This window comes from Psychrobacter sp. 4Bb, from assembly GCF_002836735.1.
GTDB lineage: Bacteria > Pseudomonadota > Gammaproteobacteria > Pseudomonadales > Moraxellaceae > Psychrobacter.
Map to the genome: position 1 here is coordinate 1 of NZ_PJAS01000062.1, position 57,671 is coordinate 57,671.

A 57,671-nucleotide genomic window follows, 5' to 3' on the forward strand; every position below is an offset into this window, starting at 1 on the left:
GACACTACTTGGTTTTACGTGGTGGCAGACCAGTATGCTGAGTCTGGAAATTGCCTTTGCTAACTTTCTTCTTACCCGCCATGCCTTTGCCTGCTGCGCCTTTAGCTGACGCACTGCTGTTTGACGAGCCATTACTACGCTTCACTGAATCATTGCCAACACGGCTATTCTTTTTGCGCGCTGATTGGTAAGTATCTTGCGCGGCATCACGCCCTTCTAAACTGGCGTTAAATGGTGGAATCAAGCAACCACGGTTTTTACCAATCAAGTCACTACGACCCATGTCTTGTAGGGCTTTACGTAGTAGTACCCAGTTTTTTGGATCATGATAGCGCAAGAACGCTTTATGCAGTTTGCGCTGCTTGCCAGACTTGACGATATCCATGTCACCTTCATCACGGCTGACCTTATGTAGCGGATCTTTGTGCGTGTGGTACATGGTAGTCGCGGTCGCCATTGGGCTTGGATAAAATGCCTGTACTTGGTCAGCACGGTAGCCATTACTTTTGAGCCAAAGCGCAAGGTTCATCATATCTTCATCTTTGGTACCCGGATGGGCGGCGATGAAGTAAGGAATCAGATATTGCTCTTTGCCTGCTTCTTGGCTGAACTGTTCAAACATGGCTTTGAACTGATCATAGCTGCCCATGCCAGGTTTCATCATCTTCGATAGCACACCTTCTTCAGAGTGCTCAGGCGCAATCTTGAGGTAACCACCGACGTGATGACTGACCAATTCTTTCACATATTCAGGATCTTTTACTGCCAAGTCATAACGTAAGCCTGAAGCAATCAGGATTTTTTTCACGCCTTTGATATCACGGGCTTTGCGATATAGCTTGGTTAAGTTACTGTGATCGGTGATTAGGTTTTCGCAGACGTCAGGATAGACACAAGACGGCTTACGACAGTTCTTCTCAATTGTCTCGTCTTTACAGCTGAGGCGATACATATTGGCAGTAGGGCCACCAAGGTCAGATATCACGCCAGTAAAGTTCGGTGCGGTATCACGAATCGCTTCTACTTCGCGCAAGATTGAATCTTCTGAACGGCTCTGGATAATGCGGCCTTCATGCTCAGTGATCGAGCAGAAAGTACAACCACCAAAACAGCCACGCATGATATTGACCGAAAACTTAATCATGTCATAAGCAGGGATACGCGCATCGCCATAGCTTGGATGCGGCAGGCGTGCGTACGGCAAGTCAAACACATAATCCATCTCTTCTGTCGAGAGTGGAATCGGTGGTGGGTTGAGCCAAACATCAATAGAGGTATGCGAGTTACCAGCACCGCTACTATGACGCTGCACGAGCGCACGGGCGTTACCCGGATTGGTCTCTAGATGTAAGATACGACTTGCATGAGCATAAAGCACAGGGTCAGATTTGACATGCTCGTAATCAGGCAGACGAATGACAGTTTTTTCACGTGGTGGCATTTTTAGCTTATGCTTACGTGCGGTCATTGGCTTATCAAAGCCGCGCATTTGTACCACTTGCGTCTCTTCATCGACTTGTTCAGCGTTGATAACTTTATTAGCAACTGGTTCTGCGACAAAGCCTTTATACTGTGACGACATTGATGAAATGGACGACGGCATGGCTTGCCCAACAGGCGAGTCAGATGGCTTATCTTGCTCAATTGAACAGCTATCAACGTCTTCGGTCATCACATAAGGGTTGATGATTGGATCGACACGGCCAACGGTATCGACATCATTACTGGCGACTTCTGTCATGTCCGATTGCCAATGACGGCGAGTCGGTGTCAATAAATAAGCCGTACCACGCAGTTTACTCATCTGCTCAAAGCTATAGCCTTTAGACAGACCATGTACCACATCGACGATCGCACGCTCAGCATTACCATATAATAAGACATCAGCACGCGCATCCAGCAGGATACTACGGCGGACTTTGTCTGACCAATAATCATAATGAGCGATACGGCGTAGACTGCCTTCAATGCCGCCTAAGATAATAGGCACATCAGGATAGGCTTCACGGCAGCGCTGGCTATAGACGATAGCTGCGCGGTCAGGGCGCTTATTAGCCACGTTGCCAGGAGAGTAGGCATCATCACTACGGATTTTACGATCGGCGGTATAGCGGTTGATCATACTATCCATATTGCCAGCGGTCACGCCGTACGCATAGACAGGTTTGCCAAGCTCCATAAAGGCGTCTTTGCTCTTCCAATCAGGCTGCGCGATAATACCGACGCGAAAGCCTTGTGACTCAAGCAAGCGACCGATAATCGCCATACCAAAGCTTGGGTGATCGACATAGGCATCGCCTGAGATGATGATAACGTCACAAGCATCCCAGCCCAGATCGTCCATTTCTTTGCGGCTCATCGGCAGATAAGGCGCTGGCTCGTAGCAGCTCGCCCAGTGTTTGTCATAATCATAAAGTGGCTTGGTGCCTTGCTTAAAGGCAGTGCGGGCGATGGTATCGGCAGACATGGGCGGACCTGTTAATTAGAAAATGGCACTAAAAATACAACCTTTATTCATCATTGATGATAAAGGCTGATTTAAAAGGGCTCATTTTAACATGAATCACCTTCACTATGCGACCTATTCTATGAGTGGTGATTGCCGATAAGTTATTGATAGCGCGAGATAAACTGCTTATGCAAAGTGAGCTGCTAGCATAGTAAGATAATAGCAAAAATAGCTTAGCTATAACTGTTACGTTATTAGTTTCATCACTAATTTTATAAAGGTTATTATCAACTCTATAGAATTTCCTTTTAACAATCATTCTTTATCCTATTTCAACTTTTAGCCACGTCCACGCAAGCATAATTATCAAAATACCGACTTAGCTGATACTGGTCATTTGTTTTCTTATATTTATGACTTTCTTTAACTTCTCATAGTAGGTTTGGCACAGGTTTTGCTCCACCCTTATTAGGGCTTATTTGTGTGCATTAATGAGTAAAAATAGTGCACCGATAAAATTTGAACGGCTAGATAAGTGTTTGGAGATAAAATGAGAACATCATCTGTTGGACTGGACACGATAAAGACATTATTAAAACTATTACAACCATTAAAACTATCGCTAAGCAATAGGCTGATGCTAAGTACATTATCGTTTGCAATGATGGGTAGCGCCCAAGCTGCGGAGGCCGAGACATTGACCGTGGCACAGTTGCTCGAATATCAAAATATCGCTTGGATTATCTGGGGCGGGGTATTGGTGTTCTTTATGCAGGCAGGTTTTGCTCTACTTGAGAGTGGATCAGTACGAGCGAAAAATGCGGTAAACGTGATGATGAAAAACTATACTGATATGTGTATCGGCGGTCTAGCATTCTATTTGGTCGGTTTCGGGCTGATGATGGGTACTAATCACTCCGGATTCGTCGGTACGGATCACTTTATGCCAGTCGCGTTGTCCAATATGGACTGGGCACTGATGTTCTTTCAGATGATGTTTGCAGCGACAGCGGTGACCATTGCTAGTGGTGCAATGGCAGAGCGCGTCTCCTTTATTGGTTATGCGGTGGCCGCCTGTTTGATTTGCTTGTTTATCTATCCTGTGTTTGCTAGCTGGGTATGGGGCGGTTATTTCGGCGGTACTGGTTGGCTAGCTGAGCTTGGTTTTATTGATTTTGCTGGGTCTACTGTCGTGCATTCTATCGGTGGTTGGTTGGCCTTGGCAGGTATCTTGGTCATTGGCCCAAGATTAGGTCGCTTTGCCCCTGATGGCACACCAAGACTCATCGCAGGGCATAACATGACGTTGCTGGCGTTAGGCGGATTTATCCTATGGTTTGGTTGGTTCGGCTTCAATGCTGGATCGACGTTATCTATCACCGGCAATATTGGTTTAATCGCAGTCAATACTTTTGTCGCAGCAGTCAGTGCGGTGGTGAGCTATATGCTTATCTCCCGATCGCTCAACAAAGCCATTTTGCTGAGCGATAGTGTCAATGCCAGTTTGATTGGTCTGGTATCGATTACTGCAGGCTGTGCGACCACAACACCTGTCTTCGCTATCGTTATTGGCGGGGTTGCTTCCGTAGTATATATCTTATCGTCGCAAGCGCTATTAAAATTTAAGGTAGACGATGTGGTTTCGGCAGTGGCAGTACATGGCTTTGGCGGGGCATGGGGTACGCTCGCTGCAGGATTGTTTTATACAGGAGATTTGTTTAACTTATCGCGTCTTGGTGTACAAGCGCTGGGTGTCAGCGTGGCGTTAGGCTGGGGACTGGGATTGGGGCTAGTGATGTATAAGCTGATTGATCTAAGCTTCGGGTTAAAAGCAAGCCGCTTACATGAGCAGCGAGGCCTTGATTATACCGAGCATGCAGAGCTTGGTTACCCTGAGTTCCAGAAGCAAATGTTTGATTCCAAGAGTTTAACTGAGCGGCATTTATAGGAGAGAGCTGATGAACATTGATACTCAATCCGTAGACCAAGCTGTGACTGCAATGGCAGAAGTGCTTGCCGAATATTTGCATCCTGAAGAGGTGCGACTGCTTAAATCGCAGTGGCAGCGATACTCAACGGTCTCTGTGAAAATGATGCAGCAGTGCGTCTTGGATGCGACAAGGCGCTATCCTGAGCTGCAAGCTTATAAGTCTGATATTAGAAAAGGCTTCTGGGCTACCTTGCAAGCGGACAGTCAGCAAACAGTCGAGGCTGACAGTCACAATAGCCATAATGGTCATAATAAAGCAATCAAAGTGCCAGTTCCTGTCTCTGAGTTGGTTTTGGCGTTTTATAACGTTATAGAAGCGCTGCGCAGTCAGCTATCAGAAATAGAAAGTCGCAACTTATTTCTGACCATGCACCAAACTGTTTCGCAAGAACGCACCTTCAAAGGGCATAGTCTTAACATCAGTCAGTTTTTAGAAGGCAATCGCCCGTCCGTACCTGATAACGAGCACCTGTTAAATAATTTGATGCAGTTGGCTTATGTATGTTTATGCGATGTTGCAGGCCCTGTCGAAGCAGATGAGATGATGTTTCGAGCGGCAGAGAAGGCGAAACAAAATTACCCGAAAACATTGGTCGAAAAGTTATTCTAAGATATTAAGCAGGCACGTTACGGTTGGGTACGAAATACCTTTCGATAACGTGCCTTATTATAAAGGGGCTCTTATAACGTAGCTTTCATTATGTAGCTTTCATGGCGTGCCTTGATACTAGACGATGAACTGTCTGATAGTATGTTAGCTATCTAATCTAATAACTGAAGCGGGAAAGTTATTACGTCAAAGGCGAGGGCGAAGGGTAGCAGGACTAGCTTCTGTGCGCCATTTGGACCGCTACGAGTGACGACATCCTGCTGAGTCTGTGTATAAAAACTCACCGTATATGGTTTGGTCAATGCGCGATAGTTTGACTGAATTAACCCTAAGTTACTAACTTGCGGATAGATAGCGCCTTTGACAGGAACGCTAAAACAAAAGCGCTGAGCATTGATACGTTGATCACTCGCTGAGGTGCACTCTTTACCATTATTTTGCAAAAAGAACTGATAGTCTGAGCGTCCAAATTCATCTTTTAATTTGGCATAAGACAGTTTCATCTCACCTTGGAAGTACCCATCATTATTGGGTACATGAAAGCTCATGTCGTTATCCACTTGAATATTTTTTTGCGTGAGGTTACTCAGTAAGTTCACCATTTCTGTCCCACCTTGGGTGAGGACGTAGCTGTTTTTTTCTCCTACGATAACCATTGACGCGTTTGGCATTTTTGGTAACGCCTGCGCAGGACGACCAAAAGCAACAATTTGATCTTCAGACAGTATTTGCTTCGTTGTGTTTGTAGTGATATGTCCGCTATTTTCTAATAGTGAGCTGGTCGCACAGCCTGAGCTGGCTAGTACCGCAGCAAACAAAGCACCTGCTATTACCATTTTTGGATTTGATCGTTTGAGTAACGCTTGCGTGTTCTTGTTAGCAGCGTTTGTGTTGTTAGTCATGGTTGGGCTTCCTTGTCTAAAAAATAGGCTTATGAATCAGCTATTAGAATTTAATTTCCATCGAACGTTTAACGGTATCGTACAGGGTTCAGAGGCAACTTAGCTACTTATCATCCATTGCCATATGATCTGTAAATTTAGCTGAGACTGTTAAATTATAATTAATCTAGGGTGATTTTAGTTCCACTCTTAGTAAAGTTCATCACAAACTGGCTTTTGAAGTTGCGCACATTATTTTCGTAAGTCAGTAAGCTGCGGGTGAACTGATGATAGTCACTCATGTTTTTTGCATTGACCATCAACATAAAATCAAAATCGCCCGATACTTCATAGCAGCTCATGATTCGTGATTGCGCATCCATCAGGCGCTCAAACCGATGCTGCATTGAGGTATTAGAGCGCTCCATTTCTATCATTACCACTGCTGTCAGACCGTAGCCCACTTTGTCAGGATTGACGATGGCTACTTGTTTGGTAATCACGTCATTATCTATTAGCGCTTGTATACGCCGCTGCGCCGTCGCAATGGATACATGCACTCGCTCTGCAACAGTTTTAAGCGGTAATGTCGCATCATCTTGCAGCAAGTTCAAAATAGCTTTATCAATATTATCTAAAGTATGGCTCATATCAGAACATCCTTAATAGCAGAGTTTTCTATCGATTTTTATAAATATTATCACTAAAAATACTAATATAAGAAAATAATGATTTATATGATACCTATTTGAGATATTTATTCATCAATGAACTTATATAGAGATAATATATCAAATTACCCTAGTAAAATAGACCATACAAATCAGAGCTGCTTTAAAAAAAGAGCTAACAATTGGTTGTTTATCATCTATTAATAGCTACGGTGCCTATCATGTCTATCTCAATGCTCTCCAATGTATTCGCTAATACGCTAGCAATGACTGTTGCACGTTTGCCACTACCTGCGATTTGGACGACAGGTAGCGCACAACAACGCACTCTGATACTAGGAGTGTCTTTTGCCATATTATCCAATGTGCTATTTGGCGTACTCTATGCCTATAGCAGTTTTTTGTCGCCATTATCAGGGACACAAGTTTTTATCTGGCGCATGCTCGCGATGTGGGCAGCGTTGGTCGGATACCTGATGGTAAGTGGACGTCTAGGATTGCACATCGATAAATTGAAAGTGCTAAGAGGTGCTAAGCAGTGGGCTTGGCTGCTATTACCTACACCAATATTCCTCAGTCAGTTTTGGTTATTTATGTGGGCGCCAGTGAATGGCCAAGGTGTGCAAACCGCGATGGGGTACTTCTTATTCCCATTAATGATGGTGGTGTTTGGTTGTGTCCTCTTTGGCGAAAAACTAAGCCGTTTGCAATGGTGGGCAGTGGCCTTTGCTGCATTGGGCGTGGGTAGTGAAGTTATCCGTACGCAAAGTGTCTCTTGGGCGACGCTATGGGTATGCGGTACGTATCCCGTTTACTACATTTTACGCCGACTGCAGGGAATCGGCGCAGTGACTGGGTTGTTGGTTGATTTAACGATATTTGCGCCCTTTGCGCTAGCTTACTTGTTCTTTTTTGCCCCAAGTAGTTTGACGCTAGTTAGCGGCTCTGGTTTCTTTATCATGATGCTAGTAGGTTTGGGTGTGCTCAGTGTCTTGGCGATGAAGACCAATATTGATGCTAGTCAAATGCTACCAGTCAACGTCTATGGCATGATGAGCTATCTAGAGCCTGCGTTGCTATTTATCTTGGCAGTGACCGTACTAGGTAACCCATTTGAGTCAGCGATGATCTATAGCTATGGTCTGATTTGGTTAGGTATTGCATGTCTGATTGCTCATGGTGTTAAGCAATTGCGTCAGGCTAGTAGAAAGACAGCAGCATCTCTAGAAGAGCAAATGGCATAGTAGAGTGGATTGCTAAATGCTTGTATGAGTTGTTATTGGTAGCTAAAGCTGGACGGTAATATTTATAGATATCGTAGACAAAAAAAGGACGGCTCAATATTTACTGAACCGTCCTTTTTGACATAGATTAAATAACGCTTAATCTAAATGCTGTTTGAAACCGCGCTGCTTATCACGTTCCCAGTCACGATCTTTTAGCGTTTTACGCTTGTCATGCTGCTTTTTACCCAAGGCTAGGCCAATTTGGCATTTCACCAATGAGTTTTTCCAATAGCAAGACAATGGCACACAAGCATAACCTTTCTGGTTGATTGCCCCAGATAATTTTTCGATCTCACGACGGTTTAGCAGCAGTTTACGGGTACGAATACTGTCTGGACTAACGTGCGTTGAGCTCGATAGCAATGGCTGAATGTGCGCACCAAACAAGAAAGCTTCGTTATTGCGGAATATGACGTACGCTTCAGTAATCGTCATTTTTCCTGCGCGAATGGCTTTTACTTCCCAACCTTGTAATGCCAGTCCTGCCTCAAAGGTTTCTTCGATAAAATACTCATGACGCGCCTTTTTATTGGCGCAAATCTGATTATCTGGCTTTTTTGATTTTTTTGACATAATTTCTCCATAAGGATGACCTAAAACGCAGGCTCCTTATTTAATCAGTCCCACTAATTCCTCATCTTAATCCAATAACTGGTCTTGTTTTTTATTTCGATTATGAGATGGATGAGTCGAACTACCTATTGTATCAAAGCCTCTGATGAAAAGGTAAATCAGCTGTTAGGACAAATGTAGCAGATAAGTATTAAGTTTGAGCAAAATTTGCTAGCATATGGCCTAATATCACCGATTATATCAGTCATGCTATGAGCCATTCTATTTCTCCTAATTCCTCAAAGCTACATACCAAAATTCTATACCCTGGTACCTTTGATCCTATTACCAACGGTCATGTGGATTTGGTTACACGCGCCGTCAAGCTATTTGATGAGGTCGTTATTGCGGTTGCCTCAGGCCATCACAAAAAACCCTTGTTCAATTTTGAAGAACGCGTTGCTTTGGTCGAAACCGTATTTGCAGACTTACCGCAAGTATCTGTCATTGGTTTTGAAGGGCTGCTTGTTGATTTTATGCGTGAAAAAAACGCCACGGCAGTTTTACGTGGCTTGCGAGCGATGTCAGATTTTGAGTACGAGTTTCAGCTAGCCAATATGAATCGTGAGCTTGATGAAAACTTTGAGGCAGTGTTTTTGACCCCATCTCAAAACTACTCATTTATCTCATCTACCATGATTCGCGAAATTGCCAAGCTTGGCGGTGACGTCAATAAATTCGTTCCACCCTGTGTTTTGCAAGCATTCGACAAAAAGCTAAATATCAAATAAAAGACGCTGTATCAAAGATATGCTGCTAGCACTTGCTAAAATAGTAAGGAGCAGCCATATATGACTGATATAAGTAAAAATATAAGGAACAGTTCATGGCACTATTAATCACTGATGAGTGCATCAACTGTGATGTGTGCGAGCCTGCTTGCCCTAATGAAGCCATCTCAGAAGGGGATGATATCTATGTCATCGACCCTGATCTATGTACAGAATGTGTCGGACATTTTGACGAGCCACAATGCGTTGTGATTTGTCCAGTCGATTGTATTCCTCACGATCCCAATCATGTCGAGACTGAAAGCGACCTGCTATCTAAATACAAACGTATTACGGGCCAATAGAGTATTTATAAGCGATTGATGACGTTTGGGTTTACAACGTTTTAGGGACAACACGATGACCATGGAAACAATAACCACGCAAACAACAACCACGAAATCCATCCAAGTCGTAAATGACTTCGATCAGCAACACCTTTGGCACCCTTATGCCAGCCTGCCACCCACTTATTCTAATATCGTAATTGATCGCGCTGAAGGTATTTATATCATCACCGAAGATGGCACGCGCCTGATTGATGGTATGTCGTCATGGTGGGCGAGCGTTCATGGTTATAACCATCCAAAATTGAATGACGCACTGACTAAGCAATTGGGTAAAATGGCGCATGTCATGTTTGGTGGGTTAACCCATCAGCCAGCGATAGATTTGGGTAAAAAACTGCTCGACATTGTACCTACTGGTCTCGATGCAATTTTTTATGCGGACAGTGGCAGTATTGCGGTAGAAGTAGCACTGAAAATGGCGCTGCAATATCAAGTGGCTGCCAAGCGTCCAAATAAGCAGCAGTTTGCCTCTACCCATTCAGGGTATTACGGAGACACATGGCATGCCATGAGTGTCTGTGATCCTGTCAATGGAATGCACAGTCTATATGGCAAGCAATTACCGATGCAGCATTTTGTCCCTGCGCCGCCACTTGGCTTTGATCGCGCTTTGACAGTAGATGAGCGTGAATCGTTGGCTCAGTTTTTTGTAAAGTATGGCGAGCAGCTGGCGGGGTTTATCATTGAGCCGATTATTCAGGGCGCAGGCGGGATGCGTTTTTATAGTCCTGAATACCTACAATTGCTGCGTCAACTGTGCGATGAGCATGATGTACTATTGATTGCGGATGAAATCGCCACTGGGTTTGGCCGTAGTGGTAAATTATTTGCGTGTGAACATGCTGGCATCAGCCCTGATATCATGACCATTGGCAAGGCTTTGACGGGTGGCTATATGACTTTTGCCGCCACGCTATGTACCCGCAAAATTGCCGATACTATCCATAATAGTGACTATCCGGCCCTTATGCATGGCCCAACCTTTATGGGCAACCCACTTGCTTGTGCGGTTGCGTGTGCATCGATTGATTTGATTATGTCTTATGATATTGAAGCGTGTACCGCTAATATGCAGCGCATTATGGAGCAGCAGTTAGCGCCTGCTGCGTTACTAGAGGGTGTTGCCGAGGTGCGCTGCTTAGGTGCAGTCGCTGTGATTGAGTTGCATGAAGCGGTCGATATGCCTGTATTTCAATCTTTATTGATTGATAACGGTATCTGGGTCAGACCATTTGGCAAGCTAGTATATATCATGCCACCTTACGTGATTACTGATGATGAATTGACTACCTTATGCCAATCACTGCTAAAAGTAGTGCGTACGTATCTAAAAGACCGAGGTCAATCATGAGTGTTATATTTGTTTCTGGTATCGATACCGATATCGGTAAAACTTATGCTACTGGACTACTTGCTAAAGCCCTTATGCAGCAAGGCTTAAATGTCATCACTCAAAAGTTAGTACAAACGGGCGTATCGATTAATCCAAGTAATGGTGAGATGAATATCGCTGATGATATCATTACTCATCGTCAACTAATGGACATACCTCTACAGCCATGTGACCTCGATTTTACGACTTGTGCTTATCGTTATAAGAAGCCTGCGTCACCGCATCTATCCGCAGTACTGGCCAACCAACCTCTCAATATTGAAGCGATTACTGAAGCCACTAAAGCATTACAAGCTGATTACGATGTGGTATTGCTCGAAGGAGCAGGCGGGTTGTTAGTTCCCATTACCACTGAATTATTGACCTTAGATTATGTCGCTGAGCAAGGTTATCCTATCGTCTTGGTCACCTCTGGCCGATTGGGTAGCATCAATCATACGTTGCTTAGTTTGGAGGCGATAAAATCGCGCGGCTTAATGGTATATAGTGTGATTTACAATCATATCCATGATGATGCTGAGCAAACGGATGCTGAGATTGCAAATAGTACCATCGATTTTTTGCAAGCATATTTGGCTCGCCATTACCCCAAAGCAAACTGGCTGGTCTTGGCCAAACAATCAAATGAACATTTAGATAATGCTGACATAGCGTTGCCAACAGCGTTTATCTAAGTTTTTAAGATGTTTTTAGGATAGTTACAGTCATTCTAAAAATAAGCCGAAAAGACATTCCCATACAGGCGATAGTTTTGCTATACTAGCGCGCTTGGTAGACTAGGCGATCGCCGCTGCACACTGGCAACAGATGAGTAGGGGAGGAAAGTCCGGGCTACATAGGGCAGCGTGCCAGCTAACGGCTGGGCAGAGTAATCTGACGACCAGTGCAGCAGAGAGTAGACCGCCTTTGGTATCCTAGATATCATCGGTAAGGGTGAAAGGGTGCGGTAAGAGCGCACCGCGTGGATGGCAACATTTCACGGCATGGTAAACTCCACGCGTAGCAAGACCAAATAGGCATCGGCATGGCGCGGCCCGCGTTCGATGCGGGTAGGTTGCTTGAGCGTATTAGCGATGATACGCCTAGAGGAATGATCGTCCACGACAGAACCCGGCTTATCGGTTTACCAAACCTTTTTTATTGTTTGTTATAGTAATAGTTGCAATTAATCTGAATTAAATTCATTTTTTTGCAAAAAATGCTTATTAGGGGTTGACGGCAGTCAACAGCTTGGGCATAATGTGCAGCCTAAAACGGCGATGTAGCTCAGCTGGTTAGAGCGCATGACTCATAATCGTGAGGTCAAGAGTTCAAGTCTCTTCATCGCCACCATATATAGCAGTACTAAAAAAACCAATCTATTGAGATTGGTTTTTTTTTGCTTAGAATAAATAATCTTCTCAAGGTTTTCCATCAGTTCTTGATATACTAGACATCCTCTATAAGTATTAAGTTTTTTTCATTTCATCTGCAAGTCACATCTCTTCTAACAAAATCGCCTTACTTTGCAGTGGAAAACTGCTAGAATACTCTTTTATGTCTACGCATAAGAGTTAATGTGCTTGACTATGGATTTTAGACGGTAGTATTAGCCCGATCGGCTTGTTATAACGGTTAACCTTCAAAGAGTACAAGCACGTTATCAATTGCATCTGACAATATTTATTTTTTAGTTTTATTATTCTATCACCCTTAATTTAGTAGGCGCTTTGTGACTGCATTAGCCAATATTCGTAACTTTTCAATCATTGCCCACATTGATCATGGTAAGTCGACCCTTGCCGATCGTTTTATTCAGATGTGCGGTGCCTTGCAAGATCGCGAGATGCAGGCGCAGGTACTCGACTCAATGGATATTGAGCGTGAGCGCGGTATCACTATCAAAGCACAGTCAGTAACACTGTTTTATGATCACCCAAATGGTGAGCGCTATCAGCTTAACTTTATTGATACCCCGGGTCACGTCGACTTTTCATATGAAGTGTCGCGTTCATTAGCAGCTTGTGAAGGTGCGCTATTGGTTGTTGATGCCGCTCAAGGCGTAGAAGCGCAGTCAGTAGCCAATTGCTACACAGCCGTTGATCAAGGCTTAGAAGTCATGGCGGTGCTAAATAAGATTGATTTGCCGCAAGTTGAGCCTGAGCGCGTCATTCAAGAAATTGAAGATATTATCGGTATCGATGCCGTTGATGCACCGCGAGTATCAGCTAAATCTGGTCTTGGTGTTGATAAGCTACTAGAAGCATTGGTGGAGTTTATTCCAGCACCAACTGGTGACCGTGAAGCACCACTCCAAGCACTAATTATTGACTCTTGGTTCGATAATTATTTGGGCGTGGTCTCATTGGTACGGGTGCGTGAAGGTACTATACGTAAAGGTGATAAATTATATATCAAATCGACTCAAGAGGCACATCTGGTTGGCTCGATTGGTGTCTTTACGCCTAAGCCTGTAGATACGGGTGTTTTAGAAGCAGGGGAAGTCGGATTTGTTATTGCGGGTATTAAGGATATTGCCGGAGCACCAGTAGGCGACACTATCACTCATGCTAAGACCCCTGATGTGGATCGTATCCCAGGCTTTAAACAAGTCACACCACAAGTCTATTCTGGTATGTTCCCAGTGGATTCTAGTGATTTCGAAAAATTCCGTGAAGCTTTGCAAAAACTGCAAATCAACGATGCTTCGCTGTTTTTTGAGCCAGATACGTCGGATGCGCTTGGCTTTGGTTTCCGTTGTGGCTTCTTGGGTATGCTGCATATGGAGATTATCCAAGAGCGTCTAGAGCGCGAATATGATCTGGATTTGATTACTACGGCGCCGTCAGTTATCTATGAAATTGAGAAAAAGAACGGTGATGTTATCTATGTAGATAACCCCTCACATCTACCTGAGCCAAACAACATAGAAGAATTCCGTGAGCCAATTGCCCGCTGTCAGATTTTAGTACCGCAAGAATTCTTAGGCAATGTAATGACGCTATGTATTGAGCGTCGCGGCGTTCAGGTTGATATGCGTTTTATGGGTCGACAAGTACAGCTGATATTTGATATCCCAATGGGCGAAGTTGTCATGGATTTCTTTGATCGCCTAAAGTCAGTCTCACGTGGTTTTGCATCGCTAGACTATAACTTTGAACGTTATCAAGCCGATAAATTGGTGAGAGTCGATGTACTAATCAATGGCGATAAAGTCGATGCCTTAGCGATGATCGTGCACGAAACCCAATCACGTTATCGTGGTAATGCTCTAGTTACTAAGATGAAAGAGCTGATTCCACGTCAAATGTTTGATGTTGCCATTCAAGCAGCTATCGGTAGCCAGATTATTGGTCGTAGTACGGTAAAAGCCATGCGTAAAGACGTATTAGCAAAATGCTATGGTGGCGATGTGTCACGTAAGAAAAAGCTACTGTCTAAGCAAAAAGCAGGTAAAAAACGTATGAAGCAAGTAGGTAACGTGGAAATTCCACAAGAAGCCTTCTTAGCTGTGTTGCAAGTTGATAGCTAATCATTGAGCTTAATTTAAGATAGCCATTGTAGATAACAGTCAAATGTAGTGAGTCTTATCGTAAAGGTATTAGATAAGCCGCTCGTTAATAGGCAATTTGGTATGGATTTTGATTTTAATTTAATTTTAGTGCCGTTAACTATAGTCCTAGGAATTGTTTGGCTGTTAGATAAGCTAGCGCTCAAACAGCGCAAAACTCGTGGTCGAGGTCAAGAAGGCTTACTAGTTCGCTGGGCTTATGACTTTTTTCCTGTGTTAGCAGTGGTGTTAATAGTACGCTCATTTTTAATTGAGCCATTTAATATCCCATCATCGTCTATGGTACCGACGCTATATACGGGTGACTTTATTGCTGTCAATAAGTATGCATATGGCGTGCGCCTGCCGTTAACCTATAATAAGGTGCTGGATACTGGTGAACCTGAGCATGGTGATGTGGCAGTGTTTCGCTATCCTGAGAACCCGAGCATTTATTATATTAAACGCGTTATCGGTTTGCCTGGTGACACCGTAAGCTATAGTCAAGGCACGTTATCTATCAATGATGTACCTGTTGAGACTAAGTCTGTAGATTTCGCGGCAAATGCTGAATTGACTTCACAGCTATACTTACCAGGTCAGGTTGGTCCAGGTCAAGTACTGACTGAGGAGAGTGCTTCTGCAATGGGTCAGCAAGAAGAAGATGCGGCACAATATTTTGAAGAAGTACAAGGTGACAACAAGCATCTCGTGCGCTATTTAGATGGCATGAACAGTTCACAGTACGCGCCATTTTTACAACAACAATCACCAGAGGTGGTAGAGTCAGAAGGCACTGAGTGGCGCATTGACGTGCCAGAAAATCAGTATTTTGTGATGGGTGATAACCGCGATCGCAGTGCAGACGGTAGATTTTGGGGCTTCGTTCCGGATGAAAACCTAGCAGGTAAGGCAGTTTATATTTGGATGCATAAACCTCCTGGTCTTAATCTACCAACCTTTGAACGTAATGGTACTATCAATTAAGGCAATGTGATTGCTTAGAGGTTGATTGGTTGATAATGGTTTTATGCTAATATCGTTGCTAAATAATTAATAGCTATTTATTATTTATACACTTATTAGAAATAGTCGTTTATCTTTAGAAGGATATCATAATGCAGCAATTATCTGGTTTGGCTATACAGCGCGGTGCCAGTGTGACAAATGTTGTTCTCATTATTATACTTCTAGGTATTGCGACTAAGTTGATAGTAGCTATCGTACCGGCTCAGATTGGTGATTATCAATTGACCAAGGTATTAAGTGCACAGCTAAAAGAAGCCAATAATAATAACGAGACAGCCAAACAGTTTGTTGAACGTGTCAACAAACAGTTATCAATTAACGCAGATTACGATACTAAAGCAGAAGAGGTATTTACCTTTACTGATAAAAAGACAGGTCAATTGGCTATCTATAAAGAATATGCAGTAACTAATAACTTTTTTAGCAATGTCGACATAGTGAACCGTTTCGAAGGTAACATCGAGATGGCAACAGCAGAGTAAGCCATCATAGTACGATATAGCGTTTTCATTATTTCATAAAATATATCAAATAATATTATTAAACTAAATCTGTCAAGCAGAAGGGATAACCACAAACCACGCATGAAACCAACTTCGCACCATTCCCAAGCGGTTCCTACTTCCCAAAAAAATAGTACGTCTGTTGACACGCTTGTCGTTAGCTCAGAATTTATTCAGCGGTTAGCAGTATTAACGCGTAAGTTAGGCTACGAGTTCAATGACTTGAGCCTTCCTAAACTTGCGTTAACGCATCGCTCATTTGATAGCAAAAAAAACTATGAGCGCCTAGAGTTTTTAGGTGATGCACTGTTAGGGATGATTGTGGGTGAAGCTTTATATCATCGTTATCCTAGTCAAAACGAAGGGCGCTTGACGCGTATGCGTGCGACATTGGTGCGCCAAGAGTCGTTGGTAATTATCGCTCAAAACTTAGAGCTGTCTAACCATCTTATATTAGGAGTAGGTGAGCGCAAAGGTGGCGGTCGCAATCGTGCTTCCATACTGGCTGATGCGGTAGAATCTCTGATCGGTGCTATCTATTTAGACAGCCAAGATATGGATATTACTCGTAAATGTGTTCTCTCTTGGTATGGTGATTTGATTGATAATGTTAATGACCAAAAAGCATTGAAGGACGCCAAGAGTCGGCTTCAAGAGTGGCTACAATCTAAGCAGTTTGACTTGCCCAACTACGAACTCATGGAAACGCGTGGTAATGCACCGCATCAAATTTTCGTTGTACGTTGTCACGTCAATATCAATAATTGCCCTGATATTACTGAATCTGGTGAGAGCCGCCGTATTGCTGAACAGAAAGCAGCAGAGCTTATGATTAACCAATTACATAAATTGCCAGGATCTGCCAAAAAACGTGTATAGCCGATGTCTATTAATGCATTTTTAGATGCAGAGTATTAGCTTAGATTGGTTTATAGCCTGAAAAACATACATTAAAACTACCTCACATATTATTTATTTTAAAACTTTAAATGTCTCTAGCCCGTTTTTAATGGTGACTAAATAAATTTAGCATCAAAGACTGTTCGGCTAGTCACAAACCCTATAGGATTAACTTATGAGCAATCATACTGATTTGCCATCAAACAATGAAGACGGCACCCAAGATTTGGGTGAGAATACAGATATTGATTCAAGCCAAAACAATATCGAAGTTACCGAAGAGGTTCATACTACTGATGCAGAAGATATTGCGTTAGACAATGATATGGCTATTGAAGAGTTTTTTGCACCGAGTGGCAATGCTCGTATGGCTGACGATTTTAGAGCAGGCTATGTGGCCATTGTTGGACGTCCAAATGTGGGCAAGTCAACTTTGATGAATCACTTATTAGGTCAAAAGCTGTCTATCACCTCACGCAAACCACAAACCACCCGTCATCGTATTCATGGCATTTTGTCAAACCATGAAATGCAAGCGGTGTTTGTTGATACACCAGGTATTCACCGTAACGAAGTACGTGCTATCAATGAACGTATGAATAAAGCGGCAGTATCGGCGTTAGTAGATGTAGACTTAGTATTGTTTGTTGTTGATTCAGATCAATGGCGTGACGATGATTTATTGACCTTGCAAAAGCTCGGTGAGACCAATCTAACAGTCGTATTGGTTATCAATAAGTCAGATACTCTAAAAGATAAAGGCAGCGTGCTACCACTTATCGAAACTTTCAACGATAGTTTCGATTTTGCTGATATCGTTCCTGTATCTGCACTAAAAAATCAAAACTTAGATCGTTTGCAAGAAGTGATTGCCTCACATTTACCAGTCGCTGCGCCTATTTACGATACAGAACAAATCACAGATCGCTCTGAGCGATTTTTGGCCAGTGAAATCATTCGCGAAAAAATCATGCGTAGTGCGGGTGATGAAGTGCCATATGATTTAACGGTACAGATTGATGAGTTTAAAGACGAACCTGCACATACTGATCCAAAAACAGGGCGTCCACGCAAAGCTTGTACTTTCATCGATGCGACTATCTATGTTGAACGTGGTGGTCAAAAAGCCATCGTTATCGGTGACAAAGGTCAGCGTATCAAACAAGTTGGTATGGATGCTCGTAAAGATATGGAGCAGTTATTCGGTAAAAAAATCATGTTAACGCTGTGGGTCAAAGTGAAACGTGGTTGGTCTGATGACGAGCGAGCGTTGTCCAGTTTGGGTTATTGATAGCGGTTAAAAACGCACGCTTCAAAAGCACTGTCTGCCTTTCAGTTATTTAGGTAATAAAAAATGCGTAATGAAGCGCTCGTCGGGTATTTATTACATCAGCGTCCTTATCAAGAAAAGCGCGCTTTGTATTATCTTTTTTCTCAACAACACGGTGTAATACATGGTGTTGGGAAAAAAGGCGCGCCACTATTTATGCCGTTACAGCTTTTTGCTACTGGCAAACGCGACCTAAAAACTTTCAGTCAAATTAATATTGCCTCGCAAGATACGACTCAAGCTGACAGTGTTCACAAAGACAGTGTTCAAAAAGATAGTAAACCTGCTGTCTTAGAAGCCGTACCTTACGCCAATATCAGCGGTCAACATCAGTATGCCGCACTATATATAAACGAGATTCTGTGGCGGCTGTTACCTACTGAAGACCCAATGCCTGTATTGTGGCAGCATTATCAAATCAGTCTACAACAACTCAAGCAGCCCTTAAGTAATAGCGAGCTTCGTCTCTGTCTACGTCAGTTTGAGCAGTATCTATTTACCGAATTAGGATTCACTTTAACGTTAACGCATGACAACGTTGAAGATCCCATCGAGTATGATTGTACTTACCGCTTTTTACCGGATATAGGTTTGCTCCCTGTATTGGTACATAATGAAGAGTCTGAGCATTTAGCCAGTGAGTCTGGACAGACTGTTTTTAAGGGTGCGGATATCATAGAAATGGCACGTTTAGGTATTACTGAACAGACGCTGAGCCATTGGTCAAAGCTACATCGACATCTTATTGATCATTTGCTTGACTATCAGCCGCTCCAAAGCCGTCTGTTGTGGCAGCAGCAGCAACGTTATCAATAACTGCATTCTCAAATATTATCGTAGTATCAACTATATAAGTTAGGCTTAATTGTCCAAAGGATTTTTTATGAGTATCTCTGTATCTACCTCATCTGAAAGCAATTCAAAAAAACCTTTGTTAGGCGTGAATATTGATCACGTGGCAACATTGCGTCAAGCACGCGGTGTGAACTATCCGAGTCCTCTAGCTGCTGCATTATTGTGCGAAAAGGCAGGGGCAGACGGTATCACTATACATTTACGCGAAGATCGCCGTCATATACAAGATGCTGATGTTTATGAAATGGCAGGGCAGTTGTCGACGAGAATGAACCTAGAGATGGCAGCAACGGATGAGATGCTTGCAATTGCCTGCGAAGTTAAACCTTTTTGGGTATGTCTAGTACCTGAAAAGCGTGCAGAGTTAACGACAGAAGGTGGTCTTGATGTTGCAGGGCAAGTCACGTCTCTAAAAGAGTATGTTCATAAGCTACAAGACTCTAATATTAAGGTTTCTTTGTTTATTGATCCTGATGACAAGCAGATTGCAGCCGCGATCGAGTGTGGTGCAGACGCGATAGAATTGCATACTGGTGCTTATGCCGAAGCAGGCTTAGCAAATGATACTGCCGCACAGTTGGCTGAACTTAAAAGAATCGAACATGCAGTAGCTACAGCACAGAGCCTAGACGATAAATTGCTTATTAACGCGGGTCATGGTTTAACGTGTGACAATGTTAATGCCATTGCAAAGATTGATGGTATATATGAGTTAAATATCGGTCATGCACTTATTGCAGATGCCGTGTTTGTAGGACTAGAAAGCGCTGTGACAATGATGAAAGAGGCTATGTATAAATAGTTTTGCTTGTATGGCATCTATTACCCATTACATTTCGTAGGGTGGTCTGCATTAAGTTTATGTTTGACGATACCGGATTGGTTAAAAGAGATTTGGTACATTGACTTATTATAGGAAGAGGTAGGGCAATATTTTATATGACCGAAGTGTCCTCGCGGTCTGCCACTATCACCCCAAAATTTAGTATAGTGACGCCTACCGCCAACTCTTAGTTTCACCGTACTATATTTCAGGTCTAAAGATTGCTGAGTTAATAAGGTGTCTACTTGAGGATCGAAATGCTTGTTGTTATTTTTATCTACGAATAGCAGAAGTGTTTTATCACTATTCCTATGGCACTGCTGTGCATCATTCGATAAACAAACCAAGACATCCTGCCGACTTATATAACTTTCGGCCTTTGCTAAGGATAAGGTGTTCTCTAGTTGATGCTTGACACGTTGGGCTTCCATCCGTGCTAAGTGAGTTAAGATGCTTGGCGCTGCAATAGCTGCGATAATTCCCAATACCATTGTCGTCACAGTTAGCTCAACGAGAGTAAAGCCGTTTGATCGCTTAGCACTGAGAATATTATTGTTTTGAAGGGTTAACTTTCTATAACTGACTAACTTCAATAGTTTATTGAATAACCTAGATACAATAGCTAAAAACTTATCAATTCCATATCCGCCTTTTCTGCAAATAGGCAAACAAAAGGTAAAAATGAATATTCTTCTATAACTGGCCAGTACCTCATTAAATAAGTTCATAAAGCGCTACATCCTATAGCTATTTGTCATTCAAGTAGAAAACAACGTCTCATACATCCTTGTATCAACTATCTTTCAAGCACACCAATTGTCCAAATTCTTTAAACCTTCCCTGACTTAACTGTATATAAGAAAGATGCAATTGATAATTACTTGATTTTCAGAAGAATATTGGTTTTTTACAATATATATGTAATATATAGCGACTGTCAAAAAATGTTTCAATTAGTGAAAGAATGACATTAGCAATAGAGAAAAAATTCTAATTGTAATAAAATGCTTCAAGAAAATAGCTATCAATAGACTATTCATCTATCGCAAACTGATGTGTAAAAGATAAGAAGCGTAAGGTGTGTTAGTTCTGGGTAACTTAGACTGTTTATTGTGTTTTAGTTACAACATTATCGTGTAATAATGTGTAGCTCGTTAACGAAAAAAGTTGTAAACTGAATTAATAATCGCTAAGCTACTCCTTAATTGGTTTTGCTTTGTAACTTAAAATGCGTAAGAGATGTCTATCTTAGTACGTCTTGAGAATCGGTTTTGCTTAATGCATCACTAAAATTATCCTTTGGAGGAAGTCCATGAAATTGAATAAAATCGCTCTAGCTCTGTTCGCTGTAACAGCGGCTCCTTTAGCAGCTAACGCTGGTGTTACTATCAGCCCATTATTACTAGGTTATCATTACAGTGAAGGTGCTGATGATGATCAAGCTGAATTATTACAAAGCAATCAGGATGATAATAGCTTTTATAAAGAAGATGGTTTATATACTGGCGCTGCGCTAGGTATCGAGCTTACTCCTTCTACTCAGTTTCAAGTAGAATATGGTGTTTCAAATACTGACGCTATTGGCCAAGATGGTTCTGATTCTTTTGATGCAGAGCAAGAAATGATTTCTGGTAACTTCTTGATTGGTACTGAAGAATTCACTGGTTACACTGATAATGCATTGAAGCCTTATGTATTAGTTGGTGCGGGCCGTTCAAAGCTTGACATTGAAAATCGTGCTGGTGACAGAGTTGCAAACTCTACAGATACTATCGGTAACCTAGGTCTAGGTGCTATGTATCGCATCAACGACGCGCTAAGCCTACGTGGTGAAGCTCGTGCGATTCATAATTTTGACAACAACTGGTGGGAAGGCATGGCTTTGGCCGGTCTAGAAGTAGTACTAGGTGGCCATCTAGCACCTACAGTAGCAGTACCACCTATGCAAGAGCCAGTAGTTGACAACACTCCAGTAGTCGTTGTTGAAGCTGATCTTGATTCTGACGGTGATGGCGTACCTGATAGCATCGATGCATGCCCAGGCACTCCAATGAACGTTGTAGTTGATGAGCGCGGTTGCCCAGTACCAGTAGACATTACTGACGAACTAAAAATGGAACTACGTGTATTCTTTGATAACGACAAGTCAGCTATCAAAAACCAGTACAAGCCAGAAATCGCTAAAGTAGCAGAGAAGATGCGTGAGTATCCTAACTCTACAGCACGTGTAGAAGGTCATGCTTCTAAGACTGGTCCTTCAGCGCGTTATAACCAACGTCTATCTGAAGCTCGTGCCGTTGCGGTTAAATCTATGCTAACTAACGAATTCGGTATTGCTCCAAACCGTCTATCGACTGTTGGTTATGGTTATGACAACCCAATCGCTTCAAACGACACTGAAGAAGGTCGTGCTATGAACCGTCGTGTTTATGCCATCATCACTGGTGACAAAACAATGACTGTTGAACAAACTAAAGATATGGTTGTTCAGTAAGTATTAGCAAAATAACCGTATAGTAAAATATACAGTTACAAAAAAAGCCACCCAATGGGTGGCTTTTTTTTATTTATGTATTGAGAAAAGTGAGTTATTACATAAATTTATGAATCAATAATGTTATACTAGCCACCCAAACATTCTGTAAACTAACAGTATGTACAATAGCATAGCAATCTGTATGATGAATTCGTCAGCATAGATACTTGATTGTATTGAACTTTTTTATTTGATAGCATTCTTTTTTGCGTCATCTTAGATTCAATATCTATCTATCTATCTGATTGATGATGAAAGTTTATTCAGCAGCGCTTACTGCTACTGCATTTTTTTAAGACGAAACGAGCATTTTATATGGCGAACGATATCAAACACCTGCGTAACATTGCAATTATTGCCCACGTTGACCACGGTAAGACAACTTTGGTTGATAAGTTATTACATCAGTCTGGTACTTTTGGCGACCGTGCAAACATTGCTGAGCGTGCAATGGACTCAGGTGATATTGAGCAAGAACGTGGTATTACCATTTTGGCTAAAAACACAGCTATCCGCTGGACAGATAAAACTTCAGAAACTGAATACCGTATCAACATTGTTGATACCCCAGGTCACGCCGATTTCGGTGGTGAAGTTGAGCGTGTAATGTCTATGGTTGACTGCGTACTTTTGGTTGTTGACGCTGTTGATGGCCCAATGCCTCAGACTCGTTTTGTGACGCAAAAAGCATTCGAACAAGGTCTAAAGCCGATCGTTGTTATTAACAAAATCGATCGTCCTGGCTCACGTCCTGATTGGGTAATGGATCAAATCTTTGATTTGTTTGACAACCTAGGTGCAAACGATGAGCAGCTTGATTTCCCAGTTGTTTATGCTTCAGCATTGAACGGTATTGCAGGTCTAGAAGCAGATGATTTAGCTGATGACATGACCCCATTGTTCAAAACTATCGTTGACGTTGTTCAGCCTCCACAGGTTGATGCTGACGCTCCGTTCCGTATGCAAATCTCAAGCCTTGATTACAACAGCTTTGTTGGTGTAATCGGTATTGGTCGTATTCAACGTGGTAAAGTCAAACTTAACACGCCAGTGACTGTCATTGATAAGCATGGCAAAACGCGTAACGGCCGTATCCTAAAAATCATGGGTTATCATGGTCTTGATCGTATTGACGTTGAAGATGCACAAGCCGGTGATATCGTTTGTATCACAGGTATCGATGCGCTAAACATCTCTGATACTATTTGTGATCCTAACAACGTTGAAGCTCTACCAGCACTAACGGTAGATCAACCTACAGTATCTATGAACTTCCAAGTAAATAACTCACCATTTGCTGGTCGTGAAGGTAAGTTTGTGACTTCACGTAACATTCGTGAGCGTCTTGAGCGTGAGTTGATTCATAACGTAGCATTGCGTGTAGAAGACACTGAGTCTCCTGACAAATTTAAAGTATCAGGCCGTGGTGAGCTTCATTTATCAGTACTTATCGAAAACATGCGCCGTGAAGGTTTTGAGCTAGGTGTTTCTGGTCCAGAAGTTATCGTTAAAGAAGTTGATGGTAAGCTACAAGAGCCGTATGAAAACGTTGTCTTCGATATCGAAGAAGAGCATCAAGGTTCTATCATGGAGCAAGTTGGTCTACGCAAAGGCGAGATGACTAACATGGAGCTGGACGGTAAAGGCCGTATGCGTATCGAGGCAACCATACCAGCGCGTGGCTTGATCGGTTTCCGTTCTGAGTTCCTAACCCTGACTTCAGGTAGTGGTATTATGACCTCGAGCTTCTCACATTACGGTCCACAGAAGATCGGTGATGTTGGTGGTCGTTCTAACGGCGTATTGGTTTCTATGGCAAATGGTACTTGCCTAGGTTTTGCTCTATTTAACCTACAGAAACGCGGTAAGTTGTTTGCTGAACCACAGCTTGAAGTTTATGAAGGTATGATTGTTGGTCTTAACTCTCGTAACGATGATATGACTGTTAACCCAACGACTGCTAAACAGTTAACTAACGTACGTGCTAGTGGTACTGACGAAGCATTGACGTTGACGCCAGCAGTGAAGTTCACTCTTGAGCAAGCGCTTGAATTTATTCAAGACGATGAGCTAGTCGAAGTAACACCAAAAGCGGTACGTATTCGTAAACGCTACTTGACTGAAAGTGAGCGTAAACGTCACGGCCGTGGTAAGAAAGGTGCTTAACATCAATGATGTGAGTTACTTAGTGATTCATAGTATTGATGTTTGACGCGAACACTTAGTGTCAGTAGTTTCTACGGGCACTGAGTGATTCAAAAATGAGCAGTGTAAGGTGAGCTATTAGTGGTTCACTTTATACTGCTTTTTTTTGTGTTGTAATCTGGGAAAAATACAGACAGAATGAATAGTGGCATTAATGTATTCAATTATTAACATGAAAGCTAGATGTGACACTAATTATATAAATATCTATTGGTTTGTAGATAAATTTTGAGGAAAAAACAATGAGTATGGTTTCAGAGTTTAAAGAGTTCGCTGTCAAAGGTAATGTGATGGATTTGGCAGTCGGTGTCATCATCGGAGGGGCTTTTGCTACCATCACAAAATCTTTGGTAGATGATATTATTATGCCGATTGTCGCTTTTATTTTTGGCGGCGAAATTAATTTTGAAAATATGTTCTTAGTTTTAGGCGATGCACCTGACGGTATTGCTATGACTTATGATGCGCTCAAAGAAGCAGGTGTGCCTGTATTGGCTTACGGTAGTTTTATTACCGTACTTATTAACTTCTTAATTTTAGCTTTCATCATCTTCATGATGGTTAGAGGTGTCAATAAAATGCGCCGTGCTGAAGAAGTAGAGGAAGTTATAGAAGAAGCAGTAGAAGAGCCATCAGAGGAAGTGAAATTGCTACGTGAAATCAGTGCCAAATTAAGTAATACCAGTATTACGAAATAAATTATCGACTTTTCGACAATAAAAAAGGCTAACTCCTCGTTAGCCTTTTTGCTATGAAATAGTCACAGTTATTTTTTGTGAACTATTTGATGTGCCTACTAAAAGCAAGTTGTTATGGAGTGACCACTACATAATCATTGGTGTTAATCAGAATCTCTGATGGTTGATCGACAACGATACGTACCACGTTATTATCAATAACTTGAGATTTGTAATAGTTGTCTTCTGCAACTGTGCAGCCTAAACAACGTCCCATCGCATCCCAAGGCTCAACAAATAGCTTCTGCTGTGCTTGATCTGCATTACCACCAATAAGTGAGAAAGGTAAGCTAACGATATAAGCTGCTGTTCCAGCTACCGCATTAACGAGTTGAAGTGGTTTGCCAACAATCGTATCAACTACCATCGTCTCGTATGAAGGCCCAAAATCAGTTTCATCAATTTCTATAGCTGCAAAAGTAGGTTGAATAGTCGCAGCTACCAATCCTAAAGTTGCCAATACAGTAAAAAATCTCTGCTTAACTGTGCGTTGAGTTTTTGCTTTAACAGTCATAACGATATCCTGAAACTCATAGTAGTATGATTAATGGCTGCTGCTATCTTCACGCAGGAATCTTGCGGCAACAATAGTTAGGCTAAATATTACAGAAAAATAAATGATACGCACTATTTATGTAAGCGCTAGCACTATTAAAGCAAGATGTGCGCTAATAAGCAACAAAAATGAGAATAATCTAGTGATAGCTTTGGCAGTATTTGATACTTTTAAAAATAGATACTCTGCCCAGATATTAGCTTCATTTAATCTAAATATACCATAAGCAGATAGATATCATTTATTAGCTATTTTAACGGCTGACAATTTGGACAATAAACACTGGCTCTACCAGTAAGCTTGATGTTTTCTAGCGTCGTACTACAATGCAGACAGCTCTCTCCTTGTCTACCATACACATTTAAGGTTTGCTGAAAGTAACCAGTTTGACCACTTGCTACTGTGAAATCCCGTAGTGTCGAACCGCCTAATTTTATCGCTTTCTTTAAAATTTCTTTAATATGACTCACTAAAATGACAATCTGATCGTATGAAATTTGATTGGCTGGTGTAGCAGGGTGGATGCCGGACAAGTACAGGCTTTCAGTCGCATAGATATTGCCAACCCCAACCACGACTTCTTGTTCCATGATGACAGATTTAATCGCTCGGGAGATGGGTTTTAGTCGTTTGTTTGCTTTAGTATTATCTGTCGATGACCCATTGCCATCTTGGCTAGATAAATCTATACGCTGGATTAAATTGTACAAATAGTCTGCGGTAAAATCTTTTGAAAGCGGCTCAGGACCCAAATGCTCTAATAGTTTATTGCCGTAATCTTTATGCCATAGTACTGAGCCAAAACGTCTCGGATCGTAATAGTGTAGCTGAGATTTTTTATTAGCAGTATCATTAAAAACGACGACCAGATGGTCATGTTTACGCTTATCAGTACCGTAGCTGTGCTGCTGTAAGCTACCTGACATTCCTAAGTGAATGAGAAGCTGACGCGTTTCAACTTTGCTAGCTGACATGGGAGCGTTATTCTGTACAGCTACTGGCAGAAAATTAAGAATCAGATACTTTGCTCGGCGCTCGACACTCTCTAATGTGTAATTAATTAGCTCGTCCAAGTTACCTGGCATCATCCATCGCAGCTTTGGTTGAAATACTTTAACATCAACTACCTGTTGCCCCAACAATGGAGCAAGACTGGCTTTAGTGGTTTCTACTTCAGGTAATTCAGGCATAGTATTTTTTGACAACTCTATTATGGAATAAACAACGACTGACTTAAGGTTTTATTTACACGACTGCACGGCGCGCGTGCAAAATACCATGTTGCTGTTCTAATTTTGCGAGCAGCTTAGATAGATGTGCTAAGCCTGAGACTTCAATATGGAACTTTAAAAAAGCAATATTGTCGTCATTGCTTAACGTTTGAACTTGGCGAATATTGACGTTTTCTTTATCAATTATCTGTGTCAAATCACGTAGCAAACCGCGTCTGTCATATGCTTCGACATGAATATCAACGGGCTGATAACGACCAATCTGTACTTGCCAAGCGGCTTCTATCTTACGCTCAGGATCACGCTCAACCAGACGTAAGTACTCTGGGCAGCCTCGATTATGCACGCTAACGCCACGCGATAAAGTGATGTAGCCAGCTATCGGTTCGCCATGCACAGGATGACAACAACCTGCCAAATTGATTTCGATATTATCCAAACCATCGATATGGATTTTATACGCATCGAGCTTACCTGTATCTCTGTTATCTACATGAGGTACAAAGCTCTCTGGTGGTATCTCAGGTTCAAGGTGTAGCTGACGAGAGATATGACTGGTTAACTGATTAAGGCCAATATCACCTGTCACCAGCCCTACAATAATATCGTCGGTCGTATTGACATGAAAATGCTGAATATAGTCGTTCAGATCAATACTATTAGGATGAACAGATAGGCGCTCAAGCTCTTTACTGAGCATTTGGCGACCTATTTCAATATTCTTATCACGGTCTTGCTTATTGAACCACTGGCGCAGTTTTGAACGGGCGCGATTGGTATGAATATAACCTAACGAGGCTACCAACCAATCACGATTGGGCTCACGCGATGCCTTAGTAATAATCTCAACTTGCTCACCTGTTTTCAACTGATAGGTCAGTGGCACATAACGCTGATTGACGCGGGCTGCCTGCGCACGGTTGCCAACTTGAGTATGCACATAGTAGGCAAAATCGAGAACGGTCGCGCCTTTTGGTAGCTCAGTAATATCACCGTCACGGCTAAAGATATAAATACGTTCTAGTTCATCAAAATCAACAAGTTGTTCTTCTTCGTCAAACTCGATATCGTCTATCTCTTCGCCCGCTACCACAGCTGAGCGTGGTTGATTACGTGTCTCATTGTTGATAGATAATAATTGGCGTAGTGAGCTGATTCTTTGATTCAGATAATTGTCTTTCTTATTCTTTAGACCTTCTTTGTAGTTAACGTGCGCACACATGCCAAGCTCGGCCTCAAAGTGCATCTCATGAGTACGAATTTGAACTTCCAGCGATTTATTTTCTGCAATTACAGCCGTATGTAGCGAGCGATAGCCATTGGACTTAGGGTTAGTAATATAGTCATCAAACTGCTCAGGAATATAACGCCATAAGCCATGTACTAGGCCTAAAACGTGATAACAGTCAGAAGGGCTATTAACCAAGACACGTAAAGCGCGAATGTCATAAAGCTGATCGAAAGATAAGCCTTTGAGCTTCATTTTTCGATAGATAGAGTAGATATGTTTGACGCGACCAGATACTTCGCCTTCAATACTGGCATCTGCTAGTGATTCATTTAATTTGTCTTGTACGCGCTGAATATAGGACTCGCGTTCGCTACGTTTTTCTGACAGCAGCTTAGCAATTTCTTTATAGCGGTCAGGCGCAAGATAACGGAAAGCTAAATCTTCGAGCTCCCATTTTAGCTGTGCAATACCTAAACGATGGGCTAATGGCGCATAAATAGTCATGACTTCACGTGCGACACGCGTTTGACGCTCTGGCCTAGAAAAAGTCAATTCACGCATGGCGAACGTACGTTCAGCCAGTTTTATAAGTACCACGCGCACGTCGTTGGTGACAGAGATGAGCATGCTATAAATATTTGATAGCTGATCACGTTGATTATTGACGAAATGATCTTCTAAGCGTTTATTGCTCTCAATAATCTCCGACAGCTTACCCATTGCAAGGGTATCTTTAACAAGCGTCAAAATATCTGGACCAAAGTTTTTTTCCACTTCAGCGAGACTAATAATTGATTTGCGCGCACTGCGATACAGCATGGCCGCGACCAATGCGTCTTCATCTTGATAAAGATAGGTCAAAATATCAGTCATACCAATACCGGTCACATAAGCACCTGAACGCTCAGATTCACTGGTATTCATATGACTGCGAATAAACTCGCAAGCTGCACTTAGGTTGGGTACTGACTCTTGTCCAATACGCTTGGCCACATTATCTAGCCAAGTAGGTACGTCGATGTTGGCGTGGTGGTCTAAGTCGACCGCCTCAAGCTCATCGTTTGATAGCGCATTGGTATCATCCAAATACTCGTCTTCAGTGTGAGGGTCATGTAAATGATAAGTATGTGCAGCTGAGCGATCAAAAGTAGTATGTAGCTTGTGGGTTGCCAACTGGTATTTGATGTCGAGGGGAATTTGGGCATAGCTATTGGCTGACTGGTGAGAGCGTTGGCTCGCCACCAGTTGTGCCGCAAGTGTTGCACTATCGGCCTGAGTGGTCTGTCCATCCACCAGCGGTAATCCTTCACGAATTTTTACCATAGCCGACTCCTCTTAGCTATTTTGAATTGATTATAACCTCATCTACTATGCACACACTCTGAATTAACGATCCATAAAGCGTCAGCTATAAACCAATACAACTGCTAAAAATGTTATTTTTAGCAGCTATAAAATGCGCGTAAAATATATAAAGCTATGAGTGCAAATGCTTGCTATGTAGCGATTGGAAACATCATCAAAAACATAGGAAGATTGTTTACTATTATCTCATTTTAAAGTGACAAATCAAGCGAGCCTCTGTACGGCTGTGGTCAATTACGCTAAATAATGACTATTTATTAGCACAAACTTATCAAAGCTTTGAGTTATCTTAGATAATTGTAATAACGCTTAATTGTCTCTTTAATTAGGTTCAACTATCAGTCATTTCTAGCTATTAATCGTTTTTGAAGATTAACAATGTTAAACCGCTACTTTTTCAAAGCGAGCGATAGATTCAACATGACCCGTATGGCAGAACATATCCATCACGCCAGCATGAGTCAGACGATAGCCTTGTTCTAACAATGCTTTTGTATCACGAGCAAGGGTCGCTGGATTACAAGAGACATAAACAATGCGCTCAGCATTAAATTTTGGCAAATACTGCATAATCTCCCAAGCACCAGAGCGCGGCGGATCAATCAATAGTGCATCAAAACCTTGGTTGGCCCATGGCTTATCAGTACAGTCTTGCGTCAAATCTTGACTGTAAAACTCAGTATTGTTGATACCGTTGCGACGAGCGTTGTCAGCAGCACGTTCGGTCATGGCTTCACTGCCTTCGACACCGACTACTGAGCCTGTCTCGCCAACGAGACGCGCTAGCGGTAAGCTAAAGTTACCCAAACCACTGAATAAATCTAGTACGCGTTCACCTGCTTTTAAGTCCAATAAGTCACAAGCAAGCTTGGTCATCTGACGGTTCACCGATAAGTTTACTTGAGTAAAGTCAGTAGGGATAAATTCAAAAGTCAGATCATACTCTGGCAATTGATAATATAAACGCCCAAATTGCTCGCTCAGATCATCAGCGTCTGTCAACGCAATACGTTGGATGCTATCAACACCTTTCGACTGCAAATATAGCTGCCAATTACGCGCTGCGAAAAATACTTTTAGTTTGTCTACATCAGCGTCTGACAACGGTTCTAAATTACGTACGATGAGCGCAACTGGCTGATTGCCATCAGGTAGTTCTGGCAGTTGCTCACCCATTGCAAGCTCAAGCTGGGCAATCTTGTCACGACTCTCTAGGGTACTAATAAGCGTTTTTAGGTTTTCAATCTCGAAACCAATACGTGGATCTAAGATATGACACTCATTTAGCTCTGCTAAGAAATTACTTGAACGCTCACGGAAGCCGACAAGCGCGGTTTCTTTTTTGACGACATAGCGTACGCCCAAACGTGCTTTGGTACGATAACCAAGACGATCGCCGACCACAGGAGGGAGCCAATTGTCAGGTTCCGCGTTGGCTTGATGCATTAGCATTTCAGCCAGTACTGACTGTTTAAAATTTATTTGTCCATCTGGCTGCCAGTGCTGCAAGTTACAACCGCCGCAAGTACCGAAATGCGGGCAGGGTGGCACAGCACGTTCAGGGTTTGGGTTGGCAGTGATACTAATGGCATCGCCTTCTTCAAAGCTAGCACGGCTGTTGGTTATTTTTACTAAGGCGCTTTCACCTGGTAGAGCAAAGCTAACAAAGATTTTTTTGCCGTGCTTATCTTCAGCATGGCCTTCCGCAACGTCAAAACCATTACCATAGACAGCAACACCGCGACCATCATGTGACAAGCCATCAATATTAAATGGAATTGGCTCTGCATCTTTTAGGCGACGACGTGTCTTTGATGATGGTTTTGATTTTTTCTTACTCGGCGGAATGACAATCGTTTGGGTGTCGTTTGTTTGAGCTTCATTAGTTTGAGCGTTACTGCTTTGCGCTGCCATATCAGATGCTATAGATGTTTTTGAATCGGTGGGTTGCATAAACCTGCCTTAATAATAAATAACTAGAAGAGGGGAATAAAAACTACTAATAATACGATTTCTATAATTCGGGTGCCGATGACCAGTCAGCGATAAACTCTTGATGTCGCGGACTACCGTCAGCTTGGGTATACTTTGCCAGATAGTCATAGCTCTGCTGCTGCCAAGCATCAAAATCTTGTGAAGACAACTGTCCTGTTAGACGTAACCAGCGTAGATAAATAAGCCAAGTGTTCATGACATCAGATTCACAGTATATAGATAGGGTTTGCCAGTCACCGCTACTAACAAGCGCGCCAACCATGCTGCCATCCACGTCAGTTTTACCGGGTAATCCGTACAGACTTGCGACGATATCCATGGCTTCTCGGCGACTAGCACCGTACTGGCTAAACCGATCCATCAAGTCCAGATGACGCGTATGGAAGCGATTAACATAGTTATCAAAGCGCATGTTTTTAATACGCTCGCCTTCTTCGAACAGCCATGGTGCTGACAAATCATACTGCATGGCACGATATATCAGTACAGGTATGTCAAAGCCTGAGCCATTCCAACTAATAAGTTGCGGCAGTGTCTCAATGTCGTTAAATGCTCTAAAGAATTTGGCTAGGATTTCTTTTTCACTAAATTTATCGGCAGTCAAAGAAAATAGCGATAACTTACCATCCTTGATATACAGAGCTGAGATACAGACAATACGCTGTAGTGGCAAGCGCATAAAATCATGCCCTGCCTCTTGCGTACGTATCGCTGTCAGCGCGCTTAACGCATCTGCATTATTGAGATCGGCCAATTGCGGATAAATACGGCGTGCTGCATCGACATCGGCGACAGTCTCGATATCGAAAACTAAGATAGGGTCGGATGGTAGCGCTTGTGACATAGATAATCCTGACTATTTATGAGCTTATAGTTAATTCATTATAAAGAATGAAAACATTAACCTTGCTTGAAGTATTACGTTTACATCTGCACTTGGCCGCTTTGCACTTCTTTGAAATTAACGATACTAAATGGTATTGCTTATGCATTAATTAACTTCTGCGCTGCTGTTATCCGTATTACTATCGTCAACGTTATATAAACCCGTTGATAAATAACGATCGCCACGATCGCAGACAATAAAGGCAATAACAGCATTAGGATTTTCTTTTGCCACTTGGGTCGCTGCCCATGCAGCTGCGCCCGAAGATACTCCAGCAAAGATACCTTCAGTCTTCGCTAATTTACGCATATAGACTTCGGCAATACGCTGATCGATATCCATCACTTCATCAATCAAGTCTGCATCAAAAATACCTGGCATATAGGCAGCAGGCCAACGGCGAATACCAGCAATCGAAGCCTCTTCGTCAGGCTGTAGGCCGATGATTTTAACATCTGGGTTTTGTTCTTTTAGGTAGCGTGATACACCAGTAATCGTACCTGTCGTGCCCATCGAACTAATAAAATGCGTAATTTTACCTTCTGTCTGTGCCCATAGCTCAGGGCCTGTAGTCAGGTAATGTGCTTGGCTATTGTCAGGATTATTAAACTGATCCAATACGACCCCTTTGCCATCTGCTTGCATCTGCAATGCCAAATCACGCGCAGCTTCCATACCTTCATCTACTTCAATCAGCGTTGCGCCATAAGCAATCATGGCATCTTTACGCTCTTGGGTAGAGTTGGTTGGCATCAGCAATGTTATCGGGTAGCCACGCATCGCAGCGACCATGGCCAATGCAATACCAGTATTGCCACTAGTGGCTTCAATCAACATATCACCAGGCTTGATATCACCGCGCTGTTCTGCTTGATAAATCATATTAAAAGCAGGACGATCCTTTACAGAGCCCGCTGGATTATTGCCTTCAAGCTTAGCTAATACTGTGGCGCCATTGGCAATTTGCTCTTGCTCAGGCAGACGTTGAAGTTTTACCAATGGCGTTTGACCAACGCAATCAGCGAGGGTAGTGATTTGAGTAATAAAGTTAGCATTTGACATGGCCGTAGTGGACATAAAGTATCCTTTTCTATTTTTTAAATATGTTTTTAATGGCTTGTTTTTGATGGAAGCGCTGTTTTTATTGTTTGATCATAATTTTAGACAGTCGCTTGGGTTATAGGTTTACAGTGATAAGCGAGCTAAAAACGAAAGGCATTAGAGTGCGCTCTCATATGTTATGACTATGAGCGATATATTGTGGTAAATAAAAAGTGGCTTTATTATATCATTTTGTTTTCAGCTGCGCTTATCGCATCAAGGATTAATAGTCACTGTATCGGGTCAATGTCAATGTTACGTTGAGGGTTGCAAAAGTAGGACTGTTCGCTTAAAGCCATATTCTCTTTGACACAGAGTAGTTAGCACTCTAATTATAACGTTGTTCATCACATGGAATGCCTAACCAGAACTTATAGAATCCTGTTAAGATAATCTTGAGTTATATATCAATTGTCTTATCAAAACCAGTGACCTTATTAACGATTAGTGGCTTCATTAAAAGTAGCGCCTTACTCAGATGCTTTGACACGACATGCTATAAGTAACACGAATACTGACATTATCACAAAAATTCATGGCAAGAACCTAGTAGAGAGTAGACCTAGCATGGCATATAAAAAACGTTTCGATACCAGTAGTGCTTATGGTCAGCTGATCATACTGGTGTTTTTGCCTATCTGTGTGTTGGCAGCAGTAGGCGGCATTTTGGTATTTCACGAAACCATGCGTGCAAGCGACTCGGAGCAAGAAGTATTGGCCGAAGCGGTACTTATTCGCTACACACCAGTCATAGCTGAACTGATTCCTGAGCTGCTAGAACAAGAGCGCCAGCAAGTAGGGAGTAGTGCTGAGAGGACCCAGCAAGCGGCAATGACGACGCTAGAAGGTATCCAAGATAAGCTTGGACGTATGCAGTCCGAGCAGCATGTACAGCGCATTGCTATTATTAATGAAGGCAATCAAATACTGGCAACCGTCGGTTATGGCCTCAATGAAGAGTGGCCGCTAATCAGTGATTCCGCAAGCTTTTTGTCACAACGCCCAACGCCTGTAGGCACGGCGTATGGCAGTGTATTGGGAGAATTTGAAGGGCAGACATTGTGGTTGCTCGTCGATATGGATAATGAGCCGCTCTACATTGCACGCTACCGTATTGCGATGGCGTTAGTGATTACTGGCTTGTTTACTATCTTGATTCTACTACTGAGCCTAAATATCTATTCAAAACGTTGGATTGCTCCCATTTATGAGCTGCGTTTGCAGTTGCAGCGTACCCATGTCGATAATTTATACCAACCTGTACCAGTAGAGTCAGATGGCGAGCTGAATTTATTACAGCAAGATCTAGTCAGAACATTGCGCCGCTTGCATAGAAGCTTTCAAGAGCTCAAAGACCATGCCGAGCAAACGGAGGATGATTTACGTTTGGCATTTGATGAGATGGAAATGCAAAACATCTCTATTCGAAATGCACGTGATGCGGCAATTTCAACTAGCCAAGCAAAATCTGCGTTTTTAGCCAATATTAGTCACGAACTGCGTACACCATTGAACAGTATCGATGGCTTTATTAACTTGCTGGCACGTCACGGTGAGCTCAATCCTGAGCAGGATTTGTATGTACAGACCATACGTAAGTCATCAGCACATTTGCTCGCTTTGGTAAATGATGTCTTAGATTTCTCTAAAATCGAGGCAGGCAAACTAGTACTGGATCGCCATGAGTTCGATCTCTATGACACCATTTACGATGTGGTCGATATGCTATCTCCTGTCTCTGCGGAGAAAGGTTTGCGCATGGCAGTGCTGTTTTACAATGATGTGCCGATGCGTATCAACGGCGATGCGTTACGTCTTAAGCAAGTATTGACCAATATCGTTGGTAATGCCATTAAGTTTACGGATAGTGGTGATGTGGTGGTGCGTGTGAGCTTAGATGATCACCGTGATAATTATCTGATGATTAGCGTACAAGATAGCGGAAAAGGCATTTCTCTGGCAGATCAAAAAATGCTGTTCCAAAGCTTTAGTCAAGGCGATCCATCAATCACGCGTCAGTATGGTGGTACAGGGTTGGGTCTGGTCATCTCCAAACAGTTGACGCGCTTGATGGGCGGGGATATTGGATTTCATGATAATGCTCAAGAAAATATTGCCAACCAAGGTGCGACGTTTTGGTTTCGCATGCCGGCCCATGTCGATGTGCTAGAGGCAGCCACTGGTCAAACGATTGAATTACCAGTATTAGCGCCACTGGCAAGCGAGACCGATGAATTTAATGTACTGGTTTGGATTAATCATACCGCTTCGATACAAGTACTCAAGGCTAGCTTGCAGTACTTACCGATTAAGCTGACTCAAGCCAACTCGTTGCCGGGTGTACTGGAGTCGTTGAAAGAGCACGGTAACTATTGGGATTGGGTCATCGTTGATGATGACACGCAAGACGATATGATGGCGCTCCTCAAGCAAATTCGTCTGCATTATCAAGGCAAGCTTGCTGTATTTGGCTATCAAGTGGCGGCCGATCAAGCGCTACTCAATCGCTATCATGCCAACATACTGTATGAGCCATTAGACAAAAGACAGCTATATGCAATGCTTGATACGCAAAGCCGTAGTAAACCGCAAAGCCTGCAAGAACCACGCTGGAAAGGGGTCACTGTACTGGCAGTTGATGACCATTTGCCCAATTTACTAGTGCTTGATGCTCTATTGAGCGAGCTGGGTATTCATGTGGTCACGGCGAGCAGTGGGTTTGATGCTATTGAGATTATCAGTAAACAGCAAACCAAAAACATCAAAACTGCCAAGAGCGATAAGCAAAGCCTATCGAATAAAACGCAACTTTCTAAAGCAGAAACACGTGATGAGATAAATAAGAAAACAAATAGCGCGTTCTATCATGAGGATACGAGCGCTGACGATAAAGCAGCTATGCAAGACAAAGATAATATTGATTTGATATTTATGGATATTCAAATGCCGCGTATGTCAGGTCATGAGGCGGCTAAGCAGATTCGAAATATCGAAAATGCGGATAGTCGTATCCCTATTATCGCTCTGACAGCTCATGGGTTAGCAGATGAACGTGACAAACTTATAGCCAGCGGTATCAATGACTATGTCGGCAAACCGATTAGCCAACCTCAGTTATTACAGGTGCTACAGAAATGGCTTGGTCGTAAGAGTACCACACCACAATTGACCGCGTTGCCTGATACAGATTTGCAGAGCTTTGGCTTACAGCATTCTGATTTGCAGAGTGATAATTTACAAGATGCTAATGTACAAGGTGCTAACGTAAAGGATACCGACTCATCAGAAGCTGAGCTAACTGCTATTGACTCGTTGCGTGGTTACTCAATCAATGACAATGATTTATCGAACGACTTGCTCTCCAACAATGTAAATGGGCAAGAGATTCAAGCCAGTTCAGACAATTCAACCGCTACTTATCCAATAATAAGAGGAGACGGGGTAGATCGTAATAGTACTTCTGTCAGTAGCGAGCCGAAAATTACCCGTCCACTATCCCTGAAAAAAATCCGTGATGACTATTTGCGCGATAGCCAGCCTCGTGAAGGCTATAGACGAGATACTGCGCGTGATATTCAGCCGCGCTATGAAAGCTTACGTCTACAAAAACAAGGTCAATCGCCACTACTACAATCAACAACAAAGTCTATCGATAACTCTCAAGATAAAAGCCCTCAAGACCAAAGCTTTCAAGATAGAACAGCTCACGATAATACGACTTTACACGAGCAAATTAATAATGACCTTAGTAACAACAATATAAGCAAAAGTGATACTTCAAACATTTTAGATTGGCAAGACGCGCTCACTCGTTCAGCGAATAAACCTGAATTAGCGGCCAAGCTTATTATCATGATGATCGATACTATCAATGATGAAAAGCAGGCACTCATTCAGGCATGGGAAGCGCATGACCGCAATATGCTGGCACAAATTGCCCATCGTATACTGGGCGGTAGTCGATATACAGGTGTACCGCAACTGCGTCAGGCTAGCCAAGATTTGGAAGATAAGTGCTTGCTGAATGTACAGCATACGACGCCTGTACAGTTTGCAATGATTGAGCCCTATTATGAGGCACTATTAACGGCGCTAGACAACTTGCAAAAGGTGGATTTATCTTCTTATCCGCAGCTTAATTATCATCGCTTGAGCGAAAATGATATGACGTGGAAAATGATATAAGTTGACGGTAAGGTAAAATAGATAAAATCATTCAGGTTCAGAGAGCGATAGGTAATCTTGTTAGATTTGCTTATCGCTATTAGCTAGGTGCTCTGTGTCTGCTATATATGAAACTGACTATAGTATCGTGGCAGTCAGTTATTACTACGGTACAACAAAGACAAGCCTGCTAATATTGTGAATATGAGAACCATATTTGTTTTATTCATTAATAAGGATTGTTATGAACGCGATTGCAAGTTACCAGTATGAGACCTTACAAGTTAGTATTACAGACAACATACTGACGGTTACCTTAAATCGTCCACATAAAAAAAATGCCATGAGTTTTCAGGTAATCAATGAGCTGATTAAGCTAGCAGGTCGCATTAGCAAAGACAGAACCATACGTGCAGTCATTCTAAATGGGGCAGAGGGAACGTTTTGTGCAGGGATTGACTTAGGAGACTTAAATCATCCAAAAAACACAGCATTTGCGCTTTGGGAATTGATTAAGCCATGGCAAAGTGCGTTCCAACGGGTGTGCTTGGTATGGCGTGATCTGCCAGTACCCGTCATAGCGGTATTGGAAGGATATTGTATCGGCGCTGGGTTACAGTTGGCGTTGGCTTGTGACGTACGTATCAGCCATCCTGACTGTCAGCTATCTATTATGGAAGCTAAATGGGGTTTAGTGCCAGACATGGGGCTGACCCAATCAGCATTTGGTGTTCTACGAGAAGACACTCTAAAAGAGCTCGCCATGAGCGCTCGTATCATCGATTCTAATGAAGGCAAAGAGTTAGGCTTGATTAGCCACTGTAGTGAAACGCCTCTTGAACAGGCACAAAAGCTTGCTGCCGAGTTTGCAGAGCGCTCTCCTGATGCAGTGCTAGCAAGCAAACGCGTGATAAATGCGATGTATGATCAGCCTGCTAAGACCTTGTATAAAGAAAAAGCATGGCAGCTCAAAATGATGTTTGGTCGCAATCGTAAGCTTGCCCTCAGAAAAGCAAAACAGGCCAGCACTTTATTTGGCAAACGTCAATTTCGCTAAAGTTTTGCTAGTGCTATTTTTTATTTGATTCACTCTAATACAATAGGTAGCTACCTAAGAATACCAGACATATTTTGATAATTTTTTTTGATGAGTTTTAATTGTTAGCGGTTGTTTCGCTACTATCTTATAGCCATTGAAATGCAAGCAAATAGCACGATATAGCATTGTCTGCTTGCACTGATATGGGTAAAGATGCACTATTGTTGTTAAAGGCATCTATCTTTCATACTGAATAAGCCAGTAAAATGACGAAAGCCTACCTAATAACAGGTGCAAGCCATTAAACGTTGAAAATAAAATATTAAAAATAATAGCCACTATATAAAACGGTCTAAATATGTCTGCTTCAAAACCCTCCCTCCCAAACAAACCTATCGCTTCTGAGCGAGTGCGTTCTGCCGATTTGCCTGTCGCATGGATTATGATGCTTGGGCTGATGGTGGCGGTAGGACCATTATCGATTGATATGTATCTGCCAGCACTTCCATCGATGGCAGATGATTTCGGTGTTTCAACGGCCTTTATGGCCAACTCTGTCCCTGCATATTTTTTGGGCTTGGTATTTGGGCAGCTATTTTACGGACCATTCAGTGACCGTGTTGGCCGTGTCAAACCCTTATATATAGGTATGACGCTGTATGTTATCGCTTCTATCCTTTGTGCGACTACTGATAATGAGTACGTACTGTTTGCAGGCCGTACTTTACAAGCATTGGGCGCGTGTGTAGGTGCAGTAGTTACTCGCGCTGCGATTCGAGATCGCCTCACTGCAAAACAAACGGCAAAAGCTTTTTCCATCATGATTTTAGTGATGGGCTTAGCACCCATATTGGCACCATCGCTTGGCGCGCTATTCTTACAGTTTTTTGATTGGCACTCTATATTTTGGTTCTTAGCTGCATTTGGTGCTCTAAACTTGCTACTCACCAAGTTTTTCTTTTTTGAAACTTTGGCCGAAGAAAATCGTAATGTACGTCCCGCAAGAGAAGTGCTTAGTCAATATTGGGATCTATTAAAAGACCCAACCTTTAACTATCCAGCAATTGGTGGCGGCTTGTTAATGGGAGCAATGTTTGTCTACATCAGCTCGGCTTCTGAGCTAATTATGGATACCTATGGCGTCTCAGCGACACATTTTGCTTGGTTGTTCGGAATGAATGCGGCGGGTTTTGTAGGTTTGACTCAGCTGAACCAATGGCTTACCAATCGCTTTCGAATACTAAGTATTTTGCGATTTGGGGCGATGATGCAGGTTATCTCTGCGGGTGTGCTATTCGTGACTGGCTTGCTTTTAGGGACGGATGCTTGGCTACCACTAGTGCTGGCTTGTATCTTCTTTTGTATCGCAGGACTGGGTCTGACTCAGCCTAATGCTTCTGCAATTGCGCTTGCTTTTCAGAAACGCCGTGCTGGTATGGCAAGTGCACTACAAGGCTCGCTGATGTTTTCAGTCGGTATCTTTGGCGGTTTATTATTGAATCTGTTTCCAGTCAATCCAGTCCTCAAGGTTGGTATTGCCCTGTTCTCATTAATGAGTCTCGGTTCTTTCCTGATTTGGAAAATTGATCGTAATCTCAATTTGGACGACGCAGAGTAAAAGTGTCTCTATTTTAAGTTAACTGTATTTTAAAAAAAGCACTTATACGTTCACAGCGTATAAGTGCTTTTTTGTGCGCTCTATTTATTTTTATTCAAAGCCAAATTAAATTTTATAGGCGTTTTATATGATGGAATTTATTGATTATGAACGAGTATATGTTATTTACGATTATATGCAGCCTTTGCTATATATGGTTTACCTTAAATAATGACCAAACATAATTATTGCAATCGTGAAATTAGGCAAGTACTATCTAGCGTAACTTTCTGTAAGTTAATATGTATAGACATTGCTTAACCTTGCTAGATTGTCAATTAATTAAAATGTAAAACAACGTTAGGTTTCAAGGATAGATTATGAAGCAGTTATATCGAGCGTTACCGATTTTATTGAGTGTGGGCCTATTTGGCTGTGGTAATTCTGCTACTCAAGAAAATGCAAGCGCCCCAGTAAAGGAAAATACAGATAGCTTTGTGAGTAAGCTACCTGATACAGCGCCAACATTGAAAGTTGCCATGACTGGTGATTTGCCGCCTTTTTCATTCCAGGATGACTATGGCAATATGCAGGGCACTGATGTTGATTCAATTCGTGCTATTGGTGAAGAGCAGGGGTTCAAAGTCGAGTTTTACAAAGAAACTTGGTAAGACATGTTCGATAGCGTCGAAACAGGAAAGCGTGATCTAGCGATTTCTGGTATTTCTTACAAAGACGATCGGGCAGTGAGATATGGTCTATCAACACCATACTTTTTCAACCCAGCTACTATCATGTATTTGGAAGGTAAGTTCGATATAAAAGGCTTAAACGATATAAAAGGTCTAAGAGCAGGTACGTTAGAAGGCTCTAAAGAAGAAGACACGTTAAAAGAGATGGGTAGTTCAGTGGAGCTAGTTTCAAGACCTACAGCATTTTTGGCGTATCAGGATTTGGTTCAAGGCAATACGGATGTCTTCTTGTACGATATGCCAGTCTTACAATATATCGTCAAAGGCTATCCTGAGCATAAAGTGAAAATTGTACCCTATGAAGCTGCAGATGCACCTTCAGCCCAGCAAGTGGTGCTCATGGCAAAAGAAAATACTCAGCTTATCAAAACGGTTAATGAAGGTATTGCCAAACTAAAAGAAAAAGGGACATTTAAAGAAATTGAGGCGCGCTGGTTGGGTGAAGCTGACCCTGCTGAAAAGAGCGACTCTGACACCAATACTAAGCAATTGAACTAAGGAATTCTGAAGATGGCAACCGTACCTAATGTTGACAATAAGCGCTATCAAGGTCTGATTATTTCAATTGCACTATTTTTATCTCTAATCGGTGCTTTGCTTGCGTTCACGTTTTATACCTCAAATTTATTAGAACGAAACACGGCTTTAATTGACCAAACTAACCAAGTTGCAAACAGTGCACAGGCGGTAATTAAAGATCTTTTCGACTTGGACAGCAGTTATGGTGAGGATACTAAGTCTCCGCACATACAACGAGTGCTAAGCCGTTTAGAACAAAATACTGCGCTAATTACCAGCTCTATTGCCGCGATTGAGCAAGGCGGTACGATCACAGATGCAGAAGGTAATAGCTACGATTTACCAAAAATTGATGGTCAAGCACAAACCAATATTGCTGCGGCCAATGAGCAATGGAAAGCGCTAGAGCCTAAGATTCAAACATATCTAAAAGATGCTGATAATATCATGGTAACGTCTGCTGATGAATTGACGCAGGCCGTTGAACAGGCGAAGACATCAAGTTTGTTTATTAACGATTCTTTGGATAATTTGACAAAAGACGTGTTCGATAGTGCACAACGTCAAGCAACTACCATTCGTCTTATTCAGGTGCTTGGTGTTGCCGCTATCTTTACCTACTTCCTAATTTTCGTATTCTTCTTTGTACGTCGTCTACGTGAGACGGATGCTGAAGCACTTGCCGCTCGCCAAGAAACGCAAGAGATTATGGAAACGGTAAATACAGGTCTTTTCCTACTGGATAAAGACTTGAATATTGGTCAACAGCATTCTCGAGCGCTGAACAATATCATCGGTTCTGATAGCTTGGCAGGGGAAAACTTTACCAATGTCTTGCGTGGCCGTATCTCTGATAAAGACCTCAAGACCACACAGCAATTCATTGAACAGCTCTATAACCCTCGCGTTAAAGAAAAGCTGGTAGATTCACTTAACCCGTTAAACAAGGTCATGCTGCATAATCTGTCTGACGACAAGAGTCTTGATAATCGCTTCTTGGATTTTAAATTCTCACGTGTTTATGATAATAAAGACATTGCCCGTATCTTGGTCAATGTGAATGATGTATCAGATGCAGTCTATTTAGAACAGCGCCTAGAAAAAGAGCGTTCGCAAAACGATATGCAGATTGAGATGTTAACGACTATCTTGAATGTAAATCCAAAGATTATTAACGAGTTTATTGGTAATACACAAGCGCATATCGAGAAAATGAATAATATCTTGAAAAATCCTGGTAGCTCACAATACGAGCTTGAAGGCAAATTGAAAGCTATTTATCGTGAAATGCACAGCTTAAAAGGTGAAGCATCAGCACTAAAACTACACAGCTTTACGAAGATTGCTTCTGATGCTGAAGACAAGTTACATGCATTACAAAACCAAGGTCAGTTGTCTGGTAATGACTTCTTACCATTGGCAGTACATTTGGATGACTTGCTCAGCTTATCGAATACAATTGCGACGTTGGGTGAGCGTATCAACCGCTCAGCACCGACAGCAGCTAAGGCGTCAACCGTACAAGCACCAGTCGCTACTCAAAACCCAGTAGTAGACCATGCAGCTAGCAATGCTGATTTTGATGATGGGTTAGATATCGACTTAGACAATGAAGCAGATGACGATTTATTGTCTTTTTACAATGAGTTTACAAAAGAAATTGCTGCCAGACAAGGCAAGCGAGTACAGCTAAAAAGTACGACGCTAACCCAAACCAGCATTCCGGCGCATCTTGCAACGCCCATCAAAGAAATCAGTATTCAGTTGCTGCGTAATGCGGTAGTCCATGGTATCGAGTCGCCAAGTGTGCGTCATGCTACTGGCAAACCTGACGTTGGGACCATTGATTTGGAAGTGCAAGACAACGGTTCAAACTTTATGTTGGTGGTGCAAGACGACGGACAGGGTATCAACTATGACAACATCCGTAATAAGCTGATTCAAGAAGGTCGTTTCGGTACGGAAGAGGCAAATCAGCTTAGCAAAGGCGACTTACTCAAACAGCTGTTCTCTTCTGGATTTTCTACCAAAGAGCACGCAGATGAAGACGGTGGCCGCGGTGTTGGACTTGATATCATCAAAGCAAAAGTAAAAGAGTATGATGGCAAGCTTAATGTAAATAGCGAGCTGGGTCAGATGACACGGTTTGTCATTACTTTACCTAAAGCTTAATCAAAATAGTAATTATATTGTCAGGGACGACAAGCACTTCATTAAAGGTAGTAGATAAGTTATGTATAAGTTAATGATTGTTGATGATTCAAATATTATTAGAAACCGTATTCAGCGTGCATACGATTCAGGAAAGTTCATGTTGGTTGCAACAGCGACCAGCGGCGTTCAAGCCATCGAAAAGTTCAATGTCCACCGTCCTGATGTGATCACCATGGACTTAACCATGCCACAAATGGATGGGCTAGAGTGTATTGAAAAAATCATCGCGATTGATCCTGAAGTACGCATTTTGGTGGTATCAGCGTTATCGGATAAAGCCACCGGCATTGAAGCACTGTCGTTAGGTGCCAGCGGCTTTTTGTGCAAGCCTTTTTCGGAAGAGGAGCTTGTAGAGTCTTTGTATGAGCTGATGCAAGACTAATACCATTCATCGACCAAAGCAGATGTCATTATGAAAGAGCAAAAGCTACAGATTTTTTTAAGTATTATTAGTAATTATTTTGACCAGTTTGGGGGAGAAGAGCTTATTGCTGATACCCCTTACTTACTAGAAAACAAACAGCCAAAAGTCCATGACTATACAGGCGTGATTGGTATATCTGGTGGCCAAAAAGGCGTGGTATATTTTTCGGCGACGCGTGACTTGCTGTCTTCAATCTTAGACAGTATGGGCGAAACCGATAAAAGTGAAGAGAACTATGTAGATCTGGCTGGGGAAGTGGCCAATACAATCGCAGGCAATGCACGCAAAGAGTTTGGCTCAGAGTTTCATATCTCTGTACCATTTGTGTTTAAAGGTGCGCCGCAAAGTATTGTGTTGCCGAACGATGAGCGTTCTTTTATCATCCCCATCACTTGGCATTCTCAAGTAGGCGAGATTGTGGTTTGCTTGCAAGATTAATGCTGCCACGTAATACAGATGGATATTAATATATTATGGTTAAAGTAGAAAAATTGGGTGTGTTTCTAAGCTCGATCAATGCGTTTTTTGCGCAAATCGATGGCTCGGAAGTGTCAATTGATACCCCTTACTTGAACAACAACAAAAGCGCGATTGGCTTTGATTATAGCGGTGTCATTAAGATATCAGGGCCTTTGGAAGGCTGCGTCTATGTCAGTGCACCAAGCGCGATGTTGCGAGAAGTCATCAAAGTGATGGGCGAGCCTGACTCTTCAATCACTATGATGAAAGATTTGTTGGGTGAAATGGCCAATACAATTTCAGGTAACGCTCGGACAGAGTTTGGTTCAGAGTTTATTATCTCGCCGCCGCACATTGTAGAGAGTGCCCCAAGCGTGTCTTATTTGCCTAAAGATCGTCAAAGCTATATCACACCATTTACGTGGCGTGGTTACAAGGCAGTCATTGGTATTTGCATTGCATAAGTTATAGTCAATCCTCTATAAACGAGTGATAGCTATAAAAGAGCGACGGCGGTATCCCTGCTTGAAAATAGCTATTAAAAAGATAATTATGAAAAAAGCGATGCAAATGTGTCGCTTTTTTTGTTTTATTATCGCCATATTTTGTTTTTATCTTATTGATACGCTACGAACAAACTGCTGGAGATTCTGAGGCGTTATGTGATAAAATACAGCGCAGCTATTTTTTATAATTCACTTTATAGTTTAGATTTGAGCATTTGCTTCAATCTAGCGATAGCTTATTTTTTAAACCAACCAATGACACACACATCATGGCAAAAAATTGCTGGGTGTTTGGCGACTTGATTAATTTGTGATCTGTTAGTGCATTACTAATGAAAACTAACTGGTAGCAGATGCGTGTCGCTAAATAGGCTGTTTTTGTGATGTGGAGGCATAACCCAACCAATAGGATATATTCTCATGGCTACAAAGAATCCAACCAAAATCGAAATGCGCGACTTACTACAAGCAGGCGCTCACTTTGGTCACCAAACACGTTTTTGGAACCCAAAAATGGGTCCATACATCTTTGGCGCACGTAACAAAATCCATATCATCAACTTAGAGCACACCGTAAAAGCGTTCAACGAAGCGTTAACTTACGTAAACGGCCTAGCTGCTAAGAAAAACAAAGTATTATTTGTTGGTACTAAACGCGCTGCAAGCGGTATCGTACGTGAGCAAGCAGCTCGCGCTGGTATGCCATACGTTGACCATCGCTGGTTAGGTGGTATGTTGACTAACTGGAAAACTCTACGTCAGTCAATCAACCGTCTAAAAGAGCTAGAAAAGCAAGCAGAAGACGGTACTTTCGCTAAGCTAACTAAGCGTGAAGCGCTAGAGCGTACTCGCGATATGGAAAAACTTGAGCGTTCACTAGGTGGTATCAAAGACATGGGCGGCCTACCTGACGCTATCTTCGTAGTAGACGTAGATCACGAAGCTATCGCTATCAAAGAAGCCAAGAATTTGGGTATCCCAGTTATCGGTATCGTTGATACTAACTCTAGCCCAGACAACGTTGATTACATCATCCCAGCTAACGATGATGCTATCCGTGCTGTGACTTTGTACGTAACTTCTATGGCTGATGCTATCATCGCTGGTAAAGAATACGCACAAACTCAAGCTGGTGGTAAAGCTGAGCAAGCACCTGCTGCAACTGAAGAAGCGCCAGCTGCAGAAGAAGCTGCTGCAACTCCAGCAGAATAAGTATCTAACTTAAAAAGTTTAACTTTGTAAGGATGTCTTGATAGTGTATCTATCAGCATCCATATAATGTTTTGAACAGCGTATAAGCTCATAATAGGCATGATGTAGTTTTACTCGTCATGCCTTGTTATTGAATAAAGCCTTATTAATAATGCCATGCATATAAGCGAGCAGCTATTGAGCGAGTATTATCGTTCCTACTGGTCATATCGCTATATTATAGAGATGTTATTTGTTTGACATCATTGATGGCTATATTAGTAATCGTTCAAGACGAGCTGTCTGCTAGATTTTAAGTAATACTAAGATATCGAATAGAAATACAGCACTCCTATACATAACTATACTAAGGTGACTCTTATGACAGAAGTAAAAGTATCTGCCAAAATGGTAAAAGAATTGCGTGACCGTACTGGTCTTGGCATGATGGAATGTAAAAAAGCGTTAGAAGAATCAAACGGTGATGTTGAAGTTGCCATTGATAACCTACGTAAATCTGGTCAAGCTAAAGCAGCTAAAAAAGCGGGTAACATCGCAGCTGATGGCGCTATCATCATCGCTCAAGGCGAGAACAAAGCATTCTTGTTAGAAGTTAACTGCCAGACTGACTTCGTTGCAAAAGATGACAGCTTCACTGCATTTGCAGAAAAAGTTGCTAACCTTGCGCTAGAAAACAACGTAACTGACGTTGCTGCTATCTCTGAATTGTCTTATGGCGAAGGTCAGACTGTTGAAGAAGCACGTGTATCACTAGTACAGAAAATCGGTGAGAACATCCAGATTCGCCGTGTTGAAACACTTGAAGGTGCTAACATCGCTGCATACCGTCATGGTCTGCGTATCGGTGTAGTGGTATCTTTTGAAGGTGGCGACGCTGACACTGGCAAAAACCTTGCTATGCATATCGCTGCATTCAACCCTGTTGCTGTAGATGACGAAGATGTTGCTGCTGACGTATTGGCACGCGAAAAAGACATCATCGAAGCGAAAGCTCGTGAGTCTGGCAAGCCTGATAATATCGTTGAAAAAATGATCGAAGGTGGCCTACGTAAGTACCTAGACGAAGTAACGTTACTACGTCAGCCATATGTTATGGACAACGACAAGAAAGTTGGCGAAGTCTTAAAAGCTGAAGGCGTAAAAGTACTTGGCTTCAAACGTTTAGAAGTTGGTGAAGGCATCGAGAAGAAGCAAGAAGACTTCGCTGCTGAAGTTGCTGCAACTCAGGCTGCTAACAAGTAAGTACCAAATAGTATTGGATCAGGCTGTGAGTACTTAATTGTGGCTCACAGTTTGGCTTTATTACTCTTAATGCATCAAGATATAAAGCATCATGATATAAAGCATCCAAACATAAAAAAGCCCATTAATTCGTTAATGGGCTTTTTTATGTCTGGCTTTTAGATAACTGGCTTAGCGTAAAGCCGCATAGGCTGAGTTGGCATAGCTGGCACTATTCACATTGCTGCTAGTAGCATAACTTACATTTTGTAAGCCATTACTTGTACTGGTGCTACTGGTTTGATTGTTAGCACTGATACTTGCAACAAACAGTCCGGCATCGTTTTTATACAGGCTATGATAACGGCTCATCACTCTTTGAACATAGTTACGTGTTTCTTTGAATGGAGGGATGCCACCGTATTTATCGACATTGCCTTCACCGGCATTGTAGCCTGCGACAGCATGTTCAACATTATTGTTGAAGCGGCGCATGAGCCATGCAATATATTTGGCTGATCCTTCGATATTATCTGCAGGGTTCCAAGGGTTGCTGACATTGAAACGGCGCGCAGTCGCTGGCATCAACTGCATAAGCCCTTGTGCGCCTACTGGTGAGCGTGCGTTTGGATTAAAAGCTGATTCGGTATGCATCATCGCTTTCATAAGGGCAGGGTCAACACCATTGCGCTCAGCGGACGCACGAATATAGCTGTCGTAAGAGTTGCGACTTCCGCTATTGCTAGCGGCGCTGCTACCATAGCTATCGCTACTTCCGTCATACATCTTAGAGTCTTTATAATAAGTTACTTTTACTTTTTTCGTAAACTTATCAAAATTTCCACTAGGATTGACATTGGTCAACAGTACTTGTCCACCTTTGTCTTTGTAGATATACATGTTGCCTGCATTTGCAGCGACAGAAAAGGTCGAAAGAGCAATGGCACTTAGCAAAAGGGGAGATAAGCAGCGAGTCATCAAAGTAGCCGTATTTATCATAGTAAAATCACTTTTTATCGAATAACAGCAAATTATTTTGCCTACATATGCGTTGATTTAGGCGCTTAAGCGGTTACTGATTTTGCAGAATTATTTAGCCCACTGTGAGGACAGCAGCTTAGCAATTATCACTTTCAATAAGGAATCACTTGCAATAGATACAAAAAATAATAGTTGCTTACTATAACATATAATAACTTTTTGACGCATCAGATTGACAAACTAAGTTGTAAAATCAGATTTCTATTATTAAATAACTTTAGATAAATCAATATACTAACTTTTCTAAGTGACTTAATGAGCCATTTGTAGTAGGTTTTTTCGTTTATGAATTCAGATAAATAAAGTGTCTCAATTTTTTAAGAAATAATAATGACATTTGAATAGTCGAGGTGATTTCCAATCTTAAACTAATAGTAGGTAAGCCTATTACTAGTTAAATTCTTAAAAATATAAGAGTAGTTTAGGTAGGCTTTCAGTGATGACTAGATACCGATAGCACTGATAAAAATAGGCACCCAAACCGCGGTAACCAACCCGTTCACTGCCAAACCAAATGCAGCATAACGTCCTGCTGTATGACTGATTTGCCAAGCTTCTACTGTACCAAACGCGTGAGCCGCTAACCCCAGTGCTAGACCTTTAGCACGGTCGTCATTGATACCGCGGAACAAAAAGCGAGCGACCGTACCACCTATCAGACCTGAGACGATGATAATTAGGTTAGCCATTGCCAGTGGTGCTTTGATTAAATCTGCGACACTCAAGCCAATAGGCGTCGTAACAGAACGGGTAGCGAAAGCCAATAGGGTCTCATGACTGAGCGAAAATAAATAGGCCAGTGACATAGGCAATAATGCGCCAACGACACTAGCAATAGCGACAATTAGAGTGAGTTTTTTGACTGGTAAGCCTTTAAAATTCATCGCCGCCAATGGCACAGCCAGAAGTACTGTCACATATCCCAACAGATGGTCAAATACAGGTTTTGCCGCGCTGTAATAGTTGTTGTAATCCCACTGCAGTATAAATAGGAAAACAAGTACTAGGACAAGTGCGGTAATGACCATCGGTAGCCATGATAATTTACGTGCCAATACACGTGCAATTACGTGTGCTGCTAATGTCAATAATATTGCGGCTAGGGTTGCCATAAATACGCTGTCAAAAGTCATAATATTTCTCCGCAGCTCACGGCTGTCCCTTTTGCTCAGTGGTAGTCGTACTATCAGTGTTTGCAGCGTGATTGAGCCAACGATTGGCCAATAATGCTAGTCCCCACAGCGGTATGAGCGTACTAACGATCATCGTTATCATCACACCCAATAGCTCATCTCCTAGAGCAAATAGCAACAAGCCTGCACCAGCAGAAACTGGTAAGAAGGCAAAACCACTATCGACTAGCAAGGTATTACTGGCCTGTGTGAGCCAGCTCGGTAACCCCTTGAGCAGTCGCCACGCCATCAAAATGACAAACATCGCAACCAAACCGACAATATTGGCCGCTTTTTCGATGCCTGCCATTTGACAGAGAACAACCGCCGTTTCTCGAACAACGATGACCATAATCAACGTTAAAATTAACGAAATCCATAGCGGGAGATGGGAGGAGTGAGCAGGCTTCATAAGCAGTGTGGCCAAGTCAGATATAGGTGATGGGTTTATAAAAACGAGCGGGCGATAGTATCAATAATATAACGTGAAAAATAATATTATGAACGCTGATAATAGACAGTAGTGACATTTCAACTTTTGAGTGGCGAGTATTACCTATCAATATTTGTCGAATGTATCATCACTGATTATATAGAGAGTAAGCGCATTAATAAAGAGCATAGATGCAGACAAAAAAATAGACGATATCAATCGATATCGTCTAGGCTATCTTAACTTACTATGTAAAAGCTTGCAGTCAAACAGTGTGTATTAAACGGTCATGTTTCTGCTACCTTACATCATTATTTTTCTGAATCAGCTGTTTCTGAGTGTAATGCATCAAACTCGTCAAACGCTTTTTCCTCAGCCTCTGTCATGGTTGGCTCTTCAACGTCATCAACTTTTTCAAACTCTTCTAGTACCGGCATCAGCAGTGTTGCTTGTGCAAGCGGCAACACATCGATAGGTTTTAAGTTGGCTTGACCCAGTAGCTGTCTTAGACGGTCACTTGGCAAACGAATCGTCAGACATTCACGACCTGTATCGTCATAGCTTTCTTCTTCAATAACGCCCAGTTCATATAGAGTGTTTTTGAACTGTCCGGCATCATACGGCAAGGTCAAATCAAACGTTGTCAATTTACCTGTCAGCAGTTGCTGTACGGCAAGCGTTAGCTCTTCCATACCGAGGTTCTGTCTAGAAGAAACATAGACGCGGTTTGGCTGACCTTCGCTAGCATAGCCGATATGTGCAGGCTCGTCAGTCAAATCAATCTTGTTATAGACATTGAGCACAGGTACATCGTTATCGATTTCTGCCAATACTTCCTTGACCGCCTGAATCTGCTCGTGCATGTCCTCGCTAGAGGAGTCAATGACGTGCAATAACAAATCTGCTTCTAGCGTTTCTTCTAGAGTCGCATGAAAAGACTCAACCAGCTCATGCGGCAGATGACGGACAAAACCAACCGTATCGACTAAGACGACACGACCAACTCCCTGCCAGTCCAGACGGCGTAGAGTAGGGTCTAGCGTCGCAAATAGTTTGTCAGCAGCGTAGATGTTTTCATCGACCAAACGGTTGAACAAAGTAGATTTTCCCGCATTGGTATAGCCGACCAGTGAGATGGTCGGTACGTCTGATTTTTGGCGACGGGCACGACCTTGCGCACGGGTCTGACGGACTTTTTCTAGTTTGCTCTTTAGCTGATTGACGCGAGTCTGCAGTAGACGGCGATCGGTTTCAAGCTGAGTCTCACCCGGTCCACGTAAACCAATACCACCTTTTTGACGTTCCAAATGCGTCCAACCACGTACCAGACGCGTTGATAGATGGTTAAGCTGAGCCAGCTCTACTTGCAGCTTACCTTCGTAGGTACGGGCACGCTGCGCAAAAATATCCAAAATTAAACCAGTACGATCCAACACGCGGCACTTCACTAGCGCTTCGATATTACGCTCTTGTGATGGCGACAGGCTGTGGTTAAACAGTACGATATCTGCTTCGTGTTCGCGCACTAGTTCTGCGATTTCTTCTGCTTTTCCGCTACCAACGAAGTATTTGGCGTCAGGGCGCGAGCGTGATCCAGTGACTAATGCCAAACGATCGGCACCTGCTGAATCAGCCAATAGCTCAAATTCACTAAGATCATCAGGATCTTGAATTTGGCGGATGTCTAAATGTACTAAAATGGCGCGTTCGCCACCTTCATGTCTTTCAAAATAATCCAAAGAGTATCACCTATTTAATAAAGTAAATGTCTCGCCATAATCAGCTCAAGAAGCTTTGACATAGCGTTCATATGATTATCTATATATGGTCTTATCACTTGATATTAAAGCGTATTAGCATAATTAGCGATGGTTTTATGTTACAGCGTTTGCTGCGGATAATTTTTTATAAATCTGCTTTATTGCCCGTTTGTATAAAAGTCGGCACTCACTGAGTGAACAAGCTATCACTGAGTGTGCTAACTTTGTTATACTGGGCTCGTTTTTTGACTATTAAACACCCGTTATTTAATCATGAGGGCGAAGATGAGCCAAGCTAAATCAAGCTTTTCACTCAGACGACAGTTGAGCCGAGGCAGACAGGTTGCTGGTATGACCACGACGATGGTCGGCGGCATACGCGCGGCAAAGCGTATCGGTGCATTTAAGCAGCCACCACGCGAAACCCTACCACGCTATATCCAAACATTCTGCCGTAAGATGGCAGGCTCTTTTGGGGTAAAAGTGGTAGAGGTGGAACCTGTAGAGCAGTTCCATGGTTTATGGGTATCGAATCACGTGTCATGGATGGATATCCCTGTCGTTGGTACTGTGAGCCCAGCGTTCTTTTTATCCAAAGCTGAAATCGGTGAATGGCCTGTCTTTGGCAAACTTGCTCATGCTGCAGGGACGCTTTTCATTGAGCGCGGCTCCGGTGATGCAAGCTCAGTCTCGGCGCAGATTGCTGACTTTTTAGCCAAAGGTTTTTCGATTATTTTCTTTCCTGAGGCAACCACCACTAGTGGTAAAAAAGTAAAGCGCATTCATGGAACATTGCTGCAAGCAGCCATTGATGCTGATGTGCCTATCAGACCAATCATCATCGCTTATGTCGATAAAGACGGCACACTAAGCGACGCATTGCCATACTATGGTAAGCTGACGATGAAAGAAAGCATGAAAAAAGTGCTCGATAGCAAAAACGTGACCGCTTACGTGCTGCCACTTGCGCCTATAGATCCAGAAGGTCGTAACAAAAGCGAGCTTACCAATTTATTACAAGCACGCATGAACGAAGGGTTGGCTGAGTTGCACTCAAGAGTCCTTAGCACACCAGTTGAAGACTGATTACTTATAGTTGAGCTAGTTAGAGTTGAACTAGTGCAGCTAATCTCAGCCAGTTAATAAAAGGGCGCAAATCGAAACGATTTGCGCCCTTTCTTATAGGAGATTTAATAGAGCGAACTTAATATTATTTATTCAGCAGGCTCTATTAACATCCAGTCTCTATAAAATACCAACTATGGTGATGGATTAGGTTGCTGTGTATGCACCGCTTCAATCGCTTCTAATACATCTGCTGTTAGCTCCACATTGACACTGTCGATGTTTGATTTGAGTTGCTCGGTCGTCGTCGCTCCAATGATGTTGCTGGTGACAAAGTGACGAGAGTTTACAAAAGCCAATGACATCTGCGCCATGTCCAGACCTGCATCAGCAGCTATCTTGGCATATTGCTCAGTGGCTGATTTAGCTTGCTCATTCACATAACGACCGAAACGATCATACATAGTCAGACGTGCACCAGTTGGACGTTTACCATCAAGATATTTACCAGACAATACACCAAAACCAAGCGGAGAATACGCCAGTAGACCAACGTTTTCACGATGGGCAATCTCAGCCATACCGACTTCGTATAAACGGTTCAATAGGCTATATGGGTTTTGCACGGTAAGAGGTGGAATTAGGCCATTTTTATCTGCTTCCCATAGATAGCGCATGAGTCCCCACGCGGTATCATTCGATAAGCCATAAGCACGAATACGACCTTTTTTGATTTCATCGTTCAACGCTTGAATGGTTTCTAAAAATGGGGTTAAATCGTCTAATGACTGTGCCGCCATCTCTGCATCATAGCCGCGCTGACCAAAGAAGTTCGCTTGGCGTTCAGGCCAATGCAGTTGATAGATATCGATATAGTCTGTTTGTAGACGTTCCAAATTCCCGTCAATAGCGCTGCTGATGTGCTCGGCGTTAAAGCGCGTTTGACCATCACGCAAAAAGTTCATTGGCGATATTTTGCTTGCGAGAATAACTTTGTCACGCTGTTTGGTCTTGTTGAACCAAGTGCCCATAAAGCGCTCAGTATCACCCTGTTTGTCTTTATCTGGTGGTGACGGGTACATCTCGGCGGTATCCCAAAAATTCACACCTTCATTGAGTGCCATGTCCATTTGCTCATGTGCTTCGGACTCAGTATTTTGCTGTCCCCATGTCATCGTGCCTAGACAGATTTTAGATACTTTTTCATCGAGTTGCGGTAATGTTTGATACTGCATATAAGTCTCCCTTTTGACTGTTTTTTATCAATATTTATTTTTAGATGAGTTGTATTTATTGATGTTTACATCAATTTGATACCAGTGACGCCGGGTGGTGTGACTTTAAAGATTTTTACTTTGAATAATACGTCTTGTCCTGCCAATGGGTGGTTAAAGTCTACTTCGACTTGGTCTTCATCGATGGCACTGATCGTACCGGGCAGCGTATTTTTGCCTTTGTCTTCGAACTCAACCATCATGCCAATCTCTGGATTGTCAGCGACTAGCGCAAACTGAGTACGGCTAAAATGTTGGATGTTTTCAGGATTCCACTCGCCAAAAGCTTGCTCTGGCTCAAGGTGTGCGGTACGAGTGTCACCGGCGCGCAGATTCATCAGTACTTGCTCAAAACCAGGTAACAAGCTCTCATCACCAATGGTCAAAGACACAGGTGCATCACGATTAAAGGTTGAGTCGATGATGGTGCCGTTCTCTAATGAAACTTCAAAGTGCAGCTTAACGAGGCTACCATGAGCGATACGAGTGTCTTCGTTTGGGTTAATAAATTGAGATTGAGTCATAATAAAAAGCCATCGGTTGCTAGAATAAAAGAATAGAAAATAATGCGTTTGATTACAGTCTCTTTAATTGCAGTATTATAGTGTAAGAAATAATAAGCCATCTAAGACCAGATGTAAGCGTCAATAATGTAACGCAGATGGTGTACTATAATTGGCAATACTAAAAGATATGAGGTGTCGATGGTGAATAAACAACAAGGCACTGTCAAAAAATGGCAGGACGATAAAGGGTTTGGCTTTATTGAAACTGAAGCAGGCGAGTCTGTTTTCTTTCATGTGAGTGAGTTTAAGGCTCAGCGCCGTCCTAATATCGGTGAGGCAGTGGTCTTTAGCATTGGACAAGATGCGGAGGGACGCAAGCGAGCCACGCAAGTACAAGAACTTGTCTTTGTACAGCAAAAAATGGCACAAAAAAATCAGCAGATCCGTCAGCGCAATCAGAAACGTAGCCACCAAGCGGAATTTGAAGCGGGTCAAAAGAAACGCTCATTTCTTGGACTGGCTTTTTATGGCGTTTTAGCTTTATTAGCAGCGACAGATAAACTGAGCTGGCTAGTGGTCGGTTGGTACGTAGTGCTAGGGATTATTACTTATGGCATGTATGCCAAAGACAAAGCTGCTGCGCAAAGTGGCGATTGGCGTACGCCTGAGTCTACATTGCATATACTAAGCGCGCTAGGCGGTTGGGTAGGCGCGCTATTGGCTCAGACGTATCTGCGTCACAAATCACAAAAGCCTGAGTTTCGAGTGACTTATTATTTGACCGTCGTTGTGAACATGGCAGGCTTGCTATTTTTATTAGCAGGTGGCGGCTTAGAGACTGTCACTGATTTACTATCAGAGTTGCTATAACCATATTATAGATACTGCTATGGTTGGTGATATCACTGTTTATATAAAATGTTATTATTAATAGCAGATAAAAAAAGGTGGATTACGACTGCGTAACCCACCTTTTTATTTATAAGCTGAACGATATTAATAATAGTATTTAGAATTATTACTGCGGCATTTCACGCTTCTTTTCCAAAAACAGCATATCGATGACAATCAGTACAACACCGATGGATATACCGATATCCGCGATATTAAAAATCGGATAATGCCAAACATCAGCATAATGCACATGGATAAAATCAATCACATGACCATGTAGTAAGCGGTCGATTAAATTACCAACTGCACCGCCCAATACTAAGGCTAGGCCAAAAGATAACAGCGCGGCTTTGCGTGGTGCTTTAATCAGATAGATGATTAGAAATAGCGACATTAGTAATGCCAGTCCTGAAAAAAACCACTTCTGCCAACCGCCAGCATCCGCCAAAAAGCTAAATGCCGCGCCATAGTTATAAGCCAATGTCCAATTAAGAAATGGCTCAATTACCGGCACTGGATCATGAAAGGTCAGTTTGGTTTCTGCCAGCCATTTGGTCCACTGATCGATAATGACAACAACCAATGCCAATATATACCATACAAAAGCACGACTACCATTGGCCACCAGCTTTGGTGTCCTATTTGTTGACTTGGTCAGGCGACTTTTAGGTGTAGTCGAGCTACCCGTGGTTGCATGAGCAGGCTTAGGCGAATGGTCAACCTCAACAACTTGCGGCTGCTGGTCATGCTGGCTTTCAGGTGAGTCTGTTGGGTTAGGCATAGTGACGCACCTCGCCATCGCCACTGACATTGGTTACGCAGCGCGCGCATAGATCGGGGTGTGCGCTATCTGTACCGATGTCATCACGGATGTGCCAGCAGCGTACGCACTTAGTACCAGTAGCCGCGCTTACTTGGACCACTAAATCTACAGCCTCTTCGGTATTGGTATCGGGCGCTTCTGCTGTCTGTGTGATGCTATCAGCAGGCGCTTCGCTCATTGGCTTTAGTGCAGCGTTACTAGTAATTAGTACAAAACGAAGCTCTTCATCAAGCTTGGCTAAGCTCTCATGCATAGCACCGTCAGCGTATAGACTCACGTCGGCAGACAAGTTGGCATTGATAATTTTTTCGCCACGTGCAGTTTCGATATGTTTGTTCACCATGTCTTTTGCGAACATGATGCGCTGCCAGTCATCATTGCTAATAGCACTTAGCTCAAATGCTGGGAACTCATACCATTCTTGAGTAAATACATAGCCGCCTTTATTCGCATCACGTTGGTTCAGTACTTCCCAAGCCTCTTGCGCCGTGAATGATAGGATTGGTGTAATCCAGCGAATCAGAGCATGAGTGATATGGTAGATAGCCGTCTGCGCAGAGCGGCGAGGCTGACCATCTGCCTGCGTGGTGTACTGGCGATCCTTGATAATATCTAGATAGAAGCTACCCAAGTCTTGCGAGCAAAACGCCGTCACGTGCTGAGTGACTTGGTGAAAATCCATCGCGTCGTAAGCGCTAATGATTTGCGCTTGTACGGTTTGTGCGCGCTCAATGATGAATTTATCAAGGCTAACCAATTCATTGATATCAA

General features: G+C 42.5%; 47 protein-coding genes, 1 tRNA gene, 1 other RNA gene and 1 pseudogene (1 of these 50 running past the window's edge). 31 read left to right on the forward strand and 19 right to left on the reverse strand.

Features of this window, described 5'->3' with window-relative positions; genetic code table 11:
* Positions 1–4: 4 nt before the first annotated feature.
* Positions 5–2,467 (reverse strand): YgiQ family radical SAM protein, encoded by a 2,463-nt coding sequence (locus tag CXF60_RS07950; RefSeq protein WP_102091513.1) that lies wholly within the window; start codon positions 2,465–2,467, stop codon positions 5–7.
* A 619-nt stretch (positions 2,468–3,086) separates the two neighbouring features.
* Here CXF60_RS07950 and CXF60_RS07960 point away from each other — a divergent pair.
* Positions 3,087–4,397, forward strand: a complete 1,311-nt coding sequence (locus CXF60_RS07960; protein ID WP_102091546.1) for an ammonium transporter — start codon at positions 3,087–3,089, stop codon at positions 4,395–4,397.
* 10 nt (positions 4,398–4,407) lie between these two features.
* Positions 4,408–5,049, forward strand: a complete 642-nt coding sequence (locus CXF60_RS07965) for a hypothetical protein (protein WP_102091515.1) — start codon at positions 4,408–4,410, stop codon at positions 5,047–5,049.
* A gap of 152 nt (positions 5,050–5,201) precedes the next feature.
* On the opposite strand, the gene CXF60_RS07970 is transcribed toward CXF60_RS07965, so the two are convergent.
* Both CXF60_RS07970 and CXF60_RS07975 read right to left on the reverse strand, forming a co-directional pair.
* A complete protein-coding gene (locus tag CXF60_RS07970; protein ID WP_102091516.1) occupies positions 5,202–5,951 on the reverse strand; it encodes a YidX family protein in 750 nt (249 codons plus the stop codon).
* A 161-nt stretch (positions 5,952–6,112) separates the two neighbouring features.
* A complete protein-coding gene (locus CXF60_RS07975) occupies positions 6,113–6,580 on the reverse strand; it encodes an Lrp/AsnC family transcriptional regulator (RefSeq protein ID WP_102091517.1) in 468 nt (155 codons plus the stop codon).
* Between the two features lie 242 nt (positions 6,581–6,822).
* On the opposite strand from CXF60_RS07975, the gene rarD reads away from it, so the two are divergent.
* On the forward strand, positions 6,823–7,845 hold the full coding sequence (gene rarD, locus CXF60_RS07980) for an EamA family transporter RarD (RefSeq protein ID WP_228707073.1): 1,023 nt from the start codon (positions 6,823–6,825) through the stop codon (positions 7,843–7,845).
* Between the two features lie 138 nt (positions 7,846–7,983).
* On the opposite strand, the gene smpB is transcribed toward rarD, so the two are convergent.
* A complete protein-coding gene (smpB, locus tag CXF60_RS07985; protein ID WP_057758370.1) occupies positions 7,984–8,460 on the reverse strand; it encodes an SsrA-binding protein SmpB in 477 nt (158 codons plus the stop codon).
* Positions 8,461–8,711: 251 nt separating this feature from the next.
* Here smpB and coaD point away from each other — a divergent pair, with 251 nt between their 5' ends.
* The 13 genes from coaD to CXF60_RS08050 all read left to right on the forward strand — a co-directional run bounded on the left by coaD (position 8,712) and on the right by CXF60_RS08050 (position 19,960).
* Positions 8,712–9,230, forward strand: a complete 519-nt coding sequence (gene coaD / locus CXF60_RS07990; RefSeq protein ID WP_102078894.1) for a pantetheine-phosphate adenylyltransferase — start codon at positions 8,712–8,714, stop codon at positions 9,228–9,230.
* A gap of 95 nt (positions 9,231–9,325) precedes the next feature.
* Positions 9,326–9,574 (forward strand): YfhL family 4Fe-4S dicluster ferredoxin, encoded by a 249-nt coding sequence (locus tag CXF60_RS07995; protein ID WP_021814308.1) that lies wholly within the window; start codon positions 9,326–9,328, stop codon positions 9,572–9,574.
* Between the two features lie 55 nt (positions 9,575–9,629).
* Positions 9,630–10,970, forward strand: coding sequence for an adenosylmethionine--8-amino-7-oxononanoate transaminase (gene bioA / locus CXF60_RS08000; protein WP_228707074.1), 1,341 nt, complete (start codon positions 9,630–9,632; stop codon positions 10,968–10,970).
* Complete coding sequence (bioD, locus tag CXF60_RS08005; RefSeq protein ID WP_102091518.1) at positions 10,967–11,686, forward strand: dethiobiotin synthase; 720 nt, start codon at positions 10,967–10,969, stop codon at positions 11,684–11,686. Before bioA ends, bioD begins: the two co-directional genes overlap by 4 nt.
* A gap of 94 nt (positions 11,687–11,780) precedes the next feature.
* An RNA gene (gene rnpB, locus CXF60_RS08010) (RNase P RNA component class A) lies at positions 11,781–12,146 on the forward strand.
* 121 nt (positions 12,147–12,267) lie between these two features.
* Positions 12,268–12,344 (forward strand) — tRNA-Met (locus CXF60_RS08015).
* 379 nt (positions 12,345–12,723) lie between these two features.
* Positions 12,724–14,523: a translation elongation factor 4 gene (gene lepA / locus CXF60_RS08020; RefSeq protein ID WP_101204270.1), complete on the forward strand. Its 1,800-nt coding sequence runs from the start codon at positions 12,724–12,726 to the stop codon at positions 14,521–14,523.
* Positions 14,524–14,625: 102 nt separating this feature from the next.
* Positions 14,626–15,528: a signal peptidase I gene (gene lepB, locus CXF60_RS08025; RefSeq protein ID WP_102091519.1), complete on the forward strand. Its 903-nt coding sequence runs from the start codon at positions 14,626–14,628 to the stop codon at positions 15,526–15,528.
* 131 nt (positions 15,529–15,659) lie between these two features.
* The gene (locus tag CXF60_RS08030) at positions 15,660–16,052 is read left to right on the forward strand and encodes a DUF4845 domain-containing protein (RefSeq protein ID WP_228707075.1); all 393 of its coding nucleotides are present in this window, start codon (positions 15,660–15,662) and stop codon (positions 16,050–16,052) included.
* A 102-nt stretch (positions 16,053–16,154) separates the two neighbouring features.
* Complete coding sequence (rnc, locus tag CXF60_RS08035) at positions 16,155–16,952, forward strand: ribonuclease III (RefSeq protein ID WP_057758394.1); 798 nt, start codon at positions 16,155–16,157, stop codon at positions 16,950–16,952.
* A gap of 346 nt (positions 16,953–17,298) precedes the next feature.
* Entirely contained in the window at positions 17,299–18,264 is a 966-nt protein-coding gene (gene era / locus CXF60_RS08040) for a GTPase Era (RefSeq protein ID WP_228707076.1), read from the forward strand.
* Between the two features lie 63 nt (positions 18,265–18,327).
* Positions 18,328–19,119 (forward strand): DNA repair protein RecO, encoded by a 792-nt coding sequence (gene recO, locus CXF60_RS08045; RefSeq protein WP_102091522.1) that lies wholly within the window; start codon positions 18,328–18,330, stop codon positions 19,117–19,119.
* A gap of 67 nt (positions 19,120–19,186) precedes the next feature.
* Positions 19,187–19,960 (forward strand): pyridoxine 5'-phosphate synthase, encoded by a 774-nt coding sequence (locus CXF60_RS08050; protein ID WP_102091523.1) that lies wholly within the window; start codon positions 19,187–19,189, stop codon positions 19,958–19,960.
* Positions 19,961–19,980: 20 nt separating this feature from the next.
* Here the strand turns inward: CXF60_RS08050 and CXF60_RS08055 are convergent, their stop codons facing one another.
* A complete protein-coding gene (locus tag CXF60_RS08055) occupies positions 19,981–20,709 on the reverse strand; it encodes a GspH/FimT family pseudopilin (protein ID WP_102091524.1) in 729 nt (242 codons plus the stop codon).
* A 584-nt stretch (positions 20,710–21,293) separates the two neighbouring features.
* Here CXF60_RS08055 and CXF60_RS08060 point away from each other — a divergent pair.
* From CXF60_RS08060 to mscL, 3 genes are all read left to right on the forward strand, one after another.
* Positions 21,294–22,475 (forward strand): OmpA family protein, encoded by a 1,182-nt coding sequence (locus CXF60_RS08060; protein WP_102091525.1) that lies wholly within the window; start codon positions 21,294–21,296, stop codon positions 22,473–22,475.
* A gap of 357 nt (positions 22,476–22,832) precedes the next feature.
* Positions 22,833–24,683: a translational GTPase TypA gene (gene typA, locus CXF60_RS08065; protein ID WP_057758402.1), complete on the forward strand. Its 1,851-nt coding sequence runs from the start codon at positions 22,833–22,835 to the stop codon at positions 24,681–24,683.
* A 281-nt stretch (positions 24,684–24,964) separates the two neighbouring features.
* Positions 24,965–25,420 carry a large conductance mechanosensitive channel protein MscL gene (mscL, locus tag CXF60_RS08070; RefSeq protein ID WP_057758404.1) on the forward strand — a complete coding sequence of 152 codons (456 nt, stop codon included), beginning with the start codon at positions 24,965–24,967 and terminating at the stop codon, positions 25,418–25,420.
* A gap of 112 nt (positions 25,421–25,532) precedes the next feature.
* On the opposite strand, the gene CXF60_RS08075 is transcribed toward mscL, so the two are convergent.
* The 6 genes from CXF60_RS08075 to cysM form a co-directional block, all read right to left on the reverse strand.
* Positions 25,533–25,973, reverse strand: a complete 441-nt coding sequence (locus tag CXF60_RS08075; protein ID WP_102091526.1) for a hypothetical protein — start codon at positions 25,971–25,973, stop codon at positions 25,533–25,535.
* Between the two features lie 290 nt (positions 25,974–26,263).
* Positions 26,264–27,205 (reverse strand): bifunctional DNA-formamidopyrimidine glycosylase/DNA-(apurinic or apyrimidinic site) lyase, encoded by a 942-nt coding sequence (gene mutM / locus CXF60_RS08080; protein WP_102091527.1) that lies wholly within the window; start codon positions 27,203–27,205, stop codon positions 26,264–26,266.
* Between the two features lie 55 nt (positions 27,206–27,260).
* Positions 27,261–29,801 carry a RelA/SpoT family protein gene (locus tag CXF60_RS08085; protein ID WP_102091528.1) on the reverse strand — a complete coding sequence of 847 codons (2,541 nt, stop codon included), beginning with the start codon at positions 29,799–29,801 and terminating at the stop codon, positions 27,261–27,263.
* A 423-nt stretch (positions 29,802–30,224) separates the two neighbouring features.
* Entirely contained in the window at positions 30,225–31,796 is a 1,572-nt protein-coding gene (rlmD, locus tag CXF60_RS08090; RefSeq protein ID WP_416376871.1) for a 23S rRNA (uracil(1939)-C(5))-methyltransferase RlmD, read from the reverse strand.
* A gap of 61 nt (positions 31,797–31,857) precedes the next feature.
* Positions 31,858–32,682: a 3'-5' exonuclease gene (locus tag CXF60_RS08095; protein WP_102091529.1), complete on the reverse strand. Its 825-nt coding sequence runs from the start codon at positions 32,680–32,682 to the stop codon at positions 31,858–31,860.
* Positions 32,683–32,829: 147 nt separating this feature from the next.
* Positions 32,830–33,801 (reverse strand): cysteine synthase CysM, encoded by a 972-nt coding sequence (gene cysM / locus CXF60_RS08100; protein WP_102091530.1) that lies wholly within the window; start codon positions 33,799–33,801, stop codon positions 32,830–32,832.
* A gap of 591 nt (positions 33,802–34,392) precedes the next feature.
* Here cysM and CXF60_RS08105 point away from each other — a divergent pair.
* The 10 genes and pseudogenes from CXF60_RS08105 (at position 34,393) to tsf (ending at position 47,953) form a co-directional block, all read left to right on the forward strand.
* A complete protein-coding gene (locus CXF60_RS08105; RefSeq protein ID WP_102091531.1) occupies positions 34,393–38,010 on the forward strand; it encodes an ATP-binding protein in 3,618 nt (1,205 codons plus the stop codon).
* 223 nt (positions 38,011–38,233) lie between these two features.
* On the forward strand, positions 38,234–39,046 hold the full coding sequence (locus CXF60_RS08110; RefSeq protein ID WP_102091532.1) for a crotonase/enoyl-CoA hydratase family protein: 813 nt from the start codon (positions 38,234–38,236) through the stop codon (positions 39,044–39,046).
* A gap of 340 nt (positions 39,047–39,386) precedes the next feature.
* On the forward strand, positions 39,387–40,646 hold the full coding sequence (locus tag CXF60_RS08115) for a multidrug effflux MFS transporter (protein ID WP_102091533.1): 1,260 nt from the start codon (positions 39,387–39,389) through the stop codon (positions 40,644–40,646).
* A gap of 518 nt (positions 40,647–41,164) precedes the next feature.
* Positions 41,165–41,875 (forward strand): annotated as a pseudogene (locus CXF60_RS08120) (transporter substrate-binding domain-containing protein).
* A 12-nt stretch (positions 41,876–41,887) separates the two neighbouring features.
* Complete coding sequence (locus CXF60_RS08125; RefSeq protein WP_102091534.1) at positions 41,888–44,068, forward strand: ATP-binding protein; 2,181 nt, start codon at positions 41,888–41,890, stop codon at positions 44,066–44,068.
* 61 nt (positions 44,069–44,129) lie between these two features.
* Positions 44,130–44,492 (forward strand): response regulator, encoded by a 363-nt coding sequence (locus CXF60_RS08130; protein ID WP_102091535.1) that lies wholly within the window; start codon positions 44,130–44,132, stop codon positions 44,490–44,492.
* Positions 44,493–44,522: 30 nt separating this feature from the next.
* On the forward strand, positions 44,523–44,972 hold the full coding sequence (locus tag CXF60_RS08135; RefSeq protein WP_057758427.1) for a chemotaxis protein CheX: 450 nt from the start codon (positions 44,523–44,525) through the stop codon (positions 44,970–44,972).
* Positions 44,973–45,007: 35 nt separating this feature from the next.
* The gene (locus CXF60_RS08140; RefSeq protein ID WP_102091536.1) at positions 45,008–45,457 is read left to right on the forward strand and encodes a chemotaxis protein CheX; all 450 of its coding nucleotides are present in this window, start codon (positions 45,008–45,010) and stop codon (positions 45,455–45,457) included.
* A 462-nt stretch (positions 45,458–45,919) separates the two neighbouring features.
* Complete coding sequence (rpsB, locus tag CXF60_RS08145) at positions 45,920–46,711, forward strand: 30S ribosomal protein S2 (RefSeq protein ID WP_057758431.1); 792 nt, start codon at positions 45,920–45,922, stop codon at positions 46,709–46,711.
* Between the two features lie 360 nt (positions 46,712–47,071).
* Positions 47,072–47,953 carry a translation elongation factor Ts gene (tsf, locus tag CXF60_RS08150; protein ID WP_057758434.1) on the forward strand — a complete coding sequence of 294 codons (882 nt, stop codon included), beginning with the start codon at positions 47,072–47,074 and terminating at the stop codon, positions 47,951–47,953.
* A gap of 171 nt (positions 47,954–48,124) precedes the next feature.
* Here tsf and CXF60_RS08155 read toward each other — a convergent pair whose 3' ends face one another.
* From CXF60_RS08155 to hflX, 4 genes are all read right to left on the reverse strand, one after another.
* Positions 48,125–48,931, reverse strand: coding sequence for a lytic transglycosylase domain-containing protein (locus CXF60_RS08155; protein WP_102091537.1), 807 nt, complete (start codon positions 48,929–48,931; stop codon positions 48,125–48,127).
* A 485-nt stretch (positions 48,932–49,416) separates the two neighbouring features.
* The gene (locus CXF60_RS08160; protein WP_102091538.1) at positions 49,417–50,106 is read right to left on the reverse strand and encodes an LrgB family protein; all 690 of its coding nucleotides are present in this window, start codon (positions 50,104–50,106) and stop codon (positions 49,417–49,419) included.
* Between the two features lie 16 nt (positions 50,107–50,122).
* Positions 50,123–50,557, reverse strand: a complete 435-nt coding sequence (locus CXF60_RS08165; protein WP_102091539.1) for a CidA/LrgA family protein — start codon at positions 50,555–50,557, stop codon at positions 50,123–50,125.
* Positions 50,558–50,889: 332 nt separating this feature from the next.
* Positions 50,890–52,317: a ribosome rescue GTPase HflX gene (hflX, locus tag CXF60_RS08170; protein WP_057758442.1), complete on the reverse strand. Its 1,428-nt coding sequence runs from the start codon at positions 52,315–52,317 to the stop codon at positions 50,890–50,892.
* Between the two features lie 306 nt (positions 52,318–52,623).
* Here hflX and CXF60_RS08175 point away from each other — a divergent pair, with 306 nt between their 5' ends.
* Positions 52,624–53,424, forward strand: coding sequence for a lysophospholipid acyltransferase family protein (locus CXF60_RS08175; RefSeq protein WP_102091540.1), 801 nt, complete (start codon positions 52,624–52,626; stop codon positions 53,422–53,424).
* 173 nt (positions 53,425–53,597) lie between these two features.
* Here CXF60_RS08175 and CXF60_RS08180 read toward each other — a convergent pair whose 3' ends face one another.
* Both CXF60_RS08180 and CXF60_RS08185 read right to left on the reverse strand, forming a co-directional pair.
* Positions 53,598–54,638 carry an aldo/keto reductase gene (locus CXF60_RS08180; protein WP_102091541.1) on the reverse strand — a complete coding sequence of 347 codons (1,041 nt, stop codon included), beginning with the start codon at positions 54,636–54,638 and terminating at the stop codon, positions 53,598–53,600.
* 65 nt (positions 54,639–54,703) lie between these two features.
* Positions 54,704–55,201 carry an FKBP-type peptidyl-prolyl cis-trans isomerase gene (locus tag CXF60_RS08185; RefSeq protein ID WP_057758447.1) on the reverse strand — a complete coding sequence of 166 codons (498 nt, stop codon included), beginning with the start codon at positions 55,199–55,201 and terminating at the stop codon, positions 54,704–54,706.
* A 180-nt stretch (positions 55,202–55,381) separates the two neighbouring features.
* On the opposite strand from CXF60_RS08185, the gene CXF60_RS08190 reads away from it, so the two are divergent.
* The gene (locus tag CXF60_RS08190) at positions 55,382–56,053 is read left to right on the forward strand and encodes a DUF1294 domain-containing protein (protein WP_102091542.1); all 672 of its coding nucleotides are present in this window, start codon (positions 55,382–55,384) and stop codon (positions 56,051–56,053) included.
* A 148-nt stretch (positions 56,054–56,201) separates the two neighbouring features.
* On the opposite strand, the gene lspA is transcribed toward CXF60_RS08190, so the two are convergent.
* Complete coding sequence (lspA, locus tag CXF60_RS08195; RefSeq protein WP_102091543.1) at positions 56,202–56,858, reverse strand: signal peptidase II; 657 nt, start codon at positions 56,856–56,858, stop codon at positions 56,202–56,204.
* On the reverse strand, positions 56,851–57,671 hold the end of the coding sequence (gene ileS, locus CXF60_RS08200) for an isoleucine--tRNA ligase (RefSeq protein ID WP_102091544.1). It continues 2,041 nt past the right edge of the window; 821 of the gene's 2,862 nt are visible here — the last part of the coding sequence; the start codon falls outside the window, past its right edge; its stop codon occupies positions 56,851–56,853. Before ileS ends, lspA begins: the two co-directional genes overlap by 8 nt.

Excerpts from the sequence above, each read along its gene's own strand:
- era (WP_228707076.1), top strand. The coding sequence starts at position 17,299 with ATGGCTATTGAAGAGTTTTTTGCACCGAGTGGCAATGCTCGTATGGCT.
- CXF60_RS08160 (WP_102091538.1), bottom strand. The coding sequence starts at position 50,106 with ATGACTTTTGACAGCGTATTTATGGCAACCCTAGCCGCAATATTATTG.
- bioA (WP_228707074.1), top strand. The coding sequence starts at position 9,630 with ATGACCATGGAAACAATAACCACGCAAACAACAACCACGAAATCCATC.
- tsf (WP_057758434.1), top strand. The coding sequence starts at position 47,072 with ATGACAGAAGTAAAAGTATCTGCCAAAATGGTAAAAGAATTGCGTGAC.
- CXF60_RS07950 (WP_102091513.1), bottom strand. The coding sequence starts at position 2,467 with ATGTCTGCCGATACCATCGCCCGCACTGCCTTTAAGCAAGGCACCAAG.
- CXF60_RS07960 (WP_102091546.1), top strand. The coding sequence starts at position 3,087 with ATGCTAAGTACATTATCGTTTGCAATGATGGGTAGCGCCCAAGCTGCG.
- CXF60_RS08050 (WP_102091523.1), top strand. The coding sequence starts at position 19,187 with ATGAGTATCTCTGTATCTACCTCATCTGAAAGCAATTCAAAAAAACCT.
- bioD (WP_102091518.1), top strand. The coding sequence starts at position 10,967 with ATGAGTGTTATATTTGTTTCTGGTATCGATACCGATATCGGTAAAACT.
- CXF60_RS08105 (WP_102091531.1), top strand. The coding sequence starts at position 34,393 with ATGGCATATAAAAAACGTTTCGATACCAGTAGTGCTTATGGTCAGCTG.
- CXF60_RS07995 (WP_021814308.1), top strand. The coding sequence starts at position 9,326 with ATGGCACTATTAATCACTGATGAGTGCATCAACTGTGATGTGTGCGAG.
- CXF60_RS08110 (WP_102091532.1), top strand. The coding sequence starts at position 38,234 with ATGAACGCGATTGCAAGTTACCAGTATGAGACCTTACAAGTTAGTATT.
- CXF60_RS07975 (WP_102091517.1), bottom strand. The coding sequence starts at position 6,580 with ATGAGCCATACTTTAGATAATATTGATAAAGCTATTTTGAACTTGCTG.
- CXF60_RS08030 (WP_228707075.1), top strand. The coding sequence starts at position 15,660 with ATGCAGCAATTATCTGGTTTGGCTATACAGCGCGGTGCCAGTGTGACA.
- CXF60_RS08095 (WP_102091529.1), bottom strand. The coding sequence starts at position 32,682 with ATGTCACAAGCGCTACCATCCGACCCTATCTTAGTTTTCGATATCGAG.
- CXF60_RS08155 (WP_102091537.1), bottom strand. The coding sequence starts at position 48,931 with ATGATAAATACGGCTACTTTGATGACTCGCTGCTTATCTCCCCTTTTG.
- CXF60_RS07970 (WP_102091516.1), bottom strand. The coding sequence starts at position 5,951 with ATGACTAACAACACAAACGCTGCTAACAAGAACACGCAAGCGTTACTC.
- CXF60_RS08140 (WP_102091536.1), top strand. The coding sequence starts at position 45,008 with ATGGTTAAAGTAGAAAAATTGGGTGTGTTTCTAAGCTCGATCAATGCG.
- CXF60_RS08060 (WP_102091525.1), top strand. The coding sequence starts at position 21,294 with ATGAAATTGAATAAAATCGCTCTAGCTCTGTTCGCTGTAACAGCGGCT.
- CXF60_RS08125 (WP_102091534.1), top strand. The coding sequence starts at position 41,888 with ATGGCAACCGTACCTAATGTTGACAATAAGCGCTATCAAGGTCTGATT.
- lepB (WP_102091519.1), top strand. The coding sequence starts at position 14,626 with ATGGATTTTGATTTTAATTTAATTTTAGTGCCGTTAACTATAGTCCTA.
- smpB (WP_057758370.1), bottom strand. The coding sequence starts at position 8,460 with ATGTCAAAAAAATCAAAAAAGCCAGATAATCAGATTTGCGCCAATAAA.
- CXF60_RS08185 (WP_057758447.1), bottom strand. The coding sequence starts at position 55,201 with ATGACTCAATCTCAATTTATTAACCCAAACGAAGACACTCGTATCGCT.
- rlmD (WP_416376871.1), bottom strand. The coding sequence starts at position 31,796 with ATGCAACCCACCGATTCAAAAACATCTATAGCATCTGATATGGCAGCG.
- CXF60_RS08165 (WP_102091539.1), bottom strand. The coding sequence starts at position 50,557 with ATGAAGCCTGCTCACTCCTCCCATCTCCCGCTATGGATTTCGTTAATT.
- CXF60_RS08135 (WP_057758427.1), top strand. The coding sequence starts at position 44,523 with ATGAAAGAGCAAAAGCTACAGATTTTTTTAAGTATTATTAGTAATTAT.
- CXF60_RS08085 (WP_102091528.1), bottom strand. The coding sequence starts at position 29,801 with ATGGTAAAAATTCGTGAAGGATTACCGCTGGTGGATGGACAGACCACT.
- CXF60_RS08175 (WP_102091540.1), top strand. The coding sequence starts at position 52,624 with ATGAGCCAAGCTAAATCAAGCTTTTCACTCAGACGACAGTTGAGCCGA.
- typA (WP_057758402.1), top strand. The coding sequence starts at position 22,833 with ATGGCGAACGATATCAAACACCTGCGTAACATTGCAATTATTGCCCAC.
- CXF60_RS08055 (WP_102091524.1), bottom strand. The coding sequence starts at position 20,709 with ATGAACTTATTTAATGAGGTACTGGCCAGTTATAGAAGAATATTCATT.
- coaD (WP_102078894.1), top strand. The coding sequence starts at position 8,712 with ATGAGCCATTCTATTTCTCCTAATTCCTCAAAGCTACATACCAAAATT.
- mscL (WP_057758404.1), top strand. The coding sequence starts at position 24,965 with ATGAGTATGGTTTCAGAGTTTAAAGAGTTCGCTGTCAAAGGTAATGTG.
- CXF60_RS08075 (WP_102091526.1), bottom strand. The coding sequence starts at position 25,973 with ATGACTGTTAAAGCAAAAACTCAACGCACAGTTAAGCAGAGATTTTTT.
- CXF60_RS08115 (WP_102091533.1), top strand. The coding sequence starts at position 39,387 with ATGTCTGCTTCAAAACCCTCCCTCCCAAACAAACCTATCGCTTCTGAG.
- CXF60_RS07965 (WP_102091515.1), top strand. The coding sequence starts at position 4,408 with ATGAACATTGATACTCAATCCGTAGACCAAGCTGTGACTGCAATGGCA.
- mutM (WP_102091527.1), bottom strand. The coding sequence starts at position 27,205 with ATGCCTGAATTACCTGAAGTAGAAACCACTAAAGCCAGTCTTGCTCCA.
- rnc (WP_057758394.1), top strand. The coding sequence starts at position 16,155 with ATGAAACCAACTTCGCACCATTCCCAAGCGGTTCCTACTTCCCAAAAA.
- rarD (WP_228707073.1), top strand. The coding sequence starts at position 6,823 with ATGTCTATCTCAATGCTCTCCAATGTATTCGCTAATACGCTAGCAATG.
- CXF60_RS08180 (WP_102091541.1), bottom strand. The coding sequence starts at position 54,638 with ATGCAGTATCAAACATTACCGCAACTCGATGAAAAAGTATCTAAAATC.
- lspA (WP_102091543.1), bottom strand. The coding sequence starts at position 56,858 with ATGCCTAACCCAACAGACTCACCTGAAAGCCAGCATGACCAGCAGCCG.
- CXF60_RS08130 (WP_102091535.1), top strand. The coding sequence starts at position 44,130 with ATGTATAAGTTAATGATTGTTGATGATTCAAATATTATTAGAAACCGT.
- cysM (WP_102091530.1), bottom strand. The coding sequence starts at position 33,801 with ATGTCCACTACGGCCATGTCAAATGCTAACTTTATTACTCAAATCACT.
- CXF60_RS08190 (WP_102091542.1), top strand. The coding sequence starts at position 55,382 with ATGGTGAATAAACAACAAGGCACTGTCAAAAAATGGCAGGACGATAAA.
- recO (WP_102091522.1), top strand. The coding sequence starts at position 18,328 with ATGCGTAATGAAGCGCTCGTCGGGTATTTATTACATCAGCGTCCTTAT.
- rpsB (WP_057758431.1), top strand. The coding sequence starts at position 45,920 with ATGGCTACAAAGAATCCAACCAAAATCGAAATGCGCGACTTACTACAA.